Origin of the sequence: Actinoplanes sp. NPDC048988 (genome assembly GCF_043197815.1) — a bacterium.
Classification (GTDB): Bacteria; Actinomycetota; Actinomycetes; order Mycobacteriales; family Micromonosporaceae; genus Actinoplanes.
Genome location: NZ_JBICTW010000001.1, coordinates 857,834 through 914,184, shown reverse-complemented (window position 1 = coordinate 914,184; position 56,351 = coordinate 857,834). Strand labels below are relative to the sequence as shown.

The following is a 56,351-nucleotide window of genomic DNA, read 5'->3' as shown; positions in this document are numbered from 1 at the left end:
CGTGGGCGACCGGCCCGAGCCGACCCCGCCGGACGGCTGGGTGACGGTCGAGGTGCGGGCCGCCTCGCTCAACCAGCACGACCTCTGGTCGCTGCGCGGGGTGGGCCTGCCCGCCGACCGCCTGCCGATGATCCTCGGCTGTGACGGTGCCGGCGTGGACCCGGACGGCAACGAGGTGGTCATCTACCCGGTGGTCGCCGACGAGAACGACCCGCGCGGCCTGTCACTGCTCTCCGAACGGCACCCCGGCACGCTCGCCGAGCGGGTCGCGGTGCCGCCGGAGAGCCTGGTCGCCAAGCCGGCCGGGCTGTCCTTCGTGGACGCGTCGTGCCTGCCCACGGCCTGGCTCACCGCGTACCACATGCTGACCACGCGCGGCCGTGCCGAGGACGCGGACGCGGTGCTGGTCCAGGGCGCCGGCGGCGGGGTGGCCACGGCCGCGGTCGCGCTCGCGCTGGCCATGGGCAAGCGGGTGTACGCCACCAGCCGCGACCCGGGAAAGCGGGAGCGGATCGCCGAGCTCGGGGCGACCGCTGTCGAACCGGGCGCGCGCCTGCCCGAGCGGGTCGACGTCGTCATCGAGTCGGTCGGCGCGCCCACCTTCGACCATTCGATGAAGTGCGCCAACCCCGGCGCCCGCATCGTCGTCTGCGGCGCCACTGGCGGCCACCTGGCCACGGTGGACCTGCGGCGCCTGTTCGCCATGCGGCTCGACGTGCTGGGCAGCACGATGGGCACCCGCGACGACCTCGAGGCCCTGCTCGACCTGCTCGTGACGACCGGCGTGCGGCCGGTGGTGGACTCGACGTACGGCTTCAGCGCGGTCGGCGACGCCTTCGCCCGCCTGGAGTCGGGCGACATCTTCGGCAAGGTCGTCGTCGACCTGCTGCACTGAAGCTCAGCTCAGCTCGTTCTCGAGCGTGGCCACGCCACCCCGGGTGGCGTCGGCCTGGAGCCGCCGGCGGGCGGTGGCGTCGCCGTACAGACTCCACCGCCAGAAGTCCGTGGTCGTGGCGGCCACGACGTCGAAGGCGGCGCCGGTCGCGATGTGCCCGCCCTGGGTGACGCTGAGCAGGGCCTTGGGCCACGGTACGGCGTCGTAGGCCGCCCGCCCGTCGCGATAACCGACCACTTTGTCCCGCTGCCCGTGCACGAAGAGCAGGGGGGCCTTGGTCCCGGCGAACGGCGACGCCAGGACCTGACGCCCGGCCAGCACCACGCCGGCGATCAGCCGCTTGTCGCGGGCGTTGCTGAACATCCCGATCGTGGTGATGCCACCCGCCGAGTGCCCCGCGGCGGCGACCCGCCCGGCGTCGACGCTCCCCTTCAGCCTGGCCAGGACCTCGGTGATGACGTACGAGGCGTCGGCCGGCTGATTGAGCACGTCCAGAATGTTGAGCTCGCCGGACTCACCGGACGTGTGCGGATAGGCGGGCGCCGCCACCACGAAGCCGGCCCGCGCCCAGGCGCTCAGCAGATCGGCGTAGTCGCCAGGGTCCGCCGTGAGCCCGTGGCTGAACAGGATGAGCGGGAACGGCCCGTCGCCCTTCGGCGCCCACACCGTCGTCGCGAGCGGCCGGTCCGCGCCCCGCCGCAGGGCCAGCCGTCGGGTGGTGACCGCGAAGCGCCGGGCCGGAGCTTTCGGCGCCGGAGTGGGGCTGGTGGCGGTCACCGTCGGAACAGTCGCGGCCGGCTTCGGCGCGGCCTTCTCCGTCGAACATCCGGCGAGCGCGGCTGCTCCCAGCCCTAGGACAAGAGTTCGGCGATACACCGGACCCATTGTTGCTCGCCGGCAATCCCACGGAGGGGTGAAATCTCCGTACGGAGGTGTTTGTCCAGCTAGTCGACCTGGTGGACGGGTCGGCGGGCTCGGATCGCGGGCGTTGTTTCGCTAAGGTCTTCCGCATGTCTGACAACAGAGTCGACCCGAGCGGCAACACCGAGGCGTTCCGCGCCTTCACGGACCAGACCCCGCAGCAACAGCCGGCCCCGGCGACCGCGACCCCGCTGATCATCGGCGGCGTCGCGGTCGCCGTGGTCCTCATTGCCCTGATCATCTGGCTCGTAGCCTGACTCCCGGCCCGGCGCGGGGCTGATCCGCGCCGGCCGTCAGCGGGCTGATCCGCGCCGGCCGTAAGCGGGGCTGACCCCGCGCCGGCCGTCAGCGGGGGAGGGAGAGCGCCGTCCGGGACTGGTCGGCGATCTCCAGCTCCTCGTCGGTGGGTACGACGCAGACCGGGATGCGGGTGCCGTCCGGGGAGATGACCGGCTCGCCGCTCGCGTTGCGGATCGGGTCGATCTCGATGCCCAGGGCCTCCAGCCCGGACAGCGAAGCGGCGCGGACGGGGGCCGAGTTCTCGCCCACGCCGGCGGTGAACGTGATGGCGTCGACCCGGCCGAGCACCGCCAGGTAGGCGCCGACGTACTCCCGGATGCGGCGGCAGTAGACGTCGAAGGCCAGCGTGGCCGCCGGGTCGCCCGCGCCCCGGCGGTCGATCACGGCCCGCAGGTCGTTCTCGCCGGTGAGGCCGAGCAGGCCGGCGCGGCGGGTCAGGCTGTTCTCGATCTCCTCGATCGGCAGGCCGGCCACGCGGTGCAGTTGGAAGACGACGGTCGGGTCGATGTCGCCGCTGCGGGTGCCCATCACCAGGCCGCCCTGCGGCGACATGCCCATCGACGTGGCCACGCTGAGGCCGCCGCGGACCGCGCACGCGCTGGCCCCGTTGCCGAGGTGCAGCGTGATCACGTTGGTGTCCTCGACCGGGCGGCCCAGCAACTCGGCGGTCTTGCGTGCCACGTACGCGTGTGAGGTGCCGTGGAACCCGTACCGCCGGATCTGCCACCGCTCGGCCAGCTCGGCGTCGATCGCCCAGGTCACGCCCTCGGGCGGGATCGTGGCGTGGAACGCCGTGTCGAAGACGGCCACCTGCGGCACGTCCGGCAGCAGCTTGCGGGCCACCTCGATGCCGGTCAGCGCGGCCGGGTTGTGCAGCGGCGCCAGCGGCACCAGCGACTCGATGCGGGCGACCACCTCGTCGTCGATGACCGTCGGCCGGCTGAACTCGGGCCCGCCGTGCACCACCCGGTGGCCCACCGCGGCCAGGCCGGCCAGGTCGACCGAGTCCATGATCTGCTGGAGCGCGGCGCGGTGGTCGGCCGTGTCGCCGCCGGTCTCACCGATCCGCTCGATGAGACCTTTCGCGACCGTGCCGGTCCCGTCGAAGAGCCGGTATTTCACCGACGAGGAACCGCTGTTGAGGACCAGAACCCGAGTCATCGCGCCGCCGCCTGGATCGCTGTGATCGCCACTGTGTTGACGATGTCTTTGACTGTCGCCCCGCGGGACAGGTCGTTCACCGGTCGCCGCAGGCCCTGCATGACCGGCCCCACGGCGACGGCGCCGGCCGAGCGCTGCACCGCCTTGTACGTGTTGTTGCCGGTGTTGAGGTCGGGGAAGATGAAGACCGTCGCCTTGCCCGCGACCGCGCTGTCGGGCAGCTTGGTCGCCGCCACGGCCGGGTCGATGGCCGCGTCGTACTGGATCGGGCCCTCGACCGGCAATTCGGGCGCGCGCTCGCGCACCAGGGCGGTGGCCGCCGCGACCTTCTCCACGTCGGCGCCCGCGCCGGAGCTGCCGGTCGAGTAGGACAGCATGGCCACCCGGGGCTCGAGGCCGAAGGCGGCCGCCGTACGGGCCGAGGAGAGCGCGATGTCGGCCAGCTGGGCCGCGTCCGGGTCGGGGTTGACCGCGCAGTCGCCGTAGACCAGCACCCGGTCGGCCAGCAGCATGAAGAACACGCTGGAGGCCACCGACACGTCCGGGACCGTCTTGATGATCTCGAAGGCGGGGCGGATCGTGGCCGCGGTCGTGTGGTTGGCGCCGGAGACCATGCCGTCGGCCTTGCCAGCCTGCACCATCAGGGTGCCGAAGTAGTTGACGTCGCGGACCACGTCGTACGCCAGATCGAGCGAGACGGCCTTGTGCTTGCGCAGCTCGGCGTAGGTGGCGGCGAACTCGTCGCGCCACTCGCTCGTTTCCGGGTCGACCAGCCGGGCGCCGCCGATCTCGAGGCCGAGCTCGCGGGCCCGCCGGGTGATCTCGTCGGGGACGCCGAGCAGGGTCAGGTCGGCGACCCCGCGCCGCAGCAGCGTCTCGGTGGCCCGCAGGATCCGCTCGTCGGTGCCCTCGGGCAGTACCAGATGCCGTCGCTCGGCACGGGCCCGGTCGATCAGGTCGTTCTCGAACATCAACGGGGTGACCCGGCTGGAACGGGTCACGTCGAGCAGGCGGGTCAGCTCGGCGGTGTCGACGCTCTCCTCGAAGGCGCCGAGCGCGGCCTCGATCTTGCGGGGCGTGCCGGTGCCGAGGCGGGCCTCGATGCGGCCGGCGGCCGAGATCGTGTGGTAGCTGTCGGAGTCGACCACCAGCATGGCCAGGCCGGTGTTGAGCCGCTCGATCACCCGGACCGCGCGCTCGTCGGGCCGCTCGCCGAGGGTCAGCACCAGGCCGGCCAGCGTCACGTTCCCGGCGGCGTGGGCGGCGCTGGCCGCCACCAGCAGGTCGGCCCGGTCGCCGGGGGTGATCAGCAGCGCCCCGTCGGTCAGGTGGTCGAGCAGGGCCGGCACGTGGGCGGCGCCGACCACGTAGTCGAGCACGTCGCGGTCGAGCGCGCTCGCCCCGCCCGAGACGACCGTCGCGTCGAGCGCGGCCGCCACCTCGGCCACGGTCGGCGCGCTGATGGCCGCGACCTCGGGGATGGTCCAGGTCGGCACCGGCAGGCCGGGATCGGCGATCTCGAACGACGGCACCCGGTTGGCGATGACGGCCAGGACGGTCGCGTCGAGGTCGGTGAAGGAGTGGTAGGCGCTGCGGGCGGCGGCCACCAGCGACTCGGGCCCCCGGTCGGCACCGCTGATCACCGGAATGACCACGCTGCCGAACTCGGTGGCCAGCCGGGCGTTGAAGCCCAGCTCGCGGGGCATCTCATCGCGGTCCTTGGCCGGGCCCGCGAAGTCGCTGCCGATCACCACGACCGAGCTCGCCAGCCGCTCGACCTCGCGGTAGCGCTCGACGATGCGGGAGATCAGCTCCTCCCACTTGCCGTCGGCCACCAGCGCACTCGCCTCGGCCGTGGTCACGCCGTACGACTCCGGGTACGGCGCCACGACCGGATAGCGCTTCGTCAGCAAGGTCAGCAGCGGATCGTCCTCGGCGGCGGCGACCAGCGGACGGAAGACACCGATCCGCGCCACCTGCCGGGACAGCAACTCGACCAGCCCGAGGGCGACCGTGCCCTTGCCGACGCTCGGTCCGAGACCGGTCACATACACACTTCGTGCCACGGACCAAACCTACCGGCCGGGCTTGGCGGCCGCCGGGCCGAAAGTCCTAACTGTGGATGACGCCATGCCTGTCACAGATGACGCAGGTACGCGGTCGGCGAGGCCAGGAACCCGCGCCAGTTCGCCACGACCTCCAGGTCGTCCCACGCGACCTTCGCGATGCCGTCGGGGCCGAGCGCGAGGATCGTCGCCCCGGGCAGGGCGGTGAGCAGCGGCGAGTGCGTGGCGATCACGACCTGCGCGCCGTCCGCGCGGAGCTTGTCCAGCATCCCGAGCAGCCCCAGCGTCGACGTGAAGGAGAGGGGCGCCTCCGGCTCGTCCATCAGATAGAACCCGTACCCCCGGAACTTGCGGGTCAGAAGCTCCAGGAACCCCTCGCCGTGGCTCTGCTCGTGCAGCCCGCCGTCCGGATTGTCGCCGGAGAGACCTTCGAGGTACGTGTACAGGCCGTGGGTGGTCTCGGCCCGGAGGAAGTACGAGTTGACGCGCTTGCCGGGCGTACGGATGACCCGCAGCGCCTCGCCGAGCGGCGCCTCCGTGACCCGGGTCGAGTGCCGGGCCGACCGTGAGCCGCCCTCCGGGTTGAGCCCGGTCGCCACGGCCAGCGCCTCGATCAGCGTCGACTTGCCCGACCCGTTCTCGCCGACCAGGAACGTCACCCCGGGCGGGATGTTCAGCCCGTGCTCGAGCAGGGCACGGACCGCCGGGATCCGCGCCCACCACTGCGTACGGTCGATCTCGGCGTCGGCGGAGAGCTCCACCCGCCGGATCGGCGACCTATTCGTCCTCGTCCTCGTCGTCGCGGGCCAGCCAGGTGGCCAGGCGCTCGATCGGCGTCTCGAACTCCGGGTTCAGGTCGACGAAGGTCCGCAGCTGCTCGCCCAGCCACTCCAGCGTGACCGTCTCCTGGCCACGCCGTTCGACCAGTTCCTCGATGCCGCGATCGGTGAAGTACATGCCCGGATAGTAAGAGGGGGCGCCCCGCCGCAGCGGAGCGCCCCCTCTTAGAACAGCGTCACGGACGCGGCAGCGAGGCCTCGATCAGCGCCGTCTGCTCGGCGTCGTGCATCTTGGCCGAGCCGACCGCCGGCGCGGCGGCGGCCGGGCGGGAGATCCGCCGCAGGCGCACGCCCTCGAGGTGCTCGAGCAGGTTGAGCGCGACGAACGACCAGGCACCCTGGTTGGCCGGCTCCTCCTGGACCCAGGCGTAGTCCTCGGCGTTGGGGAACTGGGCCAGGATCGCCTTGAGCTCGTTCACCGGCAGCGGGTAGATCTGCTCCATCCGGATGATCGCCGTGTCGGTGATGCCGCGCTCGGCGCGGGCCTGGAACAGGTCGTAGTAGACCTTGCCCGAGCAGAGCAGGACCCGCTTGACCGAGGCGGCGTCCAGCGGCGTGCCGTTGATCCCGGCGTCGCCGATGACCGGCTGGAACGTGCCCTGGGTGAAGTCGGCGACCGACGACACCGCGAGCTTGTGGCGCAGCAGCGACTTGGGCGAGAAGACCACCAGCGGCTTGCGCTTGCTGGACAGGGCCTGGCGGCGCAGCAGGTGGAAGTAGTTCGCCGGGGTGGTCGGGTTGGCCACCCGCATGTTGTCCTGCGCGCAGAGCTGGAGGAACCGCTCGGGACGGCCCGACGAGTGGTCGGGGCCCTGGCCCTCCTGGCCGTGCGGAAGCAGCAGCACCAGCGACGACTTCTGGCCCCACTTCACCTCGCCGGAGGAGACGAACTCGTCGACGATCGACTGGGCGCCGTTGACGAAGTCACCGAACTGCGCCTCCCAGAGGACCAGCGCCTCCGGGTTCTCCACCGAGTAGCCGTACTCGAAGCCCATCGCCGCGTACTCGCTGAGCAGCGAGTCGTGCACGAAGAACCGGGCGTTGCCGGTGGCCAGCGTGGACAGCGGCAGGAAGTCCTTGCCGGTCTTGGCGTCGACGACCGAGGCGTGCCGGGAGACGAACGTGCCGCGGCGCGAGTCCTGTCCGGCCAGCCGGACCGTGACGCCCTGGCTGAGCAGCGAGCCGAACGCGACCAGCTCGCCGAAGCCCCAGTCGATGCCGCCGTCGTTGCCCATCTTGGCCCGGCGCTCGAGCAGCTGCTGGACCCGCTTGTGCGGGGTGAAGCCCTCGGGCAGCTCGATGTGGGCCTGACCGACCGCGCGGACGACCGACGCGTCGACGGCGGTGTCGACCTCGGGCTCGGCCTCCTCGGAGATCACCCGCGGCCGCGGCGGCGTGCCGGCCGAGTCACGGGTCGCCTTGAAGACCTGCTCCAGCTGGGACTGGTAGTCGCGCAGCTGCTCCTGGGCGCCGTCCACGGTGATGTCACCGCGGCCGATCAGCTCCTCGGTGTAGAGCTTGCGCACCGAGCGCTTGGTGTCGATGATCTCGTACATCCGCGGGTTGGTCATCGACGGGTCGTCGCCCTCGTTGTGACCGCGGCGGCGGTAGCAGACCAGGTCGATCACGACGTCCTTGTTGAACGCCTGGCGGTACTCGAAGGCCAGCTTGGCCACCCGCACGACGGCCTCGGGGTCGTCGCCGTTCACGTGGAAGATCGGCGCCTGGATCATCCGGGCCACGTCGGTCGAGTAGAGCGACGAGCGGCTGTACTCGGGCGCGGTGGTGAAGCCGACCTGGTTGTTGACGACCACGTGCACCGTGCCGCCGGTGCGGTAGCCGCGCAGCTGCGAGAGGTTGAGCGTCTCGGCGACCACGCCCTGACCGGCGAACGCGGCGTCGCCGTGCACCAGCACCGGCAGCACCGTGTAGCCGTGCAGGCCCAGGTCGAGGCGGTCCTGCTTGGCCCGGACGATGCCCTCGAGCACCGGGTCGACCGCCTCCAGGTGGGACGGGTTGGCGACCACGCTGACGGTGGTGGCGTGCTCGCCGTCGGGCGCCGTGTACTTGCCGGTCTGGCCCAGGTGGTACTTGACGTCACCGGAGCCGTGGGCCGACTTCGGGTCCATCTGACCCTCGAACTCGTTGAAGATCTTCTCGTACGGCTTGCCGACGATGTTGGCCAGCACGTTCAGCCGGCCGCGGTGGGCCATGCCGATGACCATCTCGTCCAGCCCGGCCTCGGCCGACGACTCGAGCACTGCGTCGAGCAGCGGGATCAGCGACTCGCCGCCCTCGAGCGAGAACCGCTTCTGGCCGACGAACTTGGTCTGCAGGAAGGTCTCGAAGGCCTCGGCCGCGTTGAGCCGGTTGAGGATGTGCTTCTGCTCGTCCGCGTCGGGCTTGGTGTACTTGATCTCGATGCGGTCCTGGATCCAGCGCCGCTCCTCGGGGCCCTGGATGTGCATGTACTCGATGCCGACCCGGCGGCAGTAGGTGTCGCGCAGGACGCCGAGCACGTCGCGCAGCTTCATCTTCTGCTTGCCGGCGAAGCCGCCCACCGGGAACGTCCGGTCGAGGTCCCACAGGGTCAGCCCGTGCTGGAGCACGTCGAGGTCGGGGTGGCGGCGGATCTCGAACTCGAGCGGGTCGGTGTCGGCCATCAGGTGGCCGCGCACGCGGTACGCGTGGATGAGCTCGACGACCCGGGCCGCCTTGTCGATCTGGCCCTCGGAGGTGTGCGCGACGTCGCGGACCCAGCGGACCGGCTCGTACGGGATCCGCAGCGACGTGAAGATCTCGTCGTAGAAGGCGTGGTCGCCGAGCAAGAACTCGTGCATCGCCTTGAGGAACTCGCCGGACTGCGCGCCCTGGATGACTCGGTGGTCGTACGTGCTGGTCAGCGTGGTGACCTTGCTGACCCCGAGGTCGGTCAGGGTCTCGTCGCTCATGCCGGAGTAGGGCGCCGGGTACTCCATGGCGCCGACGCCGATGATCGCGCTCTGGCCGGTCATCAGGCGGGGGATGGAGTGCACCGTGCCGATGCCGCCAGGGTTGGTCAGCGAGATCGTCGTGCCGGCGTAGTCGTCCATGGTCAGCTCGTTGCGGCGGGCGCGCCGGACCACGTCCTCGTACGCCTGCCAGAACTTACGGAAGTCCATCTTCTCGCAGCCCTTGATGGACGGCACGACCAGCGTGCGCGAGCCGTCCTTCTTGGCGAGGTCGATGGCGATGCCGAGGTTGATGCTCTCCGGCTGGACCAGGGCGGGCTTGCCGTCCACCTCGGCGAACGAGTTGTTCATCTCCGGGTGCTTCATGACCGCGCGGATCAGCGCCCAGCCGATCAGGTGGGTGAAGCTGACCTTGCCACCCCGGCCGCGCTGGAGGTGGTTGTTGATCACGATGCGGTTGTCGACCATGAGCTTGGCCGGGACCGTGCGCACCGATGTGGCGGTCGGCACCTCCAGCGAGGCCGACATGTTCTGTACGATCTTGGCAGCGACACCGCGGAGCGTGGTGGTCTTCGTACCCTCGGCGGCCTTGCCGTTGGCCTCGGCCGGGGCCGGCTTGGGCGCCGGTTTCGGGGCCGGGGCCGGCTTGGCGGCCGGCTTCTCAGGAGCGGGAACAGTCGGCTTGACGGGAGCCACAGTGGTGGCGGCCGGCGCGTCGGTGCCGGCGCGCTTGGCGCTCGCGGTGGCGTTCGCCGCGGTCGCCTCGTCGGGCGTCACGATCGATCCCGTGGCCATCGCCGGCTTGTAGTCGGCGAAGAAGTCGTGCCATGCGGGGTCGACGCTGGTGGGGTCGGCCAGGTATCGCTGGTACATCTCGTCGACGATCCACTCGTTGGGACCGAAGTCCGCGAGTGGGTTCTCATGAGAGGTCTGCTGGGTCGACACTTCCGTGTTCGCCTCTTTCACCATGTTTGTCAGCACGCGACTGTTTCCGTCACATGGGACGGGAAGGATTCGGCATCCAGGCTACGCCGTCCCTAGAGGCGAACTGTCCCCACGTCGGTTGTGTGACGGGGAGAAAGCTATTGATCCGCTTAAGGGTGGTGGTGGGGCGGTCGGATGGGTCAGGAGATGTCGCGACGCTTGGTGATCAATGTGCCGATGATTCCGGTGAGGGCGGCGTAGCCGATCAGCACGGCGGCGCCAACCCATCGCGGAGGGTTACCGGGAAGGTCGGTCCCGGAGATCATCAGCTGCGACGCGGTCGTCGGAACGAGCACCTGAAGCTTGTTGATCCACTCGGCCACCCACTGGCTGAGCAGGAAGAACACCAGCTGAAGGGCCGCGCTGCCGACCACGTACGAGATGGCCAGGACCAGGGTGGCCGCGATCTGGCTGCGAATCAGCACGCCCACGCCGACACCGAGGATCGCCCACAGGATGAAGGCGAGCGCGTTGAGCCCGATGGCCCGCCAGACGTCGCCCGAGCCGAGCTGCGTGGGCACATCCAGGTTCGACATGATCGGTGGTACGACGATCAGGTTGATCACCGTGGTCGCCAGCCAGACGATCAGGCCGACCGCGATCGCGGCGCCGAACTTGGCCAGGATGACCGATTCCCGCCGCGGCGTCGTCAGGAACGTGGTAGTGGCCGTCAGGTGGAAGAACTCGCTCGTCACGATGATCGCGGCGAGCAGCACCACGATCAGGATGCCGAAGTACTGACCGCTGGTGTACATCGTGGTGGCCACGTTCACCGGCTCGAGCGCGGCCTGCACCTGCTCGGCCTGGACGTCGGTCGCGCCATCGGTGGTGGCGGGGTCGGTGGTGGCGAACGTGGCCCAGTTGGCCAGCACGCTCGCCGCGTACAACGGCACCAGGACGATGCCCAGGATCCACCAGATCGAGGTGGTACGGACCTTGAACAGCTCCGCGTTGACCAGGCCGAGACTCATCGGATGCCCGCCTTTCCGGCCGTGAGCTGAAGGAACACCTGTTCGAGGTCGCCGCGCTCGGTGGCCAGCTCGTGCAGCTCGACCGAGGCGGTGAAGGCGGCGTGGCCGATGGCGGCGGCCTCGGCCCCGATCACCATGAGGGAGCCGTCGGACTGCTCGGTGGCCGTCGCGTTCAGCTCGGAGAGGGCGGCCTTGAGCTCGGCCGGCTGCGGGGTGCGGACCCGCACGTGGGCACCCGTGCCCATCGTGCCCAGCACCTCGTCGACCGGGCCCTGCCGGATCAGCTTGCCGGCCGCCACGATCACCACGTCGTCGGCCAGCAGCTGCATCTCGCCCAGCAGGTGGCTGGAGACGAGCACGGTGCGCCCCTCGGTGGCCAGCGCCTTGAGCAGGTCGCGCATCCAGCGGATGCCCTCGGGGTCGAGGCCGTTGGCCGGCTCGTCGAGGATCAGCACGCGCGGGTCGCCGAGCAGGGCCGCGGCGATGCCGAGCCGCTGGCGCATGCCCAGCGAGTAGCCCTTGAACTTGCGGTTGGCGGCCGGGGTGAGCCCGACGATGGTCAGCACCTCGTCGGCCCGGCTGTCCGGCAGGCCGGCGGCGCGGCAGATCATCCGCAGGTGGTTGCGTCCGGTGCGGCCGCGGTGGGCGCTGGACGCCTCGAGCACGGCCCCGACGTGCTTGATCGGGTCGTGCAGGTCGACGTACTTCGTACCGCCGAAGGTGGCCTGGCCGGAGGTCGGCGTGACCAGCCCGAGCAGCATCCGCAACGTGGTGGTCTTACCCGCGCCGTTGGGACCGAGGAACCCGGTCACCCGGCCGGTGCGGACGCTGAACGAGAGATCGTCCACCGCACGTAGACGTTTGTATTGCTTCGTGAGGTGCTCGACGACGATCTCGTCGGTGCTCATCGACATCCCTTCCGAGGTCTGGGAAAGGTCAACCTACTAAACCGTGGCGATCCATGTGGCCCGTGCCGTGGCGATTCGATCACCCTCCGGTCCGTACACCGTGGAGTTCACGAGCGCCTTGCGGCCGCTGAACTCGACCGCGGCGCCCATGATCACGCAGGTCGTGCCCGGTTCGGGCAGCGCGGCGACGTCGGCCGCGATGCGTCCCAGCACGTACGTCCGCCCGCTGTTCAACGCCGCCCATCCGCCGGGACAGTCGAGCGCGGCCCAGACCACCGGCAGATCCGCCTGTTCGGGCACGGACCAGGGTGCGGCCGTACGCCCGTCCGCCAGCGGCCCGGAGAAGACGCGCAGCCCGTCCGGGCGCTCCGTCCCGCAGACGTAGCAGGTGGGGAAGGGGTGCGCCGTGAAGCCGGGGTACGACGTCGAGGCCTCGGCCGCCTCCGGCAACCCGACCGGCGGGACCGGTGACAGCGCCCCGCCGACCTCGGACAGAGAGGCCACGAGCGTGTCGCCGTCGAGCACCGACCCGCCCTCGAGCCGCAGCTCGGTCTCCAGCGGCGGCGGTACCCGCAGGGTCACCTCGTGGACCGGCCCGCCCGGCCGCGCCCCGGCCGCGACCGCGAAGGCCCCGGCCGACCATCCACCGTTCCCGGTGCCCGGTGGCCCGTTGTAACGAGCAGGAATGAGCATGTGAGGAAGGCTCGCACAAGCCGTTCATTTTGTAGCCATGAATCGCCACCTGGACCGACATTCCATCGGCAGGTGTCACCCTTACACAAGTCACATGGCCGTATTACTTACCGCCGCCGCCCCCACCGGGACCAGCGGCTACACCCTGCTCATCGCCGACGACCCCGAGCAGGTCGCCGCCGCGCAGCGGCTGCGACACGACGTCTTCGCGGGCGAGCTCGGCGCCCGTCTCCCCGCCTCCGCCGACGGGCGCGACGTCGACGAGTTCGACGAGTTCTGCGACCACCTGATCGTGCGCGACGACGCGTCCGGCGCGGTGGTCGGCACCTACCGGATGCTTCCGCCGAAGGCCGCGGAGCGCGCCGGCCGCCGCTACGGCGACGGCGAGTTCGACCTGGCCGGCCTGCGCCCGCTGCGCGACCAGCTGGTCGAGACCGGCCGTTCCTGCGTGCACCCCGACCACCGCAGCGGCGCGGTGGTCAACCTGATGTGGGCCGGCCTGGCCCGCTACCTGCACCTGAACAACCTGCGCTGGCTCGGCGGCTGCGCCTCGGTGCCGCTCGACGACGGCGGCGTCACCGCGGCCGGCGTCTGGGCCCGGGTGCGGAACAAGCACCTCTCGCCGCCCGCCCTGCGGGTCACCCCGCGCCGCAACTGGCTGGCCGGTACCGATCTCGAGGGCGACCCCAAGGTGCAGCCGCCGGCCCTGCTCAAGGGCTATCTGCGGATCGGCAGCTGGGTCTGCGGCGAACCGGCCTACGACCCCGACTTCGACTGCGCCGACTTCTACGTGCTGTTCTCCATGGACCGGCTGGACCCGCGGTACCGCCGCCACTTCCTGGGAGCGACCCGATGATCGCCCTGTGGCAGCCGGTGTCCGGGTGCACCGCGCTGTGCCGGGACGGCGCCGACCGGCGGGTGCTTCCCGGTGCCGGCTTCCTGCGCATGGTCACCCTGGCCGGCGTACTCGCCGGGGGTCTGTTGCTCGTGCCCCTGCTGCGCGGGGTCGCGCTGCGCACCCTGGCCCGCGCGATGCTCGCGGTCCTGGGCATCCGGGTGGTCCGGCAGGGCCCGGCCGTGAAACCGGGCAGCATGCTGGTCGCGAACCACGTCTCCTGGCTGGACATCCTGGTGCTGATGGCGTCGGCGCCGGTGCGCCTGGTGGCCAAGGGCGAGGTGGGCTCGTGGCCGGGTATCGGGGCCCTGGCCGGCCTGTCCGGCGCGATCTTCATCGACCGCTCCCGGCCCAAGGCGCTGCCGGCCACGGTGGCCGAGGTGACCGCGGCGCTGCGGTCGGGCCGGACGGTCGCGGCGTTCCCCGAGGGCACCACCTATTGCGGCGCCAACCAGGGCGCCTTCCGGCCGGCGCTGTTCCAGGCCGCGATCGACGCGGGCGCTCCCGTGGTGCCGGCCTCGCTCGTCTACGACTCGACGGCGGCCGCCTTCATCGGCGACGACACCCTGTGGGATTCCGTACGCCGGGTCGCCGCTCTCAAGAAGCTGACAGTCACCCTCGTGACCGCTCCCGCGCTGCGCCCCGCCGCCGGCGCCGACCGCAAGGTGCTCGCCCGCGCCGCGCAGTCCTCGCTCCGCGTCTCCGGATACCGCCTGGCGGCCTAAGCCGTCTTTCAGAAAACTTTCAGCCGCCGTGCAGGCCAGTCGCAGCGGACTGATAAATACTGGGTGTCATGGCCGTTCAGACCCAGCCCAAGCAGGCCGAGGCGAAACTGCTCGTCGTCGAGGACGACGCGAACATCCTCGAGCTGCTTTCCGCCAGCCTTCGATTCGCCGGCTTCGACGTGAGCACCGCGACGAGCGGCAGCGCGGCGGTCAGCGCGGCGAAAAACTCCACCCCCGACCTCGTCGTCCTCGACGTGATGCTGCCCGACCTCGACGGCTTCGAGGTCATCCGGCTCATGCGCGAGGGCGGCCAGCGTACCCCCGTGGTCTTCCTGACCGCCCGGGACGGCACGGACGACAAGATTCGCGGCCTCACCCTGGGCGGCGACGACTACGTCACCAAGCCGTTCAGCCTCGAGGAGCTCACCGCCCGCATCCGGGCGGTGCTGCGCCGCACGACGCAGGGCGACGAGGAGCCGTCGCGCCTGGTCTTCGCCGACCTCGAGCTCGACGAGGAGACCCACGAGGTCTACCGCGCCGGTCAGCGCGTGCAGCTCTCGCCCACCGAGTTCAAGCTCCTGCGCTACTTGATGCTCAACGCCAACCGGGTGCTGTCCAAGGCGCAGATCCTCGACCACGTCTGGAAGTACGACTTCCGCGGTGACGACAACATCGTCGAGTCGTACATCTCGTACCTGCGCCGCAAGGTCGACAACGTGCAGCCGCGCCTGATCCACACCCTTCGCGGCGTCGGCTACGTGCTCCGCAAACCCGCCGTCTGAGCCGCGCCGTGACCCTCACCGAGCGGGTACGCACCACGCTCCCGCTGCAGGGCAGCCTGCGCTCCGTCCCGCTGCGGGTCAAGCTGGTGGCCTCCGTGCTGACGCTGGTCTTCGCGGCGCTGGTCGCGATAAGCGCCGCGAGCACCTACGCCCTGCACAACTACCTGCTCAAGCGGGTCGACTCGTCGATCAGCGTCTACGCGGCGACGATCGCCCGGGTGCGCTACGACATCAGGATCCCGGTGCCGGCCGACTTCTTCGTCTCGTTGAGCTCGGTCAGCGGCGTGCGCGACCCCGAGGACGGCGTGGCCAAGGGCGATCTCGACCTGGCCGAGGGTGACTACCCGCCGCTGGTCAAGGGCCTCGACAACGTCAACGCGGTGCTCGGTGAGCCGTACACGACCAAGTCGGTGAACGGCAAGGTCGAGTGGCGGGTGCTGGTCATCGTCGACCAGAGCGGCGCCGTGCTCCAGGTCGCCGAGAAGGTCTCGGTGATCAAACAGGCGGTCAGTCAGCTGCTCTGGGTCGACCTGCTGGTCGGCGTGGGCGTGCTGATCGCGCTCGCCTCGGTCGGCGCCGCCCTGGTCCGGCAGAGCCTCATCCCCCTGCACCAGATCGAGCGCACCGCGGCCGCGATCGGCGCCGGCGACCTGACCCGGCGCGTGCCCGATCCCGAGGGGCACGACGGCCCGCCGACGACCGAGCTGGGCCGGCTCTCCCGGGCCCTGAACGCCATGCTCGCGCAGATCGAGGCGGCCTTCACCGCCCGCGCCGAGTCCGAGGCGGCGGCCCGCGCGGCGGAGGCGGTCGCCAACGAGGCGGCCGAGGCGGCCCAGCACTCCGAGTCGCGGGCCGTGCGCTCCGAGGGCAAGATGCGGCAGTTCGTGGCCGACGCCTCGCACGAGCTCCGTACGCCGTTGACCACCATTCGCGGCTTCGCCGAGCTGTACCGCCAGGGCGCGGTCACCAACCCCGAGGACGTCGCCAAGCTGGTGCGCCGGATCGAGGACGAGGCGGCCCGGATGGGCCTGCTCGTCGAGGACCTGCTGCTGCTGGCCCGTCTGGACCGGGAGCGGCCGCTCAATCTGGCCCCGGTCGAGCTGCCGGTGCTGGCCCTCGACGCGGTCGAGGCCGCGCAGGCCACCGCGCCCGAGCGCACCATCGAGCTCGAGGTCCGCGACAGCGCCGAGAGCCTGGTCGTCGACGGCGACGACGCCCGCCTGCGCCAGGTGATCGGCAACCTGATGACGAACGCCCTGGTGCACACGCCGCCGGAGGCGACGGTGACCCTGCGGGTCTACGCCGAGCCGGACGGCCGGGCGGCCTTCGAGGTGTCCGACACCGGACCGGGGCTGACAGAGAGCCAGAAATCGCATATTTTCGAGCGGTTCTACCGGGTGGACGAGGCGCGGACCCGCAACACCCAGCGGGCGGCCACGGGCACCGGTCTGGGGCTGGCCATCGTGGCGGCGATCGTCAGGTCACACCAAGGAACCGTTGAGGTGATCTCGGAATCGGGGCAGGGGGCCACCTTCAAGGTGACTTTGCCTACGCTAAATCGGGATAAAGGCTTCACAGAAAACATCCAGGGCTAACACAGGTCGGTACGAGCGCGACGGGGCAATGTTGTGGGCATGAACGAGAACGAGACCGACCCGCGACCCGCGGACGCCTCCTCTGAGAGCAGCAGCCCGGAGCGGGGACAGTCTGAGGAGCCGACGGCCGCGCAGCCCGTCGTTCCCCCGGCCGCGCCGCAGACCCCGCAGTGGGGTCCGCCGGCCGCCGCCCCTCAGTCCGGCGTTCCCCAATCCGGCGTTCCTCAGTCGGGCGTTCCCCAGTCCGGCGTTCCCCAGTCGGGCGCTCCCCAGCCCGGCGTTCCCCAGTCCGGCGCTCCCCAGTGGCAGCAGCCGTCCCCGTGGCAGCAGCACGCCGGCTACCAACACCCCGGCTACCAGCCTTACGGCCCGCCGCAGCAGCCCCAGTCGCCCTACGCGCAGCAGTCGGCCTACGCCGGCACGCCGGGCGCCTGGGCCCCCGGCGGCACCACCCAGACGCAGCCCCAGATCGGCACCGCCGAGGGCCAGGCCTGGAGCGAGGGCCAGACCTGGGCCTCCGACGGGCAGCCGGCCTGGGCCGCCCCCGTCGACCAGCAGCAGCGGCCGCGCAACACCCGGGGCCGCAAGATCCTGATCGCCGGCGCCGCGGCCGTGCTGATCGCGCTCGGCGCCGGCGGCGTCGGCGCCGCGACCGCCTTGGCCTTCGACGACGACAACTCGTCGCCCACGGTGCAGACCGGCAACTCGTCGGTCACCAAGAAGGAGGTGGTCGATCGTTCGTCGCTGGCCACCATCGCCTCGGCCGTGCAGGACAGCGTTGTGTCGATCAAGACCGAGACCGGTGAGGGCTCCGGCGTCGTACTGACCAAGGACGGCTACGTCGTCACGAACAACCACGTGGTCGCCACCGCCCAGGGTGACTCGGTGACCGTGATCTTCGCCGACGGCAAGAAGTCGTCGGCCTCGATCGTCGGCACCGACCCGCGCACCGACCTGGCCGTGGTCAAGGTCGGCCTGTCCGACCTCAAGCCCGCCACCTTCGGCAGCAGCGCCAAGATGCAGGTCGGCGACACCGTGCTCGCGATCGGCAGCCCGCTCGGCCTGGAGGGCTCGGTCACCGCCGGCATCATCAGCGCCAAGGACCGCACCATCCAGTCCAGCAGCGAGGAAGAGCAGCCGCAGCAGCAGAACCCGTTCGGCGGCCAGAGCCAGCCGCAGTCGGGCTCCAGCACCACGATGTCCGGCCTGCTGCAGACCGACGCGCCGATCAACCCCGGTAACTCGGGTGGTGCCCTGGTCAACACCCTCGGCGAGGTCATCGGCATCAACTCGGCGATCGCCACCCAGGGCAGCGGCAGCGGCAACATCGGCCTCGGCTTCGCCATCCCGAGCGACAAGGCCAAGCAGGTCGCCGAGGACCTGATGGCCGGCAAGAAGGTCAGCCACCCGGCGCTCGGCGTGAGCGTGGCCGACGGGGAGAACGGCGGCGCCCTGGTCAGCCAGGTCACCGCGGGCAGTGCGGCCGCCAAGGCCGGCCTCCAGCAGGGCGACGTCATCACCTCGGCCGACGGCAAGAGCATCGGCGACTCCGACGACCTGGTGGCCGCGGTCCAGGGCGGCGCTGTCGGTCAGCAGATGACCCTCGAGTACACCCGGGACGGCGCCAAGAAGACGGTCACCGTCACGCTGGCCGAGTCCAAGTAAAAGACCAGCAGTTCCCTCCCGCGACGGCGGGCGGTGCGGCAAGGGGGTTGCCGCGCCGCCCGCCGTACGTTTGTCCGGTGTCATTCTCCGATTACGGGGAAAACGCCACAAATCGGCACGTGGGTCTCGCTTTAGGCCGTCCGGACGGCCTAATCTGCCATTCGCCATCGCCCATGGGCGACACCGAGGCAGTGAAAGGCGCGCCCTTCCGTGACATCGCACGTCGAGACAAATGTCTGGGAGGCCGTGGCCGGGCGCACCCCGGGTGAGTCCGGCGATCCGGGACTCTGGGGCGCCGTCGTCGACCGCCTCAACCCGTCCCGGGCCCGGCCGGTGCTGCGCGCCGGCGTCGAGGCCGTGCAGCTGGCCGACGCCCGCGGCGGCGCCTACCTGCTGCTGCGCTCGCCCGACGACGGCAGCCGGGCCGGATACCTGCGGCTGACCGACGAGGAGTGGCAGCTCGCCCTGCTCATGGACGGCGAGAACACGGTCACCCGGCTGGTCGCCGAGTTCGCGCGGATCGCCGGGCGGCTCGCCCCCGACCAGGTCCGCCGGGTCGTGGCCGACCTGGCCGCCCACCGCATGCTCGACGAGCTGCCGATGGACGCCTTCCGCCCGCTCGAGGAGATCGGGCGCCGGCCGCTGCCGTCGCCCGCCGCGCCCGGGCCCCGCCGGCTCGCCTTCGACGCCGACGGCCTGTTCCTCACCCTCTACCGGGCCGGCGGCCGCTTCCTGTTCGGCCGGGGCGCCGCCATCGCGACCGGCGCGCTCGCGGTGATCGGCCTGGCCCTGTTCGCCGTCACCTGGGTCCGGGGCAGCCGGTCGCTGTTCCTGTCCGGCGACTCGTACCTGCTCGGCGCGGTCGTGCTCGTGCTGCTCAACCTGATCGTGGTCGGCGTCCGGGAGATCGGCCGGGCCCTCGCGGTCAAGGCCACGGGACGTGAGGTGCCGGCGGCCGGCCTGCTCGTCTCGTACGGAATGCCCTCGGTCTTCGTCGAGACCAGCGACGTCTGGATGGCCGGGCGCCGGGCCCGCCTGCTCGTCGCCGCCGCCGGCCCGGCCGGCACGCTGCTGCTGGCCGGCGTGGCCCAGCTCGCCGGTCTGGCCGTGCCACCGCTGGCCGGCCTCGCCTTCAAGCTGGCCTTCCTCTGCTATCTGAGCCTGTTCTTCCAGCTCAGCCCGCTGCTGCGGCGCGACGGCCAGCAGTTTCTGACCGACTGGACCGAGATTCCGCAGCTGCGGGACCGGGCGCTGGCCTGGCTGAGCGGCCGCCTGCGCCGGCGGTCGCCGGGCTGGAAGACCCTCGATCGCGAGGGGCGGTTGATCGCGCTCTACGGCTATCTCGCGCTGGCCTGGACCGCGCTCGCGCTCGTGCTGGCGTACCGGCTCTGGATCGACCGGGTCTCCGGGGCCGCCACCGGCCTGTGGCACTCCGGGCCGTTCGGCGCCCTGCTGCTCCTGCTGATCATGTTCGGCGTGGCCGGACCGGTCGTCTTCCTCGTGATCGGCAAGGTCGTCCGGTGGCTGGCCGGTTCCCGGCTGCGCCGCGCCGAGAACGATCGCGAGGCCGACAGCCCGCGCCGGCTGGCCGCGCTGCGCGCCTCCGAGCTCGGCGGCCTGCCCGAGCCGGCGCTGCAGGGCCTGGCCGCCCGCGCCCGCTGGCTGCACCCGCCGAAAGGGCGCCAGGTCGTGCTCTCCGGCGGCTCGCAGCAGGCCGTCCTGGTGGTCGTCGAGGGCGCCCTGGAGGCCCGCATGCCCGGCGACCCGCCCGGCACGATCCGCCACCACGTCGGCCCCGGAGCGGTCGTCGGCCTGGTCAACGCGTTGACCGGGCGATCGACCCAGCTCGACTGGCACACCGCCGGCACGACGCTGCTCTCCATCCCCACCGCGACCGTGGCCACTGTGGTCGGGCCGCTGCCCGGCCCGCCGCCGCAGGACCGGGCCGAGGCCGAGGCGCTGTTCGCCGACACCCCGGCGCTGGCCGGCCTCGATCTCGACCAGCGGCTCGCCCTGATCGCCTCGGCCCACCCGGTCGACCTCGACCCGGGCGCGCCGGTCATCCTGCCCGGTCCCACCCACGCGGTGGTCGTCGAGTCCGGCGTCATCGCCCTGCCCGACGGCCTCGAGCTGCGCCGCGGCACGCTGGTCGGCCCGGTCGGCGAGGGCAGCCCCGGCATGGTGGCCCAGTCCCGCACGCCGGTGCGGCTGTGGGTGCTGCCGGACGCCTCCGACCTGCCGCCCCTGGTCGGCGCCACCCACCGGCCCGGATCCGAGATGCCGGTGGTCGCCGTGAAGGGCTTCCTGAGCTCCGGCGCCCGGGACGCCTACCCGCCCCTGGCCGTGCCGCCCGGCCCACCCCAGGAGCAGGCCGACCCCGCGGCCGACCTGCGCTTCGAGCGCGGGTTGCGGTGGGCCGCCGTGGTCGTACTGACCGGGGCCCTCTTCTTCGCCGGCCTCAACTTCAAAGCCGGCCCGGCGTGGGCCGAGATGCCGTCCGACCAGCTGCTGCTGACCATCGGCGCCGGCCCGGTGACGGCCACGTTCGACGGCGAGCAGGCCACCCTGGCCGCCGGCGCCTCGCGCCACATCGACCTGGGTGAGACCATCGACGTGCCGGCCGGATCGTCGGCCGACCTCGTCTTTCCGGGCGGGGCGTCCACCCGCGTCTGCGGCGGCAGCAAGGTAGGCATCGGCGGCCTGCACGTCCAGAGCGGCCGGCACCGCGCGCCGGTGGCCATGCTCTCGCTCCAGAGTGGCCGACTGCTGGCCGGCACCGGCAGCACGAGCGGGGCCTTCCAGCCGCTCGCCCTCACCGTCGACCGCAGCGAGGGCCGGGTCACCAACACCGGCGCCGCCTGGTTCTCGGTCGAACCGGCGGCCGTCACCGTCTCGTCGGGCAAGGTCGCCGTCGGTGGCACGGCCGCGCCCGCGACCGGCGCGCAGCTCGCCTGCCAGGACGGCGCACCGGTAGCGCCGCCGGAGGAGAGCGCCCCGGCGCCGTCGGAATCGGAGGAGTCGGAGGAGCCGGCCCCGTCCGATCCCTCCACCGAGGCGAGCGTTCCCGCCTCGCCGAGCGCTACTGTAGTCACACCGTCACAGACCGATGATCCCGTCGAGACCACCGAGCCCGAGGCCCCCACCGACCCGACGGACCCGACGTCCACCACCACCCGGCCCGCGACGACCGCGCCGCCCACCACGACGTCGCCGACCGTCCGTCCCACGACGCCCCGGCCGCCGGCCACGCCGCCGACGACTCCGAAGACGACGCCGCCCACCACCCCACCGACGACGCCCGCGACGACGCCGCCGACCACACCGGACGTGCCCGAGACGACCCAGAGCACCGGGGAGGGCGGAGCCGGCGGCTGAGCCCGGAGTGCACACAGGAGGCTTGATGCTCTGCTGGTTCTGTGCCGAGCCCGCCCGCGCCACCTGCCGCTTCTGCGGCCGGGGCGTGTGCGCGGACCACGCCCGGTTCGGGCCCTACATCCTTCAGGTGAACCGCTCCGAGAGCCGGCGCCGGGCCGAGGCGCTGGTCGTCGACGACGCGGTGCAGTGCGGCTCCTGCCGTCCCCGTCCCCACGCGGTGGCGATGCCGGAGCTGGACTGATGGCCCTATGGTGCAGGAATGGCTAAGTTCGGCGGCGACGACCTGGGCCCGTGGTCCGAGTTCGGCACGGTGGCCGGCATGGTCGCGACCCAGAACGGGCAGGACCTGTCCGCTCCGGTCACCGGCCTGGGCGACAACCCCGACCTCGACGGCCTGCCCGCCGTCACGGGCCTCGGCGACGCGCCCCCGCACCTGCCGGACGAGATCGGCGAGGTAGTACGGGAGACGGCTGCGGCCGTACGGGACGAGCAGGTCGACGACTACGACAACCAGGTCGACGCGGACGGCGACGGCACCCTCGACGAGGCCACCTTCCGGGGCCGGGCCGACGGCGGCGTCGACATCCTGGTCGACCTGAACGACGACGGCCGCACCGACTTCATCGGCGTCGACCTCGACCTCGACAACCGCGTCGACTTCGCCGGCTACGACAAGGACCATGACGGCGACTTCGAGAAACGGATGTACGACGACGACGGCGACGGGTTCCTCGACCGCGCCGTCTGGACCGAGGGCAGCTGACGTACGGCCGGACGGTTCCGGCCGTTCAGCGGAACTGCCTTGATGAGCCGGACCTCGTTGGACAGGGCAGCATCAGCGGGCTCAGTTCACTTTCACGAGGGAAGGCTTACAGGGTGAAGAAGAGGTTCTTCGTGGCGGCGGCGGCCGCGGCGTCCATGTTGGGCTTTGCGGTGGCCACGCCGGCCCAGGCGGCCGAGGCGCCGGTGTACTTCAGCCGGATCTACTACGACTCGCCGGGCAAGGACACCCGCAGCAACGCAAGCCTGAACGCCGAATGGTTCCGGCTGACGAACAGCACCAAGAAGACGATCCAGCTGAAGAACTTCACGGTCCGCGACGCGGCGAACCACGTGTACAAGTTCGGCGCCTACGCCCTGGCCCCCGGCAAGTCGGTGGTCGTGCACACCGGCAAGGGAACCGCCGGCAAGCCGTCCGCCATCGACCGCTACTGGGGTTCGGGCAACTACATCTGGAACAACACCGGCGACACCGCGACCCTGCGCAACGCGGCCGGCAAGACCATCAACACCTGCAAGTTCGGCAAGGGCGTAGCCACCAACTGCTGACCCCACCGCCACCCCCGCGCCCGCACCGGCGCGGGGGCTCGGCGCGGACCGCGAAGCCGGCGCCGGGTCCGAAAGGCCGAAATTGCCGTCGCTGCGTGCTGACGGCCTTCTTGCTACGCGCCCCAGCTGGTCAGGATCGATGTAGTCCTCTCCGGCATCGAAGAGTCCGACAACGGCTCTGGACCCGGGAGCAGAGCAGAAGATCCATGGGCTGAAGCCGAGCCAGCGCGAGGCGTACGGGTTCGGGGGCGCCGGAGCCCTGGGAGCCGCGGGCGCGGGAGCTGGGTTCGGTGGGCGGGCGGCGCCGGCGGTCAGGGGCAGGGCGGCGGCGACGGCGGACGTGATGAGCGTGACGGCGCGGCGGCGGTTGGGGTGGGCCGCGCTGGGAAGCAGAATGGTCATGCCGTCGATGGGTGCCGGGCCGGGCCCGGGACACCACCCGTCGCGGAAGCGACCGGTTATGCCCAGAGCGGATTCGCCATGAGGGGAATCGCTGGGAGACCGGGCGCTCCTGCGTAAAGCTTTAAGGCGTCGAACGGCCGGTCGAGTGACGGGCCCCCAGACGGATGCGAGAGGGTGTTGTCATGAGTGTTGACGAGTTGATTATGCGGGCCGGCGGCGCATCCTTCGACGACCAGGTGTTCGAGCGGCTCCTGCGCGAGCGGATCATCTTCCTCGGCAGCGAGGTCAATGACGAGGTGACCAACCGCATCTGCGCCCAGTTGCTGCTGCTCGCCTCCGCCGACAGTGAGCGGGACATCGCGCTCTACATCAACTCGCCGGGCGGCTCGATCAGCGCCGGCATGGCGGTGTACGACACGATGCAGTACATCAAGAACGACGTGGCGACGATCGCGATGGGCATGGCCGCCTCGATGGGCCAGTTCCTGCTCTGCGCGGGCACGCCCGGCAAGCGGTACGCGCTGCCGCACGCGCGGATCATGATGCACCAGCTCTCCGGTGGCATCGGCGGCACCGCGGCCGACATCGCCATCCAGGCCGAGAGCATGCTGCACATCAAGCAGACGATGAACGAGCGGATCGCCTTCCACACCGGGCACACCCCGGAGGAGATCGAGCGCGACTCCGACCGTGACCGCTGGTTCACGGCCGACCAGGCCAAGGAGTACGGCCTGATCGACCACGTGATCAGCAAGGCCAACCAGGTGAACCCGAGCGGCGCTCCGATCTCCTGACCTGCACAGACGCGGGCGCGTGGCCATCGGCCGCGCGCCCGTTGTGTGTTTCCTGAGCGTTCGGGGTACAGGACTGGCATCCCCCGAATCGCTCAAGGAGGTGCTGACGTGAGGATCCCGACGTTCTCCCGCCAGACCGAGACCGATACCACGGAGACGCCCACCCAGCCGGCCGCCACCTCCCCCGTACGGCCCCGGCAGGACCCGGACGTCACGAAGGCGGAGCGCAAGCTCGATCCCCCGCCGCCCCCGCCCTCGGTGGGCCGCCCCACCGGCAGCGCCGTCGTCGACAAGACGCCCCCGCGCCGCGTCGACCGCGACGAGCCCCCCACGCTCGAGCAGAAGAAAGTCGAGCCCACACCCGTCGTTCCGGCCGGGCCGAAGCCGCGGGCCAGCCTGCTGGCCACGCTGGGCCTGGTCCTCGGTGTGGCGTCGGTGTTCCTGGTGCTGTCGGGCCCGCTGCTCGGCTACGGCATCGGCGTCGCCGGCCTGGCCTTGATCCTTTCGCTGAGCGGCATCCACGCCACCGGCAAGCGGCACGTCGCCGGCAAGTCGGACGCCCTGCTCGGCATGGTCTTCTCGCTCGGCGCCATCGTGCTCGGCATCCTGGCCCTGACCGGTTCACTGAACTGGCTGGGCACCGACACCCAGCCCGTGAACAATTTTCGGGATTGGCTGGACGCGCGGTTTGTGGACCGTTTCTGACGGGTAAGTAACTGTTGCAGCCGACGACGAAGTCGGGTGCACCCCTCGGAACCGGGACTGGTCACCACCCTTCCCGCCCCGAAAAACCCGGCGGTTCGCCGGCACCCATTCACCCTCCGCGGGCGGCCTGGTTCAGGCCGCCCGCGAGGTGTTTCCGGGCCCACGCAACGAATCTCCGTTCCCGCGCCTGAGCACGCAATGATCGAAAGCCAGGCGCATGGTTGAACCAGGGCCTCGTGCGGGCCGGCGGCTCTAGCGTTTCTGCCATGAACACCACGGCCTCGCCGCGCCGCTACCTGATGTGCCGGCCCACCCACTTCGCCGTCACATACCGGATCAATCCGTGGATGGATCCCACGGCGCCCTACGACAACGCGCTCGCCGTCCGCCAGTGGGAGAACCTCCGGCAGACCTACCTCGACCTGGGGCACACCGTCGAGCTGATCGACCCGCTGCCGGGCCTGCCCGACATGGTGTTCTCGGCCAACGGCGCCACCGTGGTCGACGGCCGGGTGCTGGCCGTGCAGTTCCGCGACGCCGAGCGGGCCGACGAGGCCCCGGCGTACGCGTCCTGGTTCCGCGAGCGGGGCTTCACCGTGATCGAGCCGAAGCACACGAACGAGGGCGAAGGCGACATCCTGCTCGCCGGCGACGTGCTACTGGCCGGCACCGGCTTCCGGACCTCGCACGCCTCGCACGCCGAGACGCAGGAGGCCCTCCAGCGCCCGGTGATCACCCTTCAGCTGGTCGACCCGGCGTACTACCACCTCGACACGGCTCTCTGCGTGCTCGACGAGACCAACGTCGCGTACCTGCCGTCGGCCTTCTCACCGGGCTCGCAGGCCGTGCTGCGTCAGCTCTACCCGCACGCGGTGATCGCGAACGCGGAGGACGCGGCCGTTCTCGGCCTCAACGCGGTCAGCGACGGCCGTACCGTGGTTCTGCCGGAACAGGCCACCCATCTCGCCGGGGCGCTGCGCGCCGCCGGCTACCAGACCGTCGGGGTCGACGTCTCCGAGCTGCGCAAGGCCGGCGGCGGACCCAAGTGCTGCACCTTGGAGGTACGAGCGTGACCACCGTTGACCAGCGCACCCCCGGTGAGCTCGCCGAGGCCGAGCGGTACACCGCGCACAACTACCACCCGCTGCCCGTCGTGGTGACCGAGGGCGAGGGCGCCTGGGTCACCGACGTCGACGGCCGCCGCTACCTCGACTTCCTGGCCGGGTACTCGGCGCTGAACTTCGGGCACCGCCACCCGGAGCTGATCGCCGCCGCGCACGCCCAGCTCGACCGGGTCACGCTGACCAGCCGGGCGTTCGTGCACGACCAGTTCGCCGCGTTCTGCCGGTCGCTGGCCGAGCTGTGCGGCAAGGAGCTCGTGCTGCCGATGAACACCGGCGCCGAGGCCGTCGAGACCGCGATCAAGGTCGCCCGCAAGTGGGGCTACCAGGTCAAGGGCGTGGAGAACGAGCGCGCCGAGATCATCGTCGCCGCCGACAACTTCCACGGGCGTACGACCACGATCGTCAGCTTCTCGACCGACCCGGACGCGCGGGCCGACTTCGGGCCGTACACCCCGGGTTTCGTCGTGGTGCCGTACGGCGATCTGGAGGCGCTGGCCGCCGCCGTCACGCCGAACACGGTGGCCGTGCTCCTGGAGCCGATCCAGGGCGAGGCCGGCGTGCTCGTGCCGCCGGCCGGTTACTTCGCCGGTGTGCGCGAGCTGTGTACCGCGCAGAACGTGCTGATGATCGCCGACGAGATCCAGTCGGGGCTGGGCCGTACCGGCCGCACCTTCGCCATCGAGCACGAGGGCGTCGTCCCCGACATGTACGTGCTGGGCAAGGCCCTCGGCGGCGGCATCGTACCCGTCTCGGCCGTGGCCGCCGACCGGGACGTGCTGGGCGTGCTGAAGCCGGGCGAGCACGGCTCGACCTTCGGCGGCAACCCGCTGGCCTGCGCGGTCGGCCACGAGGTGGTCCGCCTTCTGGCCACCGGCGAGTTCCAGAAGCGCTCGGCCGAGCTGGGCGACCGGTTGCACGCCCGGCTGGGCGAGCTGATCGGGCGCGGCCTCATCGCCGTACGGGGAAGGGGCCTGTGGGCCGGTGTCGACATCGACCCGGCGCTGATGACCGGCCGCCGCGCCTGCGAGCTGCTGGCCGAGCGCGGTGTCCTGGCCAAGGACACGCACGGCTCGACCATCCGGCTGGCGCCGCCGCTGGTCGTCACCGAGGCCGAGATCGACCACGCGGTGGACCAGCTGGCCGCGATCCTGTCGCTCTAACGCTCGAACTTGCGCAGGGCCATCGTCGGCGCCTCGCCCATCACCGACTGGGGCTGGGCGACGCCGCCGGTGGCCCACATGCTCGCCCGGCCCACGTTGACGTTGGCGTAGAGCTCCACCACGTCCTCGGGACCGAGCGTGCGGGTCTCGCCGCGGCGCAGGGTGAGCCGGGCGTCGTCGTCGGCCGAGCCGCCGGGGCGCACGCCGCTGCCGTTGGTGCTCACGTCCTGCACGGTCAGCGTGCCGTCGGGGCGCAGCGTGAACTTCACGTGGCCGCGGCTGATCCACTTGCGGGCGTCGTCGGTGAGCCACTGGCCCAGCATGATCCCGTTGCCCTCGGGGGCGCGGCCCACGACCACCGGCTCGTCGGTCGAGACCACGAACCGGCGCCGGATGACACCGTCGATGCGTACCGAAAGCACCTCGACCGCCGCCCGCTGACCGGCGTCCTTGAGCCGGGCGCCGTGCCGCGGGCAGGTCGGCACCCCGCCGCGCAGGGCCGGCGGCGGCTGCGAGACCGGGCTGGTGAAGGTGCGCATGTCGGCGAAGAAGCTGTCGGCGTCGCCCCCGGAGCCGTAGCTCGCGCAGTTGGGCTCGGGGCAGCTCCACACGCGGGCCAGCAGCCGGTCGCCCATCGGGGAGCGCTCCGGCGGCCGCGGCGGCTCGTTGCGGCCGACCCGGGGGACCAGCACCGTGGTGCCGCCCTCGCCGGCGACGGCGGCCAGCAGGCGGCCCGGATCGTCGACCCAGGGGTAACGCTCGCGCTCACGGTCGGCCCGGCCGCGGGTGAGCACCGGCACGCCGAGCAGGTCGGCCGCCTCGAAGACGCGGCCGTCGAGTTGCGGGACCACCTCGACCTTGCCGTCGTCCGCCCACCGGCGGATGACCATTCGCTCGTTCGAGGTCAGATCGGTGTCGGATAGCAGACCGCGGGGCACCACCACGTAAACCGGGACGTTCTCCTCGGCGAAGCGCAGTCCGAGCGCGTCGAGGACCAGGCCCAGCCGCACCGAGCTGGCCGGCCGCCCGCCGTCGAGGTCCGCGTAGCGGACGATCTCCGACATATCGACCACCGCGCGCGCGAGAGCGGGGTCGGTGGTGAGCCGGGCCTCGATGGCGTCGAGGACCTTGCTGATCTCGAATCTCACGGGTCCTCCCGAGGGGTGAGCGGTTTCTGCCACGGCAATCATGCCGCGTGCGGTCCGGAGGCGGGCGTCACACCCCCTGAGCTACCGTGTCAGCCGTCCACCCGGGCATCGACCACGTTGCCATCGACACATCGACGGGGAGCTCCACCATGAGTATTCGACGATCCGCCATCGCGGGCCTGGCGCTCGCCGCCGCCCTGGTGGCCGGCGGTTGCGGCGACACGGCGAAGAAGGACGACGCCGCGCCGGCGACGAAGGCGCCCGAGACCACGGCGCCCGCCTCGGCTTCCGAGGAGCTCACGCAGGCGTACGCCAAATTCAGTGATACGCCGGTGAAGTTCAAGCTCGCCTCGGCGGCCGGCGTCGGCGGCACCGGTGCGATCGACGCCAAGACCCGGTCGTCCGAGATGTCCACCGACCTCTCCTCGGCCGGCAGCATGGTGACCCGGCAGATCGGCAAGGACCTGTACGTCAAGACGGAGGGCCAGGTCGGCGACGCGATCGGCGCCACCGCCGGCAAGTGGATGCACATCGACGTGTCGCAGGTGCCCGACAGCAGCCCGATCAGCATCAAGAACACCGACCCGGCCAACACCGCCAAGCTGATCACCACGGCGTCCGACGTGACGAAGACGGGCGACCACGCGTTCAAGGGCACGCTCGACATGACCAAGGCCGGCACGGCCAACCAGGCCATGCTCAAGGCGCTCGGCAACAAGGCCACGGCCGTGCCGTTCACGGCCGAGACCGACGCCGAGGGCCGGCTCACGGAGCTGTCGGTGGCGCTCGAGTCGATCGCGCCCGGCGCCGGGCAGATGACCGCCACCTACTCCAACTGGGGCGAGCCGGTGAACATCGCGAAGCCCGCCGCGGGCGAGGTCGTCGAGATGCCGGCGAAGTTCCGCAAGGCCATGGGCGCCTGACCTGGTCCTGTTTGTCCGGAACGGTCTTCGGGCATTGATGCCGGTGTTGCCGGCGTCACCCGGAGGCCGGCCGGCAGGAGGGACGGACATGCGGACAGCACGGTTCGCTGGGGTGGGTCTCGCGACAGCGCTGGTCCTCGCCGGCTGCTCGAACGGCGGAACGACACCCACCGCCGACGCGACCAGCGCGGGCGCGCCGGCCAGTGCGGGCGCGTCAGCCAGTGTGGGCGCGGCCGACCCGGCCGCCGTCGAGGCGCTGACCAAGGCGACGTCACAGCTCGGCACGACGAGCTTCAAGATCACCGCCACCTCGGGTACGGGGTTCAAGCTCGCCGGCGCGATCGACCCGGCCAAGGGCGTCGGCACGGCCGAGCTCAAGGCCAGCGGAACCAACGCCGACCTGAACCTCAAGACCCTGCTGATCGAGAAGGACCTCTACCTTCAGGTGCCCGGCTTCACCAAGGCCGGCACCTGGACCCACGTCGACGTCGCGCGGCTGCCCGAGGGCGCCAACGTCGGCCTGCGGCCGGGCGAGATCGACCCGGTGAACACGTCGAACCTGCTCGGCTCGGCCACCGACGTGCACGCGACCGGCGGCAACAGCTACGCCGGCACGCTCGACCTGACCAAGGCGGCCGGCCTGGCCGGCGTCTCCCAGGTGACCGTCGACAACACCCAGGCCCAGAACGTGCCCTTCACGGCCGGGCTGGACGAGCAGGGCCGGCTGTCGGTGCTGACCATCCAGATCCCGAACGCGCAGCCGCTCGAGGTGCTCTACACCGATTACGGCGTGCCGGTGACCGCCGCCCGCCCCGCGGCCTCGGAGATCACCGAGGCGCCGGACAGCCTGTACCAGTCACTCGGAAGCTGACGCGGCGCTCCGCCTCGCGGTCCAGTCCGTGCTCAACGGACGGAACGCGGGGCGGTTCTCGTCGATCCAGGCGTCGATCTTCTCCCACCAGTCGTAGAGCCAGGCGACGCGCTCCTGCTCGCCGGTCGGCACCTCCTCGGGCTCGACGCTCCAGAACCGCATGACCAGCCGCTTGTCCATGGGCAACTCCCGCCAGACGTCGGCCACGGTCACCATCCGGTCGAGGCCGGTGTGGGCCACGAAGACCACCCCGGCGTCCGGCGCGGCGTCGATCGCCGCGAACAAGCCGCCCGGCTTCGGCGGCAGCACGTGCCGCAGATGCTCGGCCCGGTCGGCCGCCTCGGCCAGGCCGCGGGCCCGCAGCCGGGCGATCGCGCCGGTGCGGCGGCGCGGGGTGAAGTTGCCGCCCTCCGGGAAGATCACGAAGGCGTCGTTCTCGTCGAGGCCGGTCGCGAGCTCGCTGATCTGCTGCTCCAGCGTGTCCGTGCCGGTGCGGCCGGGCGAGATGAAGCGGTTGGGCAGGCGGTTGAGCAGCACGTCGATCGCCGGGTCCCACTGCAGCGTGGCCTTGAGCACGATCCGCGGCTCGCGGTCGAACCAGTCGACCAGCGCGTGGATCAGGATGAACGAGTCGCCGGGGCCGGCGTGCCGGCTCACCACGACCTCGGGGCGGCCGGGAACGGCCGTGTCGGGGTCGGTACCGACCACATCGACGGTCAGATGCAGCGCCCAGCGGGCGATCCAGAACAGCACCCGCAGGAAGGCCCCGGTCACTTGATAATGACGGAGCTGAAATTCGGGCGTACGAAGGTGACGGCCGAACCCGGACCACACCCAGAGCACCGCCAGCACGACCAGGGCGGCCGCGTCCCAGCAGAGGTACAGGATGCCGAGCAGGACCAGACGGGGCACCCGCAGATGCCCGGGGACCAGCGGCGACGCGACCAGGCCGAGGAACAGCCACAGCGGCAGGGTCGAGACCAGCGCGAGGGCGAGCAGGATGACGGCGGGGGCGATGACTAGGCGGCGGATCCACACCGGGGGCAGCGGCATCAGCGGTCACCCGGCCCGGGCCGGTGGCCTTCAGACCGTTCAAGGGCGGCGGGTGGGGCGGTCGGAGGGACGTTGGCCACCAGGTAGCGCCGGGAAGCCGTGTACGCCCGGCTGATGCGGCGGCCGACGGCGGCCATGTCGCGGTAGGCCCACGGGCTGTCGTCCCGGCCCTCGCCGCCGCCGCTCGGTAAGACGTGCACCCGTACATCGTCGGGCAGGAAGGCAAGATCGCGGGCGAACCGGTGCCGGCGGGCGATCTCGAAGGCCACCTGCGCCACCTCCCACGGACGTCGCGGCACGGCGAGCGGGCGCTCGACCCGCCCCACCTGAAGCACGAAGATCAGCTTCGCGCCGACCCGCACCGCCTCGCTGATCGGGATCGAGTTGACGATCCCACCGTCCACGTAGTGCTCGCCCGCGATCTCCATCGGGGGCAGCAGACCCGGAACGGCCGAGGAGGCGAGTACGGCGTCGACGAGCGGCCCGCTGTCGAACCAGTGCTCGGCCGCGCGCTCGATGCTGGCCGCGCAGCAGCGGAACGGCACCTTGAGGTCGGCGAACGAGGCAACCTCGCCGAGCTCGCTCTCCAGCAGCCGGCGCAGCGGCATGGGCGAGTGCAGGTGGGTCCGGGCGGCGAACCGGCGCAGCTGCCGGCCGATCGAGTCGCCGTAGACGGTGGCCGCCTCGGGCGACGTCCAGAGCCGGACCAGCCGGTCGGTGACGGCCTCGCTCGGATCGGAGGCGACCAGGGCGCCGTTCACCGCGCCGATCGAGGTGCCGACCACCACGTCGGGCCGGAAACCGGCCCGGAAGAGTGCCCGGAGCATGCCCACCTCGACCGCTCCGAGCACTCCTCCGCCACCGAGCACGAACGCCACCGGACCGTCGACCATGCGTTCATGGTGGCACGCGCGTCTTCTACTGATTCTTGAAGTAGGCACCGTTCTGGTTCTGGAACTCCCAGCCGGCGAACTTGTCCCAGTTGATCGACCAGGTCATCAGGCCGCGCAGGTTCGGATTGGTGCCGCTGCGCGGGGTGTAGGAACCGCAGTTCGTGCCCTTGACGAGGCAGCCGACGGCCTGCTGGACGGCGGCCGGGGCGACATATCCGTTACCGGCGTTGACCGAGGCCGGGGCGCCGAATCCCACCTGATCCTCGCGCAGGGCCGGGAAGGCGTTGGCGGCGTTTCCGGCCACCGGGAAACCGGCCAGCAGCATGTCGGTCATGGCGATGTGGAAATCGGCGCCGCCCATCGAGTGGTACTGGTTGTCCAGGCCCATGATGGAGCCCGAGTTGTAGTCCTGGACGTGCAGGACCGTCAGGTCGTTGCGCAGGGCGTAAATGACCGGCAGATAGGAGCCCGCGCGCGGATCCTGCCCGCCCCACGGTCCCGACCCGTAGTACTGGTATCCGAGCTGAACGAAGAAGGTCTCGGGCGCCATGGTGAGGACGAAGTTGGCGCCGTACCGGGCCTTCAGGCTCTTCAGGGCCGAGATCAGGTTGACGATGACCGGCGTGGTCGGGTTCTTGAAATCGGTGTCGCCGGTGTTCAGCGAGAGCGAATGCCCCTCGAAGTCGACATCGACGCCGTCCAGTCCGTACCGGTCGATGATCGCGCTGACCGAACTGACGAACTTGTCCCGGGCCGCGGTCGTGGTGAGCTGCACCTGGCCGTTGGCGCCGCCGATGGAGAGAAGCACCTTCTTGCCGGCCGCCCGCTTGTTCCGGATGGCGGCGATGAAGTCAGCCTCCGATTCCACCCCGGGGCATTCGGTGGCCGGGCAGAGCGTGAAGCGGATGTCGCCGGAGGTGGCGCTGGTGGGCTCACCGAAGGCGAGGTTGATGATGTCCCAGTTGCTGGGGACGTCGGCCATGCGCAGATATCCGGAGCCGTTGGCGAAACTGGCGTGCAGATAGCCGATGAGCGCCCGCTTGGGAATTCCCGTGGTGGGCGGCTGAGTGGTGGGCGGCGGCGTCGTCGCCGGTGGAGTGGCCGGTGGAGTGGCCGGTGGAGTGGCCGGTGGAGTGGTCGGCGGTGTCGTCGTCGCCGGCGGTGTCGTCGGGGTGGTGGTACCCCCGCAGACGCCGTTGTCGGCCCAGACGTCCCACTGCGCGCTGTGCGTGGCCGGCGCCTCGTTCTGCGTCCACCACTTGGCGGTGTAGTTGTGGCCGTTCTGCGAAGCGACATTGTCCTTCACATAGACGGCGGTGGCGCTCCATGCGGGCGCGCACGCGGCGGCCGCGCTGGCCACCCCGGCCGACGACCCCAGATAGAGGGTGCCACCCGAGGCCGCGACCGCGGCGGCCATGACGAAGATCATCGATCGGCGCATGGCTCAGTATGAATACTGTTAACTTTGTTTGTAAATACCCGGCGGCACGGTGAGGTTCTGGCGGCCCACGACCTTGAGCAGGGCCAGCTGGCCGGCCGCGTCGGTGCCGGGGCGTGGGGTGAAGACGAGCAGATGCTGGTCCTGGCGGGCGGTGGCCAGCACCTCGCAGTCGATGTCGATCACGCCGACGGTCGGGTGGACGACGCGTTTGCGGTCGCTGCGGCGCACGGCCACGTCGTGCCGGTCCCACAGGGCGGCGAACTCCGGGCTCTCCGCGCGCAGGGCGCCGACCAGGCGGCGGGCGAACGGGTCGCCGGGCCGCATGGCGACGGCGGCGCGCAGGTCGGCCACCTGGATCTCACCCTGCCGGTCCCGGTCCTCCGGCGGGTAGAGCTCACGGGTCGAGGGCTCGGTGAACCAGCGGTAGGCGAAGCTGCGGGCGAGCCCGGTGAATCCGGTCTGCTCGCCGAGCAACGCCACGCCCATCGGGTTCTGCACGAGTATCACGCCCAGGTCGGAGATGACCATCGCCGGGAGCTCGGTGAGGGCGTCCAGCAGCCGGAGCAGGCCCGGGCTGACGTGCTCGTCGATGCCGTACGAGGGTGGCGCCGCGTGCCCGGCCAGATGGAACAGGTGGTTGCGCTCGTCGACGGTCAGGCGCAGCGCGCGGGCCAGGGCGGCCAGCATCTGCGGCGAGGGCTGCGGACCGCGGGCCTGCTCGAGCCGGATGTAGTAGTCGGGCGACATCCCGGCCAGCTGGGCCACCTCGTGCCGGCGCAGGCCGGGGGTACGCCGCCGGGCGCCCGCGGGCAGGCCGACCTCGGCCGGCTGCAGCAGTTCCCGGCGACGGCGCAGGAAGCCGGCGAGCTCCTTGGAATCCATGTGTGCAGCATGGCGCGTGGCCGGGCCGGTCAGACAGGGACCGGCGATACCAGTCTCGGCAGGTCTCTCCCGAGCAGCCGTACGGCGTCCGATGGTTGCCCCATGAAGATTCTCGTCACCGGCGTGACCGGTACCGTCGGCGGCCACGTCGCCCGTCAGCTCTCCGGTCGTGGCCACCAGGTGGTCGCCCTGGTCCGCGACCCGGCCAAGGCCGACCTGCCCGCCGACATCACCCTCATCCAGGGCGACCTGACCGACGCCGACGCCGTCCGCCGCGCGCTGGCCGGCGTCGACCGCGCGTACCTCACCATGGCCGACGACAACGGCGCCGTCTTCGCCACCGAGGCCGCCACGAGCGGCGTCGGCCACGTCGTGCTGTTGTCGTCGTTCACCGCCGTCACCGAGCTGCCCTCCGGCCCGGCCAACTTCGTCACCGCCCGCCACCGGGCCGGGGAACGGGCCCTGACCGAGGCCGGCGTGCCGTCCACGTTCCTGCGGGCGGCCGGCTTCGACTACAACATCCTGCTGTGGGTGGGCGACGACGGCGTGGTCCGCGCCCCGAACCCCGACGTCCCACTGCCCATCGTGGACCCGTCCGACATCGCCGCCGCAGCCGTCGCCCAACTGCTGGCCGACGACCCGAAGCCCGGCCCCTACCTCATCACCGGCCCCGCCCGCCTGTCCGTCCGCGACCAGATCAACACCATCAATACCCTCTTGACCAGGTCGTACGTCGTCCAGGAGATCACCGAAGCCGAGGCCGGCCTGCCGGCGTCGATCCTGGAAACCATGGGCCCGGCCGCCGCCGTGGTCCACCCCTCCACCGACGTGGAGACCCTGACCGGCCGTCCCCCACGCCCTTTCGCGGCCTGGGTCACCGACAACCGGGCGGCCTTCAAGTAGATCCGGGCACCCAACTCGGCCGGTCAGCTTTCAACGCGCTGCCAGGCTGCCTCACGATCGACGGTTCCGCGTCCATCCTCGTGCCGTAGTCGCCCGGCTGAGGATGTCCGCGGAGAAGATGTCGATTGCGCTACGCCGTGTCCTGCCGATCAGTTGATCAGTTCTGGTTGACCGGAGCGCCGTGGCGGGATCTGCCGGAACGCTGTGGCCCGTGGAAAACCTGCCCCGAACGGCTGCGGGACTGGCTGTACAGGCGGCCGCCTTCTTCGGGCAGGTCGGGGCCGAGCGAAGTCACACAAGCCGCTCACCGGCTCAGATGGCGTGGAAACAGGCTGGGTGGGTACCGTTGCGGCCGTGCCAGAGGGACACACCATTCATCGGCTTGCGGCTCGGCATCGGGAGCTCTTCGCGGGGCAGGTTCTGCGGGTCGACAGCCCTCAAGGGCGGTTTTCGGGCGCGGCCCGGGAGGTTGACGGGCGGCGGCTCACCGACACCGAGGCGTACGGGAAGCATCTGTTCCATCACTACGAGGGAGACCTGAGCGTGCATGTGCACCTTGGGCTCTACGGGAAGTTCGCCGATGGCGATCTGCCTGTTCCGGAGCCGGTGGGGCAGGTGCGGATGCGGGTCGCCGGTGCGGGGCACTGGCTCGAGCTGCGCGGGCCGACCGCCTGCGAGGTGTTCGATCCGTTGCGGGTGCGGCATCTGCGGGACCGGCTCGGTGCCGATCCGCTGCGGGACGACGCCGATCCGCTGGCGGCGTACGCGCGGGTTCGAGTCAGCACCAAGCCGCTGTTCGCTCTGCTGCTCGACCAGTCGATCGTGGCCGGCTGTGGGCTGATCTACGCCAACGAGGTGCTTTTCCGGGCCGGGCTGGCGCCTACCGTCCCGGGACGGCTGATCGGCGCGGAGCTCTGGGACGAGCTCTGGACCGACCTGCGCGCGCTCATGAAGGAGGGCGTCGCCCGGGGCCGCATCGACACCGTGCACACCGAGCACACGCCGGAGGCGATGCGGCGTGCACCACGCGTCGACCGGCACGGCGGCGAGGTGTACGTCTACCGCCGTCCCGGTCAGGCGTGCCTGGTGTGCGGCACCGCGATCGCGCGCGGCCCGCTGGCCGGGCGCAATCTCTACTGGTGTCCTACGTGCCAGCCGGCGGGGTCGCCGAAGGGGTGACCGCCGGCGGGGCCGGGGTCTCCGCCGGCAGGGCCGAGGGTGGCGGTCCCGGGATCTGCGGCAGGCCCAGCGTGAAGTTGGCCTTGAACCAGGGCAGCAGTTTCTCGTACGCGGCGATCGTGTCGGGCTGGCCGAAGTCGTGCGACAGGACGATCGCGCCGGGCTTCACGCTCTTGCGCACCTCGGCGATGATCCGGTCGATGTGCTGGGCGTCGGTCTCGCCCTCGGGGTGGTCCCAGTCGCGCGGGTCGACCTCCCAGTAGATCGAGGTCATGCCCGAGCCGCCGGCGACCGCGACCAGCCGGTCGGTGAAGTTGCCGCCGGGCGCCCGGAAGAACGGGATCTCGGCGCCCGGGACGGCGGCGCGGATGGCCGCGTTCGTCCGTTCCAGATCGGCCTTGATCTTCTCCGGCTTGTCCTTGCCGATCTTCAGGCTGTGGTCCCAGGTGTGGTTGCAGAGCGTGTGCCCGGCGTCGACGATCTGCCGGACGATCTCCGGGTGCTTCTTGACCTGCGACCCGACCAGGCAGAAGACCGCCTTGACGTCGTTCTGGGCGAGCAGATTCAAGATCTTGGGTGTCTGTACCGGGTCGGGGCCGTCGTCGAAGGTCAGCGCGACCGCCTCGGTGCCGGTGGTGCGCAGCGAGGCGCCGGGGCCGGCCGGCGGAACCTTGGCCGTGCTCTCACCGGTCTGCTGCGCGGTCGGCGTGGCGCTCGGGGCCACTGTGGGCACGGTCGCCGTCGGCTGGGGCGCCGCCGTGTCCTTGCCGGAGCCGGACTCGGCCGAGGGCTTCTCGTCCTTGCCGGCGGCCGGCTTGGAGCGGGCGGGCTCCTCGTCGTCCTTGACGGGGGCGGCCTTCGACGGTTTCGGCTGCACGCCGACGACGGCCTGGGCGGCGGCGTTCACCGCGTTCACGCTTTCCCGGCGCTGCTCGGCCGGCATGGCCAGCAGCAGGATGCCGATGGCGACCAGCGAGGCGAGCAGCACCTGCTGGCGGGACTTGCCCATCAGCAGCCACGACTCGATCGGCAGGGTGCCGGGGGCGCGGTGGCTGCCCATGGCCGGCGGGCGCCCGGTGGGCGGCTTGGCCACGGCGTGCCGGCCGGCCCGGGTGGGCCGCTGGGCGCGGGTCGCGCCGCGCTGACGGGGCAGCGAGGACGGTTCGTCGCCGACGAAGCTCACGACGGGCTTGCCGCGGCGATAGCGCGTCTCGGGCCGGTCGATGACGGCGACGGGCGAGCCCGAACGCGCGGCGTCGACATCGGAAGGCGTGGCGCCAGCATCGGAAGGCGTGGCGCCGGCGGGAAGGCCGGAGGCGGCGGAGGGTTCGATGATCGGGTGCTCGGACGTCACGTCCGCCAGCGACTCCGGTCGATGATGCCGCCCGCGCGTCGTCTGTCCGGCCGGGGTCGGATAACGGGGAGATTGCGGCGACATCCTGCATGCCTACCGTGCCGCAAGATCGAGCGCGAGACCAGATCGGTGGTTGTCATGCTACGGAGCGCGATATCGCCTGGTAGCGCTCGGTGTCGACGAATGCGACGAATCAGCCCGCGTGCACCGCGTCCGTCGCCTTTCGGGCGGCGATCAACACCGGGTCCCACACCGGCGCGAAGGGCGGCGCGTAGCTGAGATCGAGGGCGGTCATCTCCTCGACGGTCATCCGGTTCCACACCGCGAGCGCCAGCGCGTCGATCCGCTTGGCCGCCTCGGCCCGGCCGACGATCTGAGCGCCCAGCAGAAGCCCGGTGCGGCGCTCGGCGATCAGCTTGACCGTCATCGCCGAGGCGCCCGGGTAGTAGCCGGCCCGGCTCGTCGATTCCACGGTGGCCGTGACGAACTCGTACCCGGCCTGATCGGCCTCGTGTGACGTCAGGCCGGTGCGGGCCACCTCGAGATCGCAGACCTTGGTCACCGCCGTGCCGATCACGCCCGGGAAGGTCGCGTAACCGCCGCCGATGTTGATGCCGGCGACCCGGCCCTGCTTGTTGGCGTGGGTGCCCAGGGGTACGTGGACCGGGCGCCCGGTGATCAGGTGGCGGGTCTCGACGCAGTCACCGGCGGCCCAGATGTCCTCGTGGCCCTCGACGCGCATGCGCAGATCGGTGCGCAGGCCGCCGGTCGCGCCCACGGGAAGGCCCGCGCTGCGGGCGATGGCGGTGTTCGGCCGTACGCCCAAGCCCATGACCACGATGTCGGCCGGCAGCGAGCCCTCGGGCGTGACCACCGCGGTGACCCGGCCGCCGGCCGTCTCGAGGCCCTCGACGTGGGCGTTCGTCACGATGTCGATCCCGAGGCCGCGGATCGCGTCCTGGACCATCTGGCCGATCTCGGGGTCGGCCGTCTTGGCCATCGGCTGCGGCGATTTTTCGAGCAGCGTCACGTCGAGGCCACGCTGGATCATGGCCTCGGCCATCTCGACGCCGATGTAACCGCCGCCGATCACCACCGCGCGGCGCGGCTTCTCGACCTCGGAGAGCCAGGCGTGGATGGCGTCGCCGTCCTCCAGCGTCTGCACGCCGAAGACGCCGGCCTCCCGCACGCGGGCCCACTCGGGCACGACCGGGGACGCGCCCGCCGCGTACACCAGATGGTCGAAGCTCTCCCGCACCTCGCCGGCCGAGGAATGGGCCACCACCTGCCGGCGGTCGAGGTCGATGCCGACCACGTCGTGCTGGAGGCGGACGTCGATGCCGTTCTTGCGATGTTCCTCGGGCGTACGGGCGATCAGCGCGTCCCGCTCGTCGACGGCGCCGCCGATCCAGTACGGAATGCCGCAGGCCGAGTACGACGTGAAGCGCCCACGCTCGAAGACCACGATCTCGAGGTCGTCCGTTCCCAGGCGCTTGCGGGCCTGCGACGCGGCCGACATGCCGGCCGCGTCCCCGCCGATCACGACGAGTTTCATCAGCTCAGACTACTGACCTCCGCGGTCGCCCCGGGTCGCCTTGGCTATCTGATCCACCACATCGGCGACCGAGCCCTTCTGGGCCAGGATCGCGCGCTGCCGGGCGGCGCCGGTGCCGTGGTTGCGCAGCTGTCCGAGAAGGACGGTCGTGCGCTCGAGGTCACCGTGGCGTTCGAGTTCCGGGCGTACATAGTCGAACAGCTGCCGCATGAGCCGCCACGCGGGCCGGGGCTCACGGGTGGCCATGTCGATGTTGACGCCCTCGAGCCCGTCGTGGGCGGCCCGCCAGTGCGCCGCCACCAGCAGCGTGTCCGGCACGACGGGGGCCGGCTTGCCGTCGCGGACCTCGTTGACCAGCGTGGCGACCAGGGCCCGGGCCAGCGCGGCGAGCAGCACCGCGTCGTCGGCCGAGGGCATCACGTCGCCCATCCGCAGCTCGACGGTCGGGTAGTTCGCGGCGAGCCGGGCGTACCAGTAGAGCATCCCCTCGTCGAGCATGGCACCGCTCGCCTCGAGGTCGGAGATGAGGGTCAGGTAGTGCTCGTACGACTCCAGGTACGGCGCCGGGCCGACGGTGGGCCAGCGCTCCCACATCATGTAGCGCCAGCTCGCGTACGTGGTGTCGCGCCCCTTGAACAGCGGCGAGTTCACCGTCGCGGCCTGGAAGATCGGCAGCCACGGGCGCAGGTGGTTGAGGACCTGCACGCCGGTCTCGTCGTCGGGGATGCTGACGTGCACGTGGGTGCCGCACATGCCGGCGCCGGGGGAGAGGTCGCCGAAGCGCTCCTGCATGCGGTGGTACCGCGGGTTGTCGACGACGCGGATGTGCGGCCCGGTCGCCGGTCCGGTGCCCATGGCCAGCAGCCGGGCTCCGGCCCGGTCGGCGGCGGCCGCGACGCCGGCCCGCAGGCGGACCAGGGCGTCCGAGAGGGCACTCAGCTCGAGCTGCGGCGGGCTCGCCACCTCGATCTGGCTGCGCATGTACTCGTGCTGCACCGAGGGGCGGATGTCGGCCGGCAGCTGGTCGAAGACCTCTTCGACCGCCTCGACGGCCCGCGGCTCGACCGCGTCGACCAGGAGGAATTCCTCCTCGACGCCGAGCGTGTGCAGGTCGTGGGCCTCGGCCTGCTCGGCCAGTTCGGGATCGATCGTGGTACCGCCCGTGTCCATGGCCGCGAAGTACCCGATCTTCCCGCCCCGGAAACGGTATCAACGGGCAATCGATGGCAATCCATATTGACTTTACGTTCGTAACAAGCGTGAAATCCGCTGAGAGCGCTCTCACACCCCCTCCTCCCTGGAAGGCGCATCCCTCATGAGATTCCGTGTTGTGGCAGCGGGCGCCGCGGCGGCAGTCGCCGTGAGCGCGTCCGCGATCTTCGCGGTCACCGCCGAGGCGGCCGTCCCGGCCGCGCCGTCCGGCATGACCACCGTGTTCAGCGACGACTTCACCGGCGCCGCGGGCACCGGGCTCAACCGCTCCAACTGGCTCTACGCGACCGGCACCGGCTATCCGGGCGGCGCCGCCAACTGGGGCACCGGCGAGGTCGAGACGATGACCGACTCGACGGCCAACGTCTACCAGGACGGCAACGGCAACCTGGTGATCAAGCCGCTGCGGGACTCGGCCGGCCGGTGGACCTCGGGCCGGGTCGAGACGCAGCGCACCGACTTCGCGGCACCGGCCGGCGGCAAGGTCCGCATCGAGGCGCGGTTGCAGCAGCCCAACGTCAGCGGGGCGGCCGCGGCGGGATACTGGCCGGCGTTCTGGGCGCTCGGCGGGGCGGCCCGGCCGGTCGGCGCGACCAACTGGCCGGGCATCGGCGAGTGGGACATCATGGAGAACATCAACGGCCGTGAGTCCGTGTTCGCGGCGCTGCACTGCGGCACCAACCCGGGCGGCCCGTGCAACGAGACGACGGGCATCACCAGCGGCGAGCGCGCGTGCTCCGGATGCAAGACGGGCTTCCACACGTACGCCATCGAGTACGACCGGACCACCGCCAACGAGCAGCTGCGCTGGTACCTCGACGGCAACAACTACTTCACGTTCAGCAAGAACCAGCTCGACGCGACCACCTGGAACAACGCGACCCAGCACGGCTTCTTCGTGATCCTGAACGTGGCCATGGGCGGCGGCTTCCCGGCCGCGTTCGGCGGTGGTCCCACCGCCTCGACCCAGTCCGGCGTGCCGATGATCGTCGACTACGTCGCGGTTTACCAGTCCTCGGGCGGCACGACGCCACCCACCACTCCGCCCACCACCACCCCGCCGCCGTCGGGCACGCGGGACGCCTTCTCCCGCATCGAGGCCGAGTCCTACAACGCGGCGTCGGGCGTGCAGGTCGAGGCATGCTCCGAGGGCGGCCAGGACGTCGGCTACATCGCCAACGGCGACTGGCTCCAGTTCGACAACGTCAACTTCGGCTCGGGCGGGGTCCGCGACTTCGTGGCCCGCGTCGCCTCCGGCGCCGGCTCCGGGGTCAGCGGCCTGGTGGAGGTACGCCTCGACAGCCGGACGAACGCGCCCATCGGCAGCTTCGCGCTAGGCACCACGGGCGGCTGGCAGACGTGGCAGTCGATCCCCGGCAACGTCTCCGGCGTCACCGGCACCCACACCGTCTACGTGACCTTCACCAGCGGCCAGCCGGCCGACTTCGTCAACCTGAACTGGCTCCAGTTCCGCAAGTGACCCATCGAGAAATTTAAGGATATTTAAGGGCCGCGCCCTCTGGACTGAACTGTTAACAGTCCTTAATGATTGACACATGAAGGGCTATCGATCGGTCGTCCTGGCCACCGTCGCCGCGCTGGCCGCGGGCGGAGCGGCCACCTACTTCTCGGGCTCCGCGTCGGCCGCAGCGGCCTGCGCGCCGGCGTGGAGCTCGAGCGCCGTCTACGTCGGGGGCAACACGGCCTCGCAGAACGGCCACAACTACAGCGCCAAGTGGTGGACGCAGAACGAATCCCCCGCCACCCACAGCGGCCAGTGGGACGTCTGGGCCGACCAGGGTGTCTGCGGTGGCACGACACCACCCACGACCCCGCCTGCGACCACCCCGCCTGCGACCACGCCGCCTCCGACCACCCCGCCTGCCACCACGCCGCCTCCGACCACGCCGCCCCCGGCCAACGGCGTCCTGCCGGCCCACTTCCTGACCGGCTACTGGCAGAACTTCGACAACGGCGCGGCCCCGCTCAAGCTGGCCGCCGTTCCCTCGAACTACGACCTGATCGCGGTCGCCTTCGCCGACGCCACGGCCACCCCGGGCGCGGTCTCCTTCACCCTCGACCCCGGCCTGGCCTCGGCCGTCGGTGGCTACACCGACGCCCAGTTCAAGGCGGACATCGCCACCCTGCACGCCCGCGGCAAGAAGGTCATCATCTCGGTCGGCGGCGAAAAGGGCACGGTCAGCGTGGCCAACGCGACGGCGGCCACCAACTTCGCCAACTCCGTCCACTCACTGATGACGGCGTACGGGTTCGACGGCGTCGACATCGACCTCGAGAACGGGCTCAACGCCACCTACATGGCCCAGGCCCTGCGCAGCCTGCGGGCCAAGGCCGGCAGCAACCTGATCATCACGATGGCGCCGCAGACCATCGACATGCAGAGCACCGGCTCGTCGTACTTCGCCCTGGCGCTGTCCATCAAGGACATCCTCACGGTCGTACACACCCAGTTCTACAACTCGGGTTCGATGCTCGGCTGCGACCAGAACGCCGCGTACAGCCAGGGCACGGTGAACTTCCTGACCGCGCTCGCCTGCATCCAGACCCAGAACGGGCTGCGCCCGGACCAGGTCGCTCTCGGCCTGCCGTCCAGCACCCGGGCCGCCGGCGGCGGCTACGTCGCGCCGTCGGTGGTCAACAACGCGCTCGACTGTCTGGCCCGCGGCACCAACTGCGGCACCTTCAAGCCGCCTGCGACGTATCCGGGCATCCGCGGCGCGATGACCTGGTCGATCAACTGGGACGTCACCAACGGCAACGGCTTCGCCAACACCGTCAAGCCCCACCTCGCCACCCTTCCGTAACGCCTCCCCACCCCCACAGGAGCATCCCCGTGAAGAAAATCCTCGTACTGGGCTCGGTCGCCCTGGCCGCCACGGCCGCCGCGATCCTGCCCATGGCGACCTCGAACGCGGCCGCCGCCTGCGCGCCGGCGTGGTCCTCGAGCGCCGTCTACGTCAAGGACAACAGCGCCTCGCAGAACGGCCACAACTACACCGCCAAGTGGTGGACGCAGAACGAATCCCCCGCCACCCACAGCGGCCAGTGGGACGTCTGGGCCGACCAGGGTGTCTGCGGTGGCACGACGCCGCCGACCACGCCGCCCACCACCCCGCCGACCACCCAGCCGCCGGCCACCGGCACCAAGATGGCCTCGGCGCCGTACATCTACCCCGGCTGGGGCAACCCGCCGGCGCCGGCCACCGTGGTCAACGCGACCGGCATCAAGGCCTTCACGATGGCCTTCGTGCTCGCCGGCAACGGCTGCAACCCGGCCTGGGACGGCGAGGGCGGCCTGACCGGTGGCGTGCACGCGAGCACCATCGCGGCCATCCGGGCGGCCGGGGCCGACGTGGTCCCGTCGATCGGCGGCTGGAGCGGCAACAAGCTCGGCCCGAACTGCTCGACCCCCGAGGCGCTGGCCGGTGCGTACCAGAAGGTGATCGACGCCTTCCAGCTCAAGTCGATCGACATCGACATCGAGAACAGCGACGAGTTCGAGAACACGGTCGTGCAGGACCGGATCCTGGGCGCTCTGAAGATCGTCAAGCAGAAGAACCCGTCGGTGAAGACGATCCTCACCTTCGGCACCACGACCACCGGCCCGAACTACTACGGCACCCGGCTCGTGCAGCAGGCCAAGGCGCTCGGCGCGAACATCGACATCTTCACCCAGATGCCGTTCGACTTCGGCGCCAGCGACATCTACACGGCCACGGTCAACACGTCCGAGGGTCTGAAGAACCTGCTGAAGACCACCTTCGGCTACACCGACGCGCAGGCGTACTCGCACATGGGCATCTCCGGCATGAACGGCCTGTCCGACCAGCAGGAGCTGACCACCGTCGAGACGTGGACGCGGATCCGCGATTACGCCCGGAACAACGGGCTCGCCCGCTTCACCTTCTGGGCGGTCAACCGTGACCGCGGCTGCGCCGGTGGCGGCGTGGTCTCGGACTGCTCCGGCATCGCGCAGGCCGACTGGGCCTTCACGAAGGTCAGCGCCGGTTTCTAACCATCGACGGACGCGCGGTCGCTCTGGCGGGCGGCCGCGCGCCGCCTTTTCCTGATCTTCTTGATGACCCAGCTCCCGACCATGAAGATGATCAGCGCCCAGATCACGTAGTCGAAGTAATGGGCGTATTTCTCCAGGTCCTGATACTGCGACCCGAGCAGGTAGCCGCCGCCGATGAAGATGGCGTTCCAGACCCCGCTGCCGATCGCGGTGAACAGGGTGAACATGCCGAGGTGCATCTTGTTGGCGCCGGCCGGGATCGAGACCAGGCTGCGGACGACCGGGGCGCAGCGCCCGAAGAGCACGGCTGCCTTCTCGTGTTTCTCGAACCAGCGGTCGGCCGTGTTCAGATCGTCGGCGTCGACCAGCGGAATCTTGTCGAGCCAGCGGCGCAGCCGGTCCTCGCCCAGCGCGTACCCGAGCCAGTAGAGGGCGAGCGCGCCGATCACCGACCCGGCCGTGGCCGCGAACAGCACCAGCGCGAAGTTGACCCGGCCCTCGCTGGCCAGATAGCCCGCCAGCGACAGCACGATCTCACTGGGGATCGGCGGGATCAGGTTTTCCAGGGCCACCAGAAGGCCCACACCTAGCTCACCGAGTGATTCGATGACAGAGGTCACCCACGCTGTCAGTCCGCCGCCGCCCATCCGATGTTTGTACCCAACGAACCTGCGTCGAACCTGAGTGCTGTTTGCCCGGGCGTGACGCCGGTGAAGTAGAGGGACATGACCGACCGGTGGTACCAGAAAGCCGTCATCTACTGCCTCGACATCGACACGTTCGCCGACTCCGACGGCGACGGCTGCGGCGACATCCGCGGTCTGATCGGCCGTCTCGACTATCTCGCCCGGCTCGGGGTGACCTGCCTGTGGCTGAACCCCATCCACCCGTCGCCCGACCAGGACGACGGCTACGACGTGTCCGACTTCTACAACGTCGACCCACGTTTCGGGAACCTGGGCGACTTCGCCGAGCTGCTGCACCAGGCGGGCAACCTCGGCATCAAGGTGATCATCGACCTGGTCGTCAACCACACCTCGGACAAGCACCCGTGGTTCCAATCGGCCCGCAAGTCGCCGGACTCGCCGTACCGGAATTGGTATGTCTGGTCCGAGACCGAGCCCGCCGACCGCAAGCAGGGCATGGTCTTCCCGGGTGAGCAGGACGAGACCTGGACGTACGACCGGACGGCCAAGGCCTGGTACTACCACCGGTTCTACAAGTTCCAGCCGGACCTGAACATCAACAATCCCGAGGTCCGCGAGGAGATCAAGAAGATCTGCGCGTTCTGGCTCCAGCTCGGCGTCGCCGGGTTCCGGATGGACGCGGTGCCGTTCATCATCGAGGAGACCCAGGCCGGCAACCCGAACTCGCCCAAGGACATGGACTTCATCACCGAACTGCGGCAGTTCGTGCAGTGGCGCAAGGGCGACGCGGTGCTGCTGGCCGAGGCCAATGTGGAGCCCGACCAGCTCAAGGAGTACTTCGGCGACTCCGGCGGCTCGGCCAACCGCATCCACATGCTGTTCGACTTCATGCTCAACACCAAGCTCATGCTGGCGCTGGCCCGGCAGAACCCGGAGCCGATCGTCGAGGCGCTGCGCGAGGCCCCGAAGCTGCCCGTGGGCGGGCAGTGGGCCACCTTCCTGCGCAACCACGACGAGGTCGACCTGTCCCGGCTGACCGCCGAGCAGCGGCAGCAGGTCTTCGCCGAGTTCGGGCCGGACGAGAACATGCAGTTGTACGGGCGGGGCATCCGCCGGCGGCTGGCGCCGATGCTCGGCAACGACCGGCGGCGGGTCGAGCTGGCCTACGCCCTGCAGTTCAGCCTGCGCGGCACCCCGGTGGTGCGCTACGGCGAGGAGATCGGCATGGGCGAGGACCTGTCGCTGCCGGGGCGCAACTCGATCCGTACGCCCATGCAGTGGTCCTCCCTGCCGAACGGCGGTTTCACCACGTCGGACGAGCCGGTCCGGCCGGTGATCGACGACGGCGAGTTCGGTTACCCGACCGTCAACGTCAGCCGGCAGCGCCACGACCCGGCGTCGTTGCTGGCCTGGTTCGAGCGCATGATCCGTACGCTCCGGGAAGCGCCCGAGGTGGGTTCCGGCACCTGCAAGCACGTCGACCTGCCCGACGCGGGATCGATCCTCGTGCACCGCGCCGACGACGTCACTGGCACGATGGTCTTCGTGCACAATCTCGGGCCGTCCGACGGCGTGCTCGATCTGAGCTCGCTGTACGCCGAGGCCGAGTTCCCGACCGACGTGCTCGCCGACCAGGAGTACCCCGACCTTGGCAAGTTCGACGCGGTACCGGTGGCCGGACACGGCTACCGCTGGATCAGGTTGCGTCGCTACGCGTAAGGTGCACTCCGAGTGCAAATAGAGGAGGCCGTATGTCGCAGTCCGCTCCCACCCGTACCGCCATCGTCACCGGTGCCGCCCGCGGCATCGGCGAGGCGACCGCCCGCCGGCTCGCGGCCGACGGGCTGGCCGTCGCCGTCGTCGACCTCGACGAGGGCGCCTGCGCCAACACGGTGACCGCCATCCACGACGCCGGCGGCACCGCCCTCGCCGTCGGCGCCGACGTGTCCGACCCGGCTCAGGTCACCGCGGCCGTGGAAAAGGTCACGGCCGAGCTCGGCCCGCCGACCATCCTGGTCAACAACGCCGGCGTGCTCCGCGACAACCTGCTGTTCAAGATGACCGACGACGACTGGGAGACCGTGATGGCGGTCCACCTGCGCGGCGCCTTCCTGTTCAGCCGCGCGGTGCAGAAGCACATGGTCGACGCCGGCTGGGGCCGTATCGTCAGCCTGTCCAGCACCTCGGCCCTGGGCAACCGGGGCCAGGCCAACTACGCCGCGGCCAAGGCCGGCCTGCAGGGCTTCACCAAGACGCTCGCGATCGAGCTGGGCCGGTTCGGCATCACCGCCAACGCGGTCGCGCCGGGCTTCATCGTCACCGACATGACCGCCGCCACCGCGGCCCGGGTCGGCGTCGATTTCGACCAGTTCGAGAAAGCCGCCGTCGCTCAGATTCCCGTTGGCCGGGCGGGACGTCCCGAAGACGTCGCGAACACCGTATCCTTCCTCGTCAGTGAGGGTGCCGGGTTCGTCTCGGGCCAGGTCATCTACGTCGCCGGGGGACCGCGCGCGTAGATCATTGCTGAGAGGCGTTACAAAGGAACTATGAATCGACGCATGGCTTCCCGCAGCGTCTCGCTCACCAGCACGTTTCTGCTCCTGGCGGCGGGCGGTGCGGCGGCGTGCGACAACGACGACGATTACCAGGACGCCGGGTTCTACTGCGCCGACGCCAACGGCAACGTCGTCGACGAGGACTACTGCGACGACGACCGGTCGTACGGTGGCAGTGTGGTGCCCTTCTTCATCTGGTATTCGGCGGCCTACGCCCCGGGCTACCCGGTCGGCTACCGGCTCCCGGCCGGCGGCAACAAGTTCGCGTACAACGACCGGGCGGCCCGGCAGTCCTTCGGGCTGCCGGCCACCGGCAAGATCGGAAACGGCACGGTGAAGACCAGCGTGGTCGGCAAGGGCGGCGCGGCCCGCGGTTCCTCCTCCAGCAAGTCGGGCGGCTGAGCGTGCGCCGAGTTCCCTACGGGCCGGTCCGCGAGGGCTGGCAGCTCACCAACTTCAGCCTCGGCCTCACGTACAACGACACCGAACTGCCGGACGGGACGATGATCTCGTACTGGCAGGAGGGCCCGTTCTACGACTTCACGGCGGCCGAGATCGAAGAGCTCGAGGCGGCCACCACCACGCTGCACGCGATGTGCCTCGAGGCCGGCGACTGGATCGTCCGGCAGTGCCCGCGGCACACCGTGCAGGGGCGCAAAGAGGGCTATTTCGCCTCGATCTGCAACCCCGAGACGTGCTTCCTCGCCAAGATCGGCGTGCCCGAGTTCGCCCACGAGCAGGTCATCCGCACGTGGTTCGACGGCGACGCCGAGACGTGGACGCACTACGACAAAGACCCCGATATGCGCCTGCCGATGGAGACGCCGGACTACTCGCCGAGCGTCTACGGCCGGTTCGACCTCTGGTACAACGGGGCCGGCAGCACGCCCAAGCTGCTCGAGTTCAACGCGCAGACCCCGACCGCGCTGGTCGAGAGCGCCGTCATCCAGTGGCACTGGATGGACCAGACCCACGTCACCCAGCACGAGTGGCGCCAGTGGAACTCGATCCACGACCGCCTGGTGGGCTGGCCCGCGACCCCCGGCGAGCCGGGCGACCCCGGCGCCTGGCGCCGCAACATCGACAAGCTCCGCGAGGCCCGCACGTGGCTGCCGGAGAAACCGAAGATCTTCTTCGCGTACGAGACGTCCGAGACCTCCGGTGAGGACCGGATGAACGTGGCGTACCTGATGGCCACGGCCGAGGAGGCCGGGTACCCGGTCGAGCTGATCGCGATGAGCCAGATCGGCTGGGACGTGGCCGGCGACCGGGTGGTCTTCGTGCCCTCGCCGGGCCAGGAGCACAAGGCCGAGCCGATCGACATCATCTTCATGCTCTACCCGTGGGAGTGGTTCTGGACCGAGGAGGGCGGCAAGGCCTTCTTCCGCAACATGGCCGACCCGACCAAGCACGGCACGGTCTGGATCGAGCCGCCCTACACGGCCGCCCTGCTCGGTAACAAGGCGATCCTGCCGGTGCTGTGGAAACTGTTCGGCGACGACCCTGAGCGCGGCAAATACCTGCTGCCGGCCTACTTCGCCGACTCCTCGAAGGCCAAGACGCTGACCAGCTACGCCAAGAAACCCGTCTGGGGCCGGGAGGGCGGCTCGGTCACGCTCGTGCGTGACGGGGTCACGATCAGCGAAAACCCTTCCGAGTACGGCGTCGACGGCCGTTACGTGGTGCAGCAACTCTGCGAGCTGCCGTCGTTCGAGGGGCTCGAGGGCACGGTCCACCCGGTGATCGGCTCCTGGCTGATCGACGGGGAGCCGGCCGGCATGGGCATCCGTGAAGGTCTCGGCGACGACGGTCTTGTGACGAAGGACCGCTGCTACTTCGTGCCGCACACCATCGAATCGTCCCTTTAGGGGCGGTGCCGCCAGATCCACCACAGGCCGACGAACGGCAGCACCAGCGGGACGTACCCGTAACCGCTGCCGAAGTTCGACCAGACCGTGTCGTCCGGGAAGTCCCCGGCGTCGGCGATGCTCAGCGTGCCGACCACGAGCACGCCGATCAGCTCGATGCTGCAGCTGATCAGCGCGATCAGCCGGCCCCGGGCGCCGCCGATCGCCAGGCCCACGGTCGCCGAGATGTAGACCAGCCCGGCGAACGCCGACAGCAGGTAGGCCAGCGGGGCCTCGCTGAAATGCGTGGAGATCTGTACGAGGGCGCGGGCGCTGGCCGACAGCGCGAAGATGCCGTAGACCAGCAGCAGCACGCGGCCGAGGCCCGTACCGAGAGCCGCGTCCTTGGGACGTGTGGGGGTTTCAGGAGACACCGGTGGTCACCTCCGCGATCTGCTGCAACCGCAGCACGAGAACAGGCAGCACCAGGCAGGCGACACCGAGGATGAGACTGCCCCACCGCGTCGGCTCGAGCCGGGCCAGATAGAACGCGACCGGCCCGAAGGCGACCGTGGTGACCAGGTAGCCCAGGAAGGTGGGCGTGTCGCTGGGGCGCGAGCCGTCGAACAGGCCGATCACGGCCACGACGACCAGCACGGCGACCAGCGCGCTGAGCGCCAGCGTGGCCCAGAGGTCGACGTTGCTCGGCGGGCGGTTGAGCGCCGCGCGCAGCAGGAACCACGCCGCCAGGACAAGAGCGGCGATGATCGTCGCCACCGACAGGGGACCGTTCACCGGCACAGACTACTGATCGAAGGTCGCCTGGTAGCTTGCGGCTGGACCATGAGAGAGGCAGGCGACTTCCGATGCGCTTCGGACTTTTCGGTACGGGACCATGGGCACACCTGGCGCACGCGCCGGCGCTCGCCACGCACGCGGACGTCGAGTTCGTGGGGGTGTGGGGCCGCAATCCCGACAAGGCGGCCGCGCTGGCCGGCGATCACGGCGCCAAGGCGTACGCCGAAGTGGACGACCTGATGGCCGATGTCGACGCCGTGGCCATCGCCCTGCCGCCGGACGTGCAGGCGCCGCTGGCGCTGCGCGCCGCCCAGGCCGGCAAGCACCTGGTGCTCGACAAGCCGGTGGCCTTCACCGTTGCCTCAGCACAGGAGATCGCGTCCGCTGTCGCGGCCGGCAACCTCGCCTCGCTGGTCTTCTTCACCCGCCGGCTGATGCCGGAGATCGAGCGGTTCGTGGCCGACGCGACGGCGACCGGCGGCTGGGTCGAGGGCCGGATCGTCCACCTCGGCCGCATCTTCACACCGGACAACCCGTTCGGCGCGTCGCCCTGGCGCCAGGAGAGCGGCGGCCTCTGGGACGTCGGCCCGCACGCGCTGGCTCTGGCCATCGGCGTGCTCGGCCCGGTCACCGAGGTGACCGCGATGGCCGGCGCCCCCGACATGACCCACCTGCTGGCACGCCACGCGGGCGGCGCCATCAGCACGCTCACCCTCTCGCTGGACGCGCCGGAGGCGGCCGAGCGCGAGGAGGCGGTCTTCTCCGGCCAGGCCGGGGTGCGCACGGTGCCGTCGGCCCCGTGGTCGCCGGTCGACGCCCTGAAGCACGGCCTCGACCAGCTCATCGCCGCGGCCGCGGGCGGACCCGCGGTCGAGCTCGACATCCGCTTCGGCGCCCAGGTGACAGCGGTCCTGTCCGCCGCCCAGGAAGCGGTGACCACCGGCCGTACGGTGACTGTCGAAAGCGCCTGAAGCACGCTGCCGGCGGCCTGTGTGGTCGCCGGCAGCGGTGTTCCGCGATCAGGGGACGGTGCGCTCGATGGCGGCGGCGCCGTCACGCTCCAGTTCCTCGCGGGCCTTCTCGATGTTCTCCGGCGTCGGGTCCTTGCCCTCGGCCTCGGCCAGGTCGATCGGGTCCCACGGCTGATCGGCGCCGGTACGGATCTCCGGCTCCTCGCCCGGAGCCAGGAACTCCGGAGAATCGGAGTCCTTGCCACCGCCGGTGATGAACGCGTCGACCGCGACGTCGTCCTCGATGGCGTCGGCGACTTCCGGCGTCTCTTCCAGTGGCTGAATCTCGTCGGTCATGGTGTCCTCCCCAGGGGTGCTCAGTCGGTTCTTACCCCGTTCCGCGGCCCTCCGACCATGGGGCGGAATCGGACGATCATGCCGACGCCGGTCAAACTGAGCGCTAACTGGACAGGGCCTGCGCGTTACGGATGGACGCTTAGTAGTGGGCCGAATACATTTTCGCCTTGGCGCCCGTTAAAGGACCGCCGGCGGGGGCATGCGCCGGTGGGTCTCGAACCGGCGGGGCCGGTAAGGGGGAGCGCGACGTGACCAGCCTGTCCGATGCTGAGCGGGACGCGTGTGACGCGATGCAGGCCTTGGCCGGTCTGGCGGCCCTGCTGCGCCGGACGGCAGCGGAGATACCCGGCCTCGACGCGGACGACCCCTCGGCCGACGACGCGCGCCGCCTGCTGCTCAGCCTGGCCGAGGACGGCAGCCAGGCAGCCTCCCGAGTAGTCTCCTACCTGCGCGAACAGCGCGGCGCAGGCGACGGCGAACTCGTCTCGGTACCACCCCATTTGGGCCCGTGGCGCGAGTGGACACCACCCCGCGGCCACCTGTTCGGGGTGGCCGCGACGACACGCCGCGCCCCCAACGAGGTCCCCCAGCCCCGCCGCAGCGACCCCGGCGAGTAACCACCCCGGATCGCCCAGCGAGTAACCAGCCTGGCTCGCCCAGCGAGTAACCGCCCGGGATCGCCCGCCGAATAACCATCCTGGAGCGTCCGGCGGGAGCCATCCGCTCCGCGCATCGGCAGCCCTCGACCGCCGTGTCACCTCACGGTGTGTGGCATCACGTGTGCCCGCCCTCACTGCGGCGCTTCTCCCGCCCACCTTGACGACCCCACCCGTCGAACCGCCCGACAAGTCGGACTTGTGCTACAGCGGCCGGAGGGTGGAGCGACCGGAGGGTGGAGCACCGGACGTGGAGCACCGGATGTGGAGTGACCGGACGGTGGCTCAGCCGGAGGATGGAGCGACCGGACGGTGGTCTGCTTCTCAGCGCCCGCCCCCACGGCAGTGCAAACTTCAGCTCACCCGGTCCCAATACCCGCCGGACCCACCCGACAAATACGACTTGTACCAGAGGTGAGGCGGCCGGACCGTGACGCTGCTTCATGCTCACGGCCGCTCAACTTCAATCCGCTCAATCGTGCCGAGCGTCGAATCCGCCCGACAACTTCGGCTCGATTCGAAGAGTGAGGCGACCGGGCTGCTTCGATGGCGTGCGGTCGAAGGGGCGGCGCGGCCCAAAGGTGCCCGGCCGGATGGTGTGAGGCTTGGGCGGGAGGCGGCGGGGGCGGGCTGAGGCGGGTACGGCTGATAGGGAAAGTGCGGCCGGGGGTGTGGCCTTGTAGTGGCACGGCCCGGGATGTGTGGCTCGGTGGATGGTCTTGCCTGCATCCGACAAGTCCGACTTTTGGTACGGGTGTCCAACGTATGTATGGCGCCCGCCTTGGTGGGGTGGCGCGGCGCGCTGGGTGGTGGGGGGGGGTCTACGAGCGCAGCGTTTCTGAGGGGGACTCGCCGAACTTGGTGCGGTAGGCCGAGGCGAAGCGGCCCAGGTGGGCGAAGCCCCAGCGGTGGGCGACTGCGGCGACCGTCACCCGTAAGGGGTCGGCCAGGCGCAGGGCCTCGCGGGCGCGGCCGAGGCGTACCTGTTGCAGGTAGGTCATGGGGGCCACGCCCACGTGGCGGCGGAAGCCGTCCTGGAGGGAGCGGACGCTCATGCCGGCTATCCGGGCCAGGTCGGTCACGGTGAACGGGCGTTCCGGCTCGCTCTGGATGGCCTCCACCACGCGGCGGATGGCGCGTGGGGGGCCGGGGGCGGCCGGGCCGGTCAGCTCCTGGTGGTAGCGGTGCGGCACGCTCAGCAGCAGGCCGCTCAGGACGGCGCTGCGGAGCTGTTCGGCGATCATCGGCTGGTAGAACAGGCTCTGGGTGAACTCGAGTTCGTCGCGGAGCAGGCGGACCAGCCGGCTCCAGCTGTGGCCGGGGCCGCTCGACAGGTCGATCTCGGGTGGGAGGTCGATCGGTCCCTCGATCGGGCGACCCAGCAGGCCGGAGAGCTCCTCCTCCAGGGCCTTGCGCTCGATCTTCACCGCGAGCTCGGCCGAGTGGGCCTCGCGGGAGGTGTAGACGGGGCTGCCGGGACCGAAAACCACCCCCCGGGACGGCGTGGCGACGATGTCGTGGCCGGCGTGCCGGGCGTGCAGGCGTCCGCTGGTCGGCATGCTGACGTGGTACGCGTCGAGTTCGGCCACGAGCAGTGTCACGGCGGTGGCGAAACTGAGCTGGCCGACGGTGAGCGGTCCGAGTTGGATCAGTTCCATACCCAGCCCGAAGGTGCCGGCGCCGTCGGGCAGGTCCACTGCTACGGGGTAGTAGAACCGATTTAGCAAGGTACGTGCTTGATCGATGTCCACGCTGCTGAGATGGACGACGTCCGCCGCCCCGGATAACGCGTGGGCGGACCTCGGAAAGACCTCAGCCATGCCGAGATGAGCTCCATCGCATACGGTGAGTATTCGGCCCCGGTACGTGGAACGTCAACGTTCCCGCCACGCGCTGACCGTTCCAGCACATTCAGGCCATATGAACTACTCTGGCGTTCCGCGCCTACGTGGCGTAACTTGCAGACCAGCGGATTGTTGTTGGAACGCGGTCGGAGAGCGGCACCCGGGTGAGGTGTCCGACCACACTGAGACCATGAATTGAAACCACGGTCAGGGGTGTGTCCTCCACGCGGAAGGTCGGCGTCGGCCCCGCTCGACGCCAGGAAGAGGGCAGCCGTGTATCTGCCGATCACCACCCGCCAGTTGGCCGACGGAACCGTTGAGATCGCGCCCAGCGGGGAGATCGACCTGGACAACGCCCACGTGATGCGGGACGCCGTCAACGACGTGCTGACCAGCTCCACGCCGGGCAAGATCTGTCTTGACCTTCAGCGGGTCATGTTGATCGACAGCATCGGCATCGGCATCCTGGTCGCCTGCTTCCATACGGCCGCCGCCAGCGGGGTCAAGCTGGTGGTCAGCCACCCGAGCCCCACGGTCTACCGTCAGCTCTGGGTGTCCGGGCTGGTGGGGCTCCTCGGGTGCGCGGAGCCGCCCTCACCCCGTACGTCGGTGGGTCTCCGGCCTTCCTGATCTTCCTGCCTGCTTGGATCGAGCGCATGAACGTTCTGCGCTCGATCGCGCTTTTCCTGCTGGCCGCGCTGGCCGAGATCGGCGGCGCCTGGCTGGTCTGGCAGGGCGTTCGCGAGCAGCGGGGGCTGCTGTTCGCCGGCGCGGGGGTGGTCGCGCTCGGGGCGTACGGCTTCGTGGCGACCCTGCAGCCCGACGCGAACTTCGGGCGCATCCTGGCCGCGTACGGCGGAATCTTCGTGGCCGGCTCGCTGGCCTGGGGAATGCTGGTCGACGGCTTCCGGCCCGACCGTTACGACCTGATCGGCGCCGCCGTGTGCCTGGCCGGGGTGGGCATCATCATGTACCCACCCCGGTGAACAGGCTCAGTGCATGGAGAGAGCGGCGGCTTCCTCCTGGGCGCGGCGCTCGTCACCGCTGAGGGTCGACAGCGGCTTCTCCTTGATGAAGACCACGGCGATGACCGCGAGGAACGCGATGGGCGCGGCCACCAGGAACAGGTCGGACGTCGCCGTACCGTAAATGTCCTTGACCACGGCCAGCACCTGCGGCGGCAGCGTGCTGACGTCCGGCACCTCGGCCGAGCCGCCGGAGGTGGCGGCCGCGCCGAACTTCTCGGTGAACAGCGTCGTCACCCGGCTGGCCAGGACGGCGCCGAGCGCGCTCACCCCGATCGCGCCGCCCATGCTGCGGAAGAAGGTCAGCGCGGAGGTGGCCGCGCCGAGCTCGGCCGCCGGCACGTCGTTCTGCGCGGCCAGCACCAGGTTCTGCATGAGCATGCCGACGCCGATGCCGAGCACCGCCATGAAGACCGAAAGCGTCAGCACGCTGGTCCGGGCGTCGATGGTGCTCAGCAGCAGCATGCCGATGGTCATCACGATCGCGCCGGCGACCAGGTAAATCTTCCACTTGCCAGTTTTCGTGATGAGGGCTCCGGCCACCGTCGAGGAGACCAGCAGACCGAAAATCATCGGCAGGCTCATGAGGCCGGCGACCGTCGGGGACTTACCGAGCGCGACCTGGAAGTACTGCGACAGGAAGACCGTTCCGCCGAACATGGCCACGCCGACGAGCACGCTGGCGATGACGGTCAGGGTGACCGTACGGTTGCGGAAGATGCGCAGCGGCACCACCGGCTCGGGCGCCTTGGACTCGGCCCACACGGCCAGGGCCAGCAGGACGACGCCGCCCACGACGAAGACCGCGGTCTCCCACGACGCCCAGTCGAAGTGCTGACCGGCCAGCGTGGACCAGATCAGCAGCGTGCTCACGCCGGCCGTGATCAGCAGCGCGCCCAGCCAGTCGATTTTCACCTCGCGGCGCGACGTCGGCAGGTGCAGCGTCTTCTGGAGCAGGATGATGGCGGCGATCGAGAACGGC

The 56,351-nt window shown here is 70.6% G+C and carries 53 protein-coding genes and 1 pseudogene (2 of these 54 running past the window's edge); 31 read left to right on the top strand and 23 right to left on the bottom strand.

The genetic code is table 11. The annotated features are described in order from the left end of the window. Positions 1–895, top strand: partial view of a zinc-binding dehydrogenase gene (locus ACGFJ7_RS03920; RefSeq protein WP_392640738.1) — the 3' portion only. It extends 56 nt beyond the left edge of the window; only the last 895 of its 951 coding nucleotides appear in the window; the start codon falls outside the window, past its left edge; the stop codon is at positions 893–895. Positions 896–898: 3 nt separating this feature from the next. Here the strand turns inward: ACGFJ7_RS03920 and ACGFJ7_RS03915 are convergent, their stop codons facing one another. Further along, a complete protein-coding gene (locus ACGFJ7_RS03915) occupies positions 899–1,672 on the bottom strand; it encodes an alpha/beta hydrolase family protein (protein ID WP_392640735.1) in 774 nt (257 codons plus the stop codon). 233 nt (positions 1,673–1,905) lie between these two features. On the opposite strand from ACGFJ7_RS03915, the gene ACGFJ7_RS03910 reads away from it, so the two are divergent. Continuing rightward, positions 1,906–2,073, top strand: a complete 168-nt coding sequence (locus ACGFJ7_RS03910) for a hypothetical protein (RefSeq protein ID WP_392640733.1) — start codon at positions 1,906–1,908, stop codon at positions 2,071–2,073. Between the two features lie 88 nt (positions 2,074–2,161). On the opposite strand, the gene ACGFJ7_RS03905 is transcribed toward ACGFJ7_RS03910, so the two are convergent. The 8 genes from ACGFJ7_RS03905 to ACGFJ7_RS03870 all read right to left on the bottom strand — a co-directional run bounded on the left by ACGFJ7_RS03905 (position 2,162) and on the right by ACGFJ7_RS03870 (position 12,689). Then, positions 2,162–3,277 carry an acetate kinase gene (locus ACGFJ7_RS03905; protein WP_360242935.1) on the bottom strand — a complete coding sequence of 372 codons (1,116 nt, stop codon included), beginning with the start codon at positions 3,275–3,277 and terminating at the stop codon, positions 2,162–2,164. Continuing rightward, positions 3,274–5,343 (bottom strand): phosphate acetyltransferase, encoded by a 2,070-nt coding sequence (pta, locus tag ACGFJ7_RS03900; RefSeq protein WP_392640731.1) that lies wholly within the window; start codon positions 5,341–5,343, stop codon positions 3,274–3,276. The genes ACGFJ7_RS03905 and pta overlap by 4 nt, the downstream gene beginning before the upstream one ends. 71 nt (positions 5,344–5,414) lie before the next feature. Beyond that, positions 5,415–6,104, bottom strand: a complete 690-nt coding sequence (locus tag ACGFJ7_RS03895; RefSeq protein WP_360242929.1) for an AAA family ATPase — start codon at positions 6,102–6,104, stop codon at positions 5,415–5,417. Positions 6,105–6,120: 16 nt separating this feature from the next. Beyond that, complete coding sequence (locus tag ACGFJ7_RS03890; protein ID WP_097318060.1) at positions 6,121–6,300, bottom strand: DUF6104 family protein; 180 nt, start codon at positions 6,298–6,300, stop codon at positions 6,121–6,123. Positions 6,301–6,358: 58 nt separating this feature from the next. Beyond that, on the bottom strand, positions 6,359–10,078 hold the full coding sequence (locus ACGFJ7_RS03885; protein WP_360243615.1) for a multifunctional oxoglutarate decarboxylase/oxoglutarate dehydrogenase thiamine pyrophosphate-binding subunit/dihydrolipoyllysine-residue succinyltransferase subunit: 3,720 nt from the start codon (positions 10,076–10,078) through the stop codon (positions 6,359–6,361). A gap of 179 nt (positions 10,079–10,257) precedes the next feature. Further along, on the bottom strand, positions 10,258–11,088 hold the full coding sequence (locus ACGFJ7_RS03880; RefSeq protein ID WP_360242926.1) for an ABC transporter permease: 831 nt from the start codon (positions 11,086–11,088) through the stop codon (positions 10,258–10,260). Further along, positions 11,085–12,002, bottom strand: coding sequence for an ABC transporter ATP-binding protein (locus ACGFJ7_RS03875; protein ID WP_360242923.1), 918 nt, complete (start codon positions 12,000–12,002; stop codon positions 11,085–11,087). Before ACGFJ7_RS03875 ends, ACGFJ7_RS03880 begins: the two co-directional genes overlap by 4 nt. Before the next feature lie 30 nt (positions 12,003–12,032). After that, positions 12,033–12,689, bottom strand: a complete 657-nt coding sequence (locus tag ACGFJ7_RS03870; RefSeq protein ID WP_360242920.1) for a hypothetical protein — start codon at positions 12,687–12,689, stop codon at positions 12,033–12,035. Between the two features lie 94 nt (positions 12,690–12,783). On the opposite strand from ACGFJ7_RS03870, the gene ACGFJ7_RS03865 reads away from it, so the two are divergent. The 13 genes from ACGFJ7_RS03865 to rocD all read left to right on the top strand — a co-directional run bounded on the left by ACGFJ7_RS03865 (position 12,784) and on the right by rocD (position 27,240). Continuing rightward, positions 12,784–13,545: a GNAT family N-acyltransferase gene (locus ACGFJ7_RS03865; protein WP_360242917.1), complete on the top strand. Its 762-nt coding sequence runs from the start codon at positions 12,784–12,786 to the stop codon at positions 13,543–13,545. Further along, positions 13,542–14,309 carry a lysophospholipid acyltransferase family protein gene (locus tag ACGFJ7_RS03860; protein ID WP_360242914.1) on the top strand — a complete coding sequence of 256 codons (768 nt, stop codon included), beginning with the start codon at positions 13,542–13,544 and terminating at the stop codon, positions 14,307–14,309. The genes ACGFJ7_RS03865 and ACGFJ7_RS03860 overlap by 4 nt, the downstream gene beginning before the upstream one ends. A gap of 68 nt (positions 14,310–14,377) precedes the next feature. After that, positions 14,378–15,091, top strand: a complete 714-nt coding sequence (locus ACGFJ7_RS03855; RefSeq protein WP_360242911.1) for a response regulator transcription factor — start codon at positions 14,378–14,380, stop codon at positions 15,089–15,091. 8 nt (positions 15,092–15,099) lie between these two features. Continuing rightward, positions 15,100–16,686 carry a HAMP domain-containing sensor histidine kinase gene (locus tag ACGFJ7_RS03850; protein WP_360242908.1) on the top strand — a complete coding sequence of 529 codons (1,587 nt, stop codon included), beginning with the start codon at positions 15,100–15,102 and terminating at the stop codon, positions 16,684–16,686. A 39-nt stretch (positions 16,687–16,725) separates the two neighbouring features. Next, positions 16,726–18,351, top strand: coding sequence for a trypsin-like peptidase domain-containing protein (locus tag ACGFJ7_RS03845; protein WP_360242905.1), 1,626 nt, complete (start codon positions 16,726–16,728; stop codon positions 18,349–18,351). 210 nt (positions 18,352–18,561) lie between these two features. Beyond that, on the top strand, positions 18,562–21,726 hold the full coding sequence (locus ACGFJ7_RS03840) for a cyclic nucleotide-binding protein (RefSeq protein ID WP_392640725.1): 3,165 nt from the start codon (positions 18,562–18,564) through the stop codon (positions 21,724–21,726). A 25-nt stretch (positions 21,727–21,751) separates the two neighbouring features. Beyond that, positions 21,752–21,967: a hypothetical protein gene (locus tag ACGFJ7_RS03835; RefSeq protein ID WP_360242899.1), complete on the top strand. Its 216-nt coding sequence runs from the start codon at positions 21,752–21,754 to the stop codon at positions 21,965–21,967. 18 nt (positions 21,968–21,985) lie between these two features. Beyond that, entirely contained in the window at positions 21,986–22,489 is a 504-nt protein-coding gene (locus ACGFJ7_RS03830) for a hypothetical protein (protein WP_360242896.1), read from the top strand. 113 nt (positions 22,490–22,602) lie between these two features. After that, positions 22,603–23,055, top strand: a complete 453-nt coding sequence (locus ACGFJ7_RS03825) for a lamin tail domain-containing protein (RefSeq protein WP_360242893.1) — start codon at positions 22,603–22,605, stop codon at positions 23,053–23,055. Positions 23,056–23,639: 584 nt separating this feature from the next. Beyond that, positions 23,640–24,251, top strand: coding sequence for an ATP-dependent Clp protease proteolytic subunit (locus ACGFJ7_RS03820; protein WP_360242890.1), 612 nt, complete (start codon positions 23,640–23,642; stop codon positions 24,249–24,251). 108 nt (positions 24,252–24,359) lie between these two features. Further along, positions 24,360–24,956 carry a hypothetical protein gene (locus ACGFJ7_RS03815; protein ID WP_360242887.1) on the top strand — a complete coding sequence of 199 codons (597 nt, stop codon included), beginning with the start codon at positions 24,360–24,362 and terminating at the stop codon, positions 24,954–24,956. A 266-nt stretch (positions 24,957–25,222) separates the two neighbouring features. Next, the gene (ddaH, locus tag ACGFJ7_RS03810; protein WP_392640721.1) at positions 25,223–26,029 is read left to right on the top strand and encodes a dimethylargininase; all 807 of its coding nucleotides are present in this window, start codon (positions 25,223–25,225) and stop codon (positions 26,027–26,029) included. Further along, positions 26,026–27,240 (top strand): ornithine--oxo-acid transaminase, encoded by a 1,215-nt coding sequence (rocD, locus tag ACGFJ7_RS03805; RefSeq protein WP_360242881.1) that lies wholly within the window; start codon positions 26,026–26,028, stop codon positions 27,238–27,240. The genes ddaH and rocD overlap by 4 nt, the downstream gene beginning before the upstream one ends. Here rocD and ACGFJ7_RS03800 read toward each other — a convergent pair. Further along, entirely contained in the window at positions 27,237–28,388 is a 1,152-nt protein-coding gene (locus tag ACGFJ7_RS03800; protein ID WP_360242878.1) for an FHA domain-containing protein, read from the bottom strand. The two genes, rocD and ACGFJ7_RS03800, sit on opposite strands and share 4 nt — an antisense overlap. 149 nt (positions 28,389–28,537) lie before the next feature. Between ACGFJ7_RS03800 and ACGFJ7_RS03795 the strand changes: the two genes are divergently transcribed. Together ACGFJ7_RS03795 and ACGFJ7_RS03790 are read left to right on the top strand one after the other, a co-directional pair. Beyond that, complete coding sequence (locus ACGFJ7_RS03795; RefSeq protein WP_392640717.1) at positions 28,538–29,311, top strand: hypothetical protein; 774 nt, start codon at positions 28,538–28,540, stop codon at positions 29,309–29,311. 88 nt (positions 29,312–29,399) lie between these two features. Beyond that, positions 29,400–30,182, top strand: coding sequence for a hypothetical protein (locus tag ACGFJ7_RS03790; protein ID WP_392640715.1), 783 nt, complete (start codon positions 29,400–29,402; stop codon positions 30,180–30,182). On the opposite strand, the gene ACGFJ7_RS03785 is transcribed toward ACGFJ7_RS03790, so the two are convergent. Genes ACGFJ7_RS03785 through ACGFJ7_RS03770 form a run of 4 tightly spaced genes read right to left on the bottom strand, consistent with a single transcriptional unit; the run spans position 30,168 to position 34,451 of the window. Beyond that, positions 30,168–31,235: a 1-acyl-sn-glycerol-3-phosphate acyltransferase gene (locus tag ACGFJ7_RS03785; protein ID WP_360242869.1), complete on the bottom strand. Its 1,068-nt coding sequence runs from the start codon at positions 31,233–31,235 to the stop codon at positions 30,168–30,170. The two genes, ACGFJ7_RS03790 and ACGFJ7_RS03785, sit on opposite strands and share 15 nt — an antisense overlap. Then, on the bottom strand, positions 31,235–32,128 hold the full coding sequence (locus tag ACGFJ7_RS03780) for a patatin-like phospholipase family protein (RefSeq protein WP_360242866.1): 894 nt from the start codon (positions 32,126–32,128) through the stop codon (positions 31,235–31,237). Before ACGFJ7_RS03780 ends, ACGFJ7_RS03785 begins: the two co-directional genes overlap by 1 nt. Before the next feature lie 25 nt (positions 32,129–32,153). Beyond that, complete coding sequence (locus ACGFJ7_RS03775) at positions 32,154–33,569, bottom strand: glycosyl hydrolase family 18 protein (protein WP_392640711.1); 1,416 nt, start codon at positions 33,567–33,569, stop codon at positions 32,154–32,156. Positions 33,570–33,587: 18 nt separating this feature from the next. After that, positions 33,588–34,451: a helix-turn-helix transcriptional regulator gene (locus ACGFJ7_RS03770; RefSeq protein WP_360242860.1), complete on the bottom strand. Its 864-nt coding sequence runs from the start codon at positions 34,449–34,451 to the stop codon at positions 33,588–33,590. 102 nt (positions 34,452–34,553) lie between these two features. On the opposite strand from ACGFJ7_RS03770, the gene ACGFJ7_RS03765 reads away from it, so the two are divergent. From ACGFJ7_RS03765 to ACGFJ7_RS03755, 3 genes and pseudogenes are all read left to right on the top strand, one after another. Next, complete coding sequence (locus tag ACGFJ7_RS03765; protein ID WP_392640707.1) at positions 34,554–35,354, top strand: SDR family oxidoreductase; 801 nt, start codon at positions 34,554–34,556, stop codon at positions 35,352–35,354. 170 nt (positions 35,355–35,524) lie between these two features. Continuing rightward, positions 35,525–35,599: pseudogene (locus tag ACGFJ7_RS03760) on the top strand (transposase); the annotation flags it as partial. 109 nt (positions 35,600–35,708) lie between these two features. Further along, positions 35,709–36,533 carry a DNA-formamidopyrimidine glycosylase family protein gene (locus ACGFJ7_RS03755; protein WP_360242851.1) on the top strand — a complete coding sequence of 275 codons (825 nt, stop codon included), beginning with the start codon at positions 35,709–35,711 and terminating at the stop codon, positions 36,531–36,533. Here the strand turns inward: ACGFJ7_RS03755 and ACGFJ7_RS03750 are convergent. From ACGFJ7_RS03750 to ACGFJ7_RS03740, 3 genes are all read right to left on the bottom strand, one after another. Beyond that, positions 36,499–37,887 carry a polysaccharide deacetylase family protein gene (locus tag ACGFJ7_RS03750; protein WP_360242848.1) on the bottom strand — a complete coding sequence of 463 codons (1,389 nt, stop codon included), beginning with the start codon at positions 37,885–37,887 and terminating at the stop codon, positions 36,499–36,501. The two genes, ACGFJ7_RS03755 and ACGFJ7_RS03750, sit on opposite strands and share 35 nt — an antisense overlap. A gap of 193 nt (positions 37,888–38,080) precedes the next feature. Next, positions 38,081–39,442, bottom strand: coding sequence for an FAD-dependent oxidoreductase (locus tag ACGFJ7_RS03745; protein ID WP_360242845.1), 1,362 nt, complete (start codon positions 39,440–39,442; stop codon positions 38,081–38,083). A 9-nt stretch (positions 39,443–39,451) separates the two neighbouring features. After that, positions 39,452–40,612: a glutamate--cysteine ligase gene (locus tag ACGFJ7_RS03740; RefSeq protein WP_360242842.1), complete on the bottom strand. Its 1,161-nt coding sequence runs from the start codon at positions 40,610–40,612 to the stop codon at positions 39,452–39,454. A gap of 145 nt (positions 40,613–40,757) precedes the next feature. Between ACGFJ7_RS03740 and ACGFJ7_RS03735 the strand changes: the two genes are divergently transcribed. From ACGFJ7_RS03735 to ACGFJ7_RS03725, 3 genes are all read left to right on the top strand, one after another. Next, positions 40,758–42,134, top strand: coding sequence for a carbohydrate-binding protein (locus ACGFJ7_RS03735; RefSeq protein ID WP_392640702.1), 1,377 nt, complete (start codon positions 40,758–40,760; stop codon positions 42,132–42,134). 76 nt (positions 42,135–42,210) lie between these two features. Next, on the top strand, positions 42,211–43,479 hold the full coding sequence (locus ACGFJ7_RS03730; protein ID WP_360242836.1) for a glycosyl hydrolase family 18 protein: 1,269 nt from the start codon (positions 42,211–42,213) through the stop codon (positions 43,477–43,479). Positions 43,480–43,508: 29 nt separating this feature from the next. After that, a complete protein-coding gene (locus tag ACGFJ7_RS03725; protein WP_360242833.1) occupies positions 43,509–44,690 on the top strand; it encodes a chitinase in 1,182 nt (393 codons plus the stop codon). Here ACGFJ7_RS03725 and ACGFJ7_RS03720 read toward each other — a convergent pair. After that, complete coding sequence (locus tag ACGFJ7_RS03720) at positions 44,687–45,337, bottom strand: DedA family protein (RefSeq protein ID WP_392640699.1); 651 nt, start codon at positions 45,335–45,337, stop codon at positions 44,687–44,689. The genes ACGFJ7_RS03725 and ACGFJ7_RS03720 overlap by 4 nt on opposite strands. 78 nt (positions 45,338–45,415) lie before the next feature. Between ACGFJ7_RS03720 and ACGFJ7_RS03715 the strand changes: the two genes are divergently transcribed. From ACGFJ7_RS03715 to ACGFJ7_RS03700, 4 genes are read left to right on the top strand one after another with little or no spacing between them, the layout of a single operon-like run. Then, the gene (locus ACGFJ7_RS03715; RefSeq protein ID WP_392640696.1) at positions 45,416–47,056 is read left to right on the top strand and encodes an alpha-amylase family protein; all 1,641 of its coding nucleotides are present in this window, start codon (positions 45,416–45,418) and stop codon (positions 47,054–47,056) included. 32 nt (positions 47,057–47,088) lie between these two features. Next, on the top strand, positions 47,089–47,853 hold the full coding sequence (fabG, locus tag ACGFJ7_RS03710; RefSeq protein ID WP_360242824.1) for a 3-oxoacyl-ACP reductase FabG: 765 nt from the start codon (positions 47,089–47,091) through the stop codon (positions 47,851–47,853). 42 nt (positions 47,854–47,895) lie between these two features. Continuing rightward, positions 47,896–48,294 (top strand): hypothetical protein, encoded by a 399-nt coding sequence (locus ACGFJ7_RS03705; RefSeq protein WP_360242822.1) that lies wholly within the window; start codon positions 47,896–47,898, stop codon positions 48,292–48,294. Between the two features lie 2 nt (positions 48,295–48,296). Beyond that, a complete protein-coding gene (locus ACGFJ7_RS03700; protein ID WP_360242819.1) occupies positions 48,297–49,760 on the top strand; it encodes a glutathionylspermidine synthase family protein in 1,464 nt (487 codons plus the stop codon). Here the strand turns inward: ACGFJ7_RS03700 and ACGFJ7_RS03695 are convergent. Next, positions 49,757–50,173, bottom strand: coding sequence for a hypothetical protein (locus ACGFJ7_RS03695; protein WP_360242816.1), 417 nt, complete (start codon positions 50,171–50,173; stop codon positions 49,757–49,759). The genes ACGFJ7_RS03700 and ACGFJ7_RS03695 overlap by 4 nt on opposite strands. Then, the gene (locus tag ACGFJ7_RS03690; RefSeq protein ID WP_360242814.1) at positions 50,163–50,534 is read right to left on the bottom strand and encodes a hypothetical protein; all 372 of its coding nucleotides are present in this window, start codon (positions 50,532–50,534) and stop codon (positions 50,163–50,165) included. Before ACGFJ7_RS03690 ends, ACGFJ7_RS03695 begins: the two co-directional genes overlap by 11 nt. Before the next feature lie 71 nt (positions 50,535–50,605). Here ACGFJ7_RS03690 and ACGFJ7_RS03685 point away from each other — a divergent pair, with 71 nt between their 5' ends. Continuing rightward, positions 50,606–51,508 carry a Gfo/Idh/MocA family oxidoreductase gene (locus tag ACGFJ7_RS03685; RefSeq protein ID WP_360242811.1) on the top strand — a complete coding sequence of 301 codons (903 nt, stop codon included), beginning with the start codon at positions 50,606–50,608 and terminating at the stop codon, positions 51,506–51,508. 48 nt (positions 51,509–51,556) lie between these two features. Here ACGFJ7_RS03685 and ACGFJ7_RS03680 read toward each other — a convergent pair whose 3' ends face one another. After that, positions 51,557–51,844 carry a hypothetical protein gene (locus ACGFJ7_RS03680; protein WP_360242808.1) on the bottom strand — a complete coding sequence of 96 codons (288 nt, stop codon included), beginning with the start codon at positions 51,842–51,844 and terminating at the stop codon, positions 51,557–51,559. A 248-nt stretch (positions 51,845–52,092) separates the two neighbouring features. Here ACGFJ7_RS03680 and ACGFJ7_RS03675 point away from each other — a divergent pair, with 248 nt between their 5' ends. Further along, positions 52,093–52,461, top strand: coding sequence for a hypothetical protein (locus ACGFJ7_RS03675; protein WP_392640689.1), 369 nt, complete (start codon positions 52,093–52,095; stop codon positions 52,459–52,461). Positions 52,462–53,321: 860 nt separating this feature from the next. On the opposite strand, the gene ACGFJ7_RS03670 is transcribed toward ACGFJ7_RS03675, so the two are convergent. Continuing rightward, positions 53,322–54,320 (bottom strand): AraC family transcriptional regulator, encoded by a 999-nt coding sequence (locus tag ACGFJ7_RS03670; RefSeq protein WP_392640686.1) that lies wholly within the window; start codon positions 54,318–54,320, stop codon positions 53,322–53,324. Positions 54,321–54,617: 297 nt separating this feature from the next. On the opposite strand from ACGFJ7_RS03670, the gene ACGFJ7_RS03665 reads away from it, so the two are divergent. Together ACGFJ7_RS03665 and ACGFJ7_RS03660 are read left to right on the top strand one after the other, a co-directional pair. Further along, on the top strand, positions 54,618–54,974 hold the full coding sequence (locus ACGFJ7_RS03665) for an STAS domain-containing protein (RefSeq protein WP_097318103.1): 357 nt from the start codon (positions 54,618–54,620) through the stop codon (positions 54,972–54,974). A 26-nt stretch (positions 54,975–55,000) separates the two neighbouring features. Then, complete coding sequence (locus ACGFJ7_RS03660; protein ID WP_360242798.1) at positions 55,001–55,330, top strand: YnfA family protein; 330 nt, start codon at positions 55,001–55,003, stop codon at positions 55,328–55,330. Positions 55,331–55,336: 6 nt separating this feature from the next. Here ACGFJ7_RS03660 and ACGFJ7_RS03655 read toward each other — a convergent pair whose 3' ends face one another. Next, positions 55,337–56,351 carry the 3' portion of an MDR family MFS transporter gene (locus ACGFJ7_RS03655; RefSeq protein WP_392640683.1) on the bottom strand. 545 nt of this gene lie beyond the right edge of the window, so 1,015 of the gene's 1,560 nt are visible here — the last part of the coding sequence; its start codon lies off the right edge, out of view; the stop codon is at positions 55,337–55,339.

Excerpts from the sequence above, each read along its gene's own strand:
- ACGFJ7_RS03735 (WP_392640702.1), top strand. The coding sequence starts at position 40,758 with ATGAGATTCCGTGTTGTGGCAGCGGGCGCCGCGGCGGCAGTCGCCGTG.
- ACGFJ7_RS03820 (WP_360242890.1), top strand. The coding sequence starts at position 23,640 with ATGAGTGTTGACGAGTTGATTATGCGGGCCGGCGGCGCATCCTTCGAC.
- ACGFJ7_RS03790 (WP_392640715.1), top strand. The coding sequence starts at position 29,400 with ATGCGGACAGCACGGTTCGCTGGGGTGGGTCTCGCGACAGCGCTGGTC.
- ACGFJ7_RS03890 (WP_097318060.1), bottom strand. The coding sequence starts at position 6,300 with ATGTACTTCACCGATCGCGGCATCGAGGAACTGGTCGAACGGCGTGGC.
- ACGFJ7_RS03715 (WP_392640696.1), top strand. The coding sequence starts at position 45,416 with ATGACCGACCGGTGGTACCAGAAAGCCGTCATCTACTGCCTCGACATC.
- ACGFJ7_RS03780 (WP_360242866.1), bottom strand. The coding sequence starts at position 32,128 with ATGGTCGACGGTCCGGTGGCGTTCGTGCTCGGTGGCGGAGGAGTGCTC.
- ACGFJ7_RS03905 (WP_360242935.1), bottom strand. The coding sequence starts at position 3,277 with ATGACTCGGGTTCTGGTCCTCAACAGCGGTTCCTCGTCGGTGAAATAC.
- ACGFJ7_RS03880 (WP_360242926.1), bottom strand. The coding sequence starts at position 11,088 with ATGAGTCTCGGCCTGGTCAACGCGGAGCTGTTCAAGGTCCGTACCACC.
- ACGFJ7_RS03875 (WP_360242923.1), bottom strand. The coding sequence starts at position 12,002 with ATGTCGATGAGCACCGACGAGATCGTCGTCGAGCACCTCACGAAGCAA.
- ACGFJ7_RS03740 (WP_360242842.1), bottom strand. The coding sequence starts at position 40,612 with ATGGACACGGGCGGTACCACGATCGATCCCGAACTGGCCGAGCAGGCC.
- ACGFJ7_RS03860 (WP_360242914.1), top strand. The coding sequence starts at position 13,542 with ATGATCGCCCTGTGGCAGCCGGTGTCCGGGTGCACCGCGCTGTGCCGG.
- ACGFJ7_RS03910 (WP_392640733.1), top strand. The coding sequence starts at position 1,906 with ATGTCTGACAACAGAGTCGACCCGAGCGGCAACACCGAGGCGTTCCGC.
- ACGFJ7_RS03855 (WP_360242911.1), top strand. The coding sequence starts at position 14,378 with ATGGCCGTTCAGACCCAGCCCAAGCAGGCCGAGGCGAAACTGCTCGTC.
- ACGFJ7_RS03795 (WP_392640717.1), top strand. The coding sequence starts at position 28,538 with ATGAGTATTCGACGATCCGCCATCGCGGGCCTGGCGCTCGCCGCCGCC.
- ACGFJ7_RS03705 (WP_360242822.1), top strand. The coding sequence starts at position 47,896 with ATGGCTTCCCGCAGCGTCTCGCTCACCAGCACGTTTCTGCTCCTGGCG.
- ACGFJ7_RS03720 (WP_392640699.1), bottom strand. The coding sequence starts at position 45,337 with ATGGGCGGCGGCGGACTGACAGCGTGGGTGACCTCTGTCATCGAATCA.
- fabG (WP_360242824.1), top strand. The coding sequence starts at position 47,089 with ATGTCGCAGTCCGCTCCCACCCGTACCGCCATCGTCACCGGTGCCGCC.
- ACGFJ7_RS03730 (WP_360242836.1), top strand. The coding sequence starts at position 42,211 with ATGAAGGGCTATCGATCGGTCGTCCTGGCCACCGTCGCCGCGCTGGCC.
- ACGFJ7_RS03835 (WP_360242899.1), top strand. The coding sequence starts at position 21,752 with ATGCTCTGCTGGTTCTGTGCCGAGCCCGCCCGCGCCACCTGCCGCTTC.
- ACGFJ7_RS03865 (WP_360242917.1), top strand. The coding sequence starts at position 12,784 with ATGGCCGTATTACTTACCGCCGCCGCCCCCACCGGGACCAGCGGCTAC.
- ACGFJ7_RS03680 (WP_360242808.1), bottom strand. The coding sequence starts at position 51,844 with ATGACCGACGAGATTCAGCCACTGGAAGAGACGCCGGAAGTCGCCGAC.
- ACGFJ7_RS03765 (WP_392640707.1), top strand. The coding sequence starts at position 34,554 with ATGAAGATTCTCGTCACCGGCGTGACCGGTACCGTCGGCGGCCACGTC.
- ACGFJ7_RS03830 (WP_360242896.1), top strand. The coding sequence starts at position 21,986 with ATGGCTAAGTTCGGCGGCGACGACCTGGGCCCGTGGTCCGAGTTCGGC.
- ACGFJ7_RS03785 (WP_360242869.1), bottom strand. The coding sequence starts at position 31,235 with ATGCCGCTGCCCCCGGTGTGGATCCGCCGCCTAGTCATCGCCCCCGCC.
- ACGFJ7_RS03660 (WP_360242798.1), top strand. The coding sequence starts at position 55,001 with ATGAACGTTCTGCGCTCGATCGCGCTTTTCCTGCTGGCCGCGCTGGCC.
- ACGFJ7_RS03775 (WP_392640711.1), bottom strand. The coding sequence starts at position 33,569 with ATGCGCCGATCGATGATCTTCGTCATGGCCGCCGCGGTCGCGGCCTCG.
- ddaH (WP_392640721.1), top strand. The coding sequence starts at position 25,223 with ATGAACACCACGGCCTCGCCGCGCCGCTACCTGATGTGCCGGCCCACC.
- ACGFJ7_RS03845 (WP_360242905.1), top strand. The coding sequence starts at position 16,726 with ATGAACGAGAACGAGACCGACCCGCGACCCGCGGACGCCTCCTCTGAG.
- ACGFJ7_RS03770 (WP_360242860.1), bottom strand. The coding sequence starts at position 34,451 with ATGGATTCCAAGGAGCTCGCCGGCTTCCTGCGCCGTCGCCGGGAACTG.
- ACGFJ7_RS03745 (WP_360242845.1), bottom strand. The coding sequence starts at position 39,442 with ATGAAACTCGTCGTGATCGGCGGGGACGCGGCCGGCATGTCGGCCGCG.
- ACGFJ7_RS03670 (WP_392640686.1), bottom strand. The coding sequence starts at position 54,320 with ATGGCTGAGGTCTTTCCGAGGTCCGCCCACGCGTTATCCGGGGCGGCG.
- ACGFJ7_RS03870 (WP_360242920.1), bottom strand. The coding sequence starts at position 12,689 with ATGCTCATTCCTGCTCGTTACAACGGGCCACCGGGCACCGGGAACGGT.
- ACGFJ7_RS03685 (WP_360242811.1), top strand. The coding sequence starts at position 50,606 with ATGCGCTTCGGACTTTTCGGTACGGGACCATGGGCACACCTGGCGCAC.